The sequence below is a fragment of the Afipia sp. GW823-FHT06G09 genome, from assembly GCF_058794875.1.
In genome coordinates this window covers 675,036-730,433 of sequence record NZ_JBXAHF010000002.1, presented here as the reverse complement: position 1 = coordinate 730,433, position 55,398 = coordinate 675,036, and the positions used below count along the sequence as shown (strand labels likewise).

54 protein-coding genes and 3 tRNA genes (2 of these 57 running past the window's edge) are annotated in these 55,398 nt (G+C 62.6%); 27 read left to right on the top strand and 30 right to left on the bottom strand.

What is annotated here, in order from left to right:
- Both AC1Q67_RS11100 and trxA read right to left on the bottom strand, forming a co-directional pair.
- Nucleotides 1-265, bottom strand: the 5' portion of a protein-coding gene (locus tag AC1Q67_RS11100; RefSeq protein ID WP_024576818.1) for an LON peptidase substrate-binding domain-containing protein. The gene continues 410 nt to the left of window position 1, outside the view; only the first 265 of its 675 coding nucleotides appear in the window; the start codon lies at nt 263-265; its stop codon lies off the left edge, out of view.
- Nucleotides 266-305: 40 nt separating this feature from the next.
- Nucleotides 306-1,226: a thioredoxin gene (trxA, locus tag AC1Q67_RS11095; RefSeq protein WP_024576819.1), complete on the bottom strand. Its 921-nt coding sequence runs from the start codon at nt 1,224-1,226 to the stop codon at nt 306-308.
- Nucleotides 1,227-1,574: 348 nt separating this feature from the next.
- Between trxA and AC1Q67_RS11090 the strand changes: the two genes are divergently transcribed.
- Nucleotides 1,575-1,649, top strand: a tRNA-Gly gene (locus AC1Q67_RS11090).
- A 233-nt stretch (nt 1,650-1,882) separates the two neighbouring features.
- Nucleotides 1,883-2,938 (top strand): alpha/beta hydrolase, encoded by a 1,056-nt coding sequence (locus AC1Q67_RS11085; protein ID WP_492234088.1) that lies wholly within the window; start codon nt 1,883-1,885, stop codon nt 2,936-2,938.
- Between the two features lie 70 nt (nt 2,939-3,008).
- On the opposite strand, the gene panE is transcribed toward AC1Q67_RS11085, so the two are convergent.
- From panE to AC1Q67_RS11070, 3 genes are all read right to left on the bottom strand, one after another.
- A complete protein-coding gene (panE, locus tag AC1Q67_RS11080; protein ID WP_492234089.1) occupies nt 3,009-3,938 on the bottom strand; it encodes a 2-dehydropantoate 2-reductase in 930 nt (309 codons plus the stop codon).
- A 159-nt stretch (nt 3,939-4,097) separates the two neighbouring features.
- Nucleotides 4,098-4,835, bottom strand: a complete 738-nt coding sequence (locus AC1Q67_RS11075) for an SDR family oxidoreductase (protein WP_492234090.1) — start codon at nt 4,833-4,835, stop codon at nt 4,098-4,100.
- Nucleotides 4,836-4,906: 71 nt separating this feature from the next.
- Nucleotides 4,907-6,118, bottom strand: coding sequence for an ABC transporter substrate-binding protein (locus AC1Q67_RS11070; RefSeq protein WP_492234091.1), 1,212 nt, complete (start codon nt 6,116-6,118; stop codon nt 4,907-4,909).
- A 227-nt stretch (nt 6,119-6,345) separates the two neighbouring features.
- On the opposite strand from AC1Q67_RS11070, the gene AC1Q67_RS11065 reads away from it, so the two are divergent.
- Complete coding sequence (locus AC1Q67_RS11065) at nt 6,346-6,843, top strand: winged helix-turn-helix transcriptional regulator (RefSeq protein ID WP_492234092.1); 498 nt, start codon at nt 6,346-6,348, stop codon at nt 6,841-6,843.
- Between the two features lie 10 nt (nt 6,844-6,853).
- Here the strand turns inward: AC1Q67_RS11065 and AC1Q67_RS11060 are convergent, their stop codons facing one another.
- Nucleotides 6,854-7,453: a DUF2239 family protein gene (locus AC1Q67_RS11060; protein WP_492234093.1), complete on the bottom strand. Its 600-nt coding sequence runs from the start codon at nt 7,451-7,453 to the stop codon at nt 6,854-6,856.
- 142 nt (nt 7,454-7,595) lie between these two features.
- On the opposite strand from AC1Q67_RS11060, the gene AC1Q67_RS11055 reads away from it, so the two are divergent.
- Complete coding sequence (locus AC1Q67_RS11055) at nt 7,596-8,261, top strand: glutathione S-transferase family protein (RefSeq protein ID WP_492234094.1); 666 nt, start codon at nt 7,596-7,598, stop codon at nt 8,259-8,261.
- Here the strand turns inward: AC1Q67_RS11055 and AC1Q67_RS11050 are convergent.
- The gene (locus AC1Q67_RS11050; RefSeq protein WP_492234095.1) at nt 8,258-9,154 is read right to left on the bottom strand and encodes an amidohydrolase family protein; all 897 of its coding nucleotides are present in this window, start codon (nt 9,152-9,154) and stop codon (nt 8,258-8,260) included. The genes AC1Q67_RS11055 and AC1Q67_RS11050 overlap by 4 nt on opposite strands.
- 157 nt (nt 9,155-9,311) lie before the next feature.
- On the opposite strand from AC1Q67_RS11050, the gene AC1Q67_RS11045 reads away from it, so the two are divergent.
- Entirely contained in the window at nt 9,312-9,989 is a 678-nt protein-coding gene (locus AC1Q67_RS11045) for a nitroreductase (RefSeq protein WP_024576828.1), read from the top strand.
- 37 nt (nt 9,990-10,026) lie between these two features.
- Here the strand turns inward: AC1Q67_RS11045 and AC1Q67_RS11040 are convergent, their stop codons facing one another.
- From AC1Q67_RS11040 to ggt, 4 genes are all read right to left on the bottom strand, one after another.
- Nucleotides 10,027-10,893, bottom strand: a complete 867-nt coding sequence (locus AC1Q67_RS11040) for a L,D-transpeptidase (protein WP_492234096.1) — start codon at nt 10,891-10,893, stop codon at nt 10,027-10,029.
- 27 nt (nt 10,894-10,920) lie between these two features.
- Nucleotides 10,921-11,937 (bottom strand): amino acid ABC transporter substrate-binding protein, encoded by a 1,017-nt coding sequence (locus AC1Q67_RS11035; protein ID WP_492235665.1) that lies wholly within the window; start codon nt 11,935-11,937, stop codon nt 10,921-10,923.
- Between the two features lie 257 nt (nt 11,938-12,194).
- Complete coding sequence (locus AC1Q67_RS11030; RefSeq protein WP_492234097.1) at nt 12,195-13,493, bottom strand: MFS transporter; 1,299 nt, start codon at nt 13,491-13,493, stop codon at nt 12,195-12,197.
- Between the two features lie 144 nt (nt 13,494-13,637).
- Nucleotides 13,638-15,383 (bottom strand): gamma-glutamyltransferase, encoded by a 1,746-nt coding sequence (gene ggt, locus AC1Q67_RS11025; RefSeq protein ID WP_492234098.1) that lies wholly within the window; start codon nt 15,381-15,383, stop codon nt 13,638-13,640.
- A gap of 147 nt (nt 15,384-15,530) precedes the next feature.
- On the opposite strand from ggt, the gene AC1Q67_RS11020 reads away from it, so the two are divergent.
- Nucleotides 15,531-16,946, top strand: a complete 1,416-nt coding sequence (locus tag AC1Q67_RS11020) for an MFS transporter (RefSeq protein ID WP_492234099.1) — start codon at nt 15,531-15,533, stop codon at nt 16,944-16,946.
- Here AC1Q67_RS11020 and purH read toward each other — a convergent pair.
- The 3 genes from purH to AC1Q67_RS11005 form a co-directional block, all read right to left on the bottom strand.
- Nucleotides 16,943-18,535: a bifunctional phosphoribosylaminoimidazolecarboxamide formyltransferase/IMP cyclohydrolase gene (purH, locus tag AC1Q67_RS11015; RefSeq protein ID WP_492234100.1), complete on the bottom strand. Its 1,593-nt coding sequence runs from the start codon at nt 18,533-18,535 to the stop codon at nt 16,943-16,945. The two genes, AC1Q67_RS11020 and purH, sit on opposite strands and share 4 nt — an antisense overlap.
- A gap of 139 nt (nt 18,536-18,674) precedes the next feature.
- Nucleotides 18,675-20,429, bottom strand: a complete 1,755-nt coding sequence (locus tag AC1Q67_RS11010) for a heparinase II/III family protein (RefSeq protein ID WP_492234101.1) — start codon at nt 20,427-20,429, stop codon at nt 18,675-18,677.
- A 262-nt stretch (nt 20,430-20,691) separates the two neighbouring features.
- Nucleotides 20,692-22,041 carry an RsmB/NOP family class I SAM-dependent RNA methyltransferase gene (locus AC1Q67_RS11005; RefSeq protein WP_492234102.1) on the bottom strand — a complete coding sequence of 450 codons (1,350 nt, stop codon included), beginning with the start codon at nt 22,039-22,041 and terminating at the stop codon, nt 20,692-20,694.
- Nucleotides 22,042-22,293: 252 nt separating this feature from the next.
- Between AC1Q67_RS11005 and AC1Q67_RS11000 the strand changes: the two genes are divergently transcribed.
- Both AC1Q67_RS11000 and AC1Q67_RS10995 read left to right on the top strand, forming a co-directional pair.
- The gene (locus tag AC1Q67_RS11000; protein WP_024576836.1) at nt 22,294-22,518 is read left to right on the top strand and encodes a DUF1674 domain-containing protein; all 225 of its coding nucleotides are present in this window, start codon (nt 22,294-22,296) and stop codon (nt 22,516-22,518) included.
- 71 nt (nt 22,519-22,589) lie between these two features.
- Complete coding sequence (locus AC1Q67_RS10995; protein WP_492234103.1) at nt 22,590-23,186, top strand: thermonuclease family protein; 597 nt, start codon at nt 22,590-22,592, stop codon at nt 23,184-23,186.
- 178 nt (nt 23,187-23,364) lie between these two features.
- Here the strand turns inward: AC1Q67_RS10995 and AC1Q67_RS10990 are convergent, their stop codons facing one another.
- From AC1Q67_RS10990 to tsaD, 9 genes are all read right to left on the bottom strand, one after another.
- Nucleotides 23,365-23,877 (bottom strand): L,D-transpeptidase, encoded by a 513-nt coding sequence (locus AC1Q67_RS10990; protein WP_492234104.1) that lies wholly within the window; start codon nt 23,875-23,877, stop codon nt 23,365-23,367.
- A gap of 234 nt (nt 23,878-24,111) precedes the next feature.
- Entirely contained in the window at nt 24,112-25,239 is a 1,128-nt protein-coding gene (locus AC1Q67_RS10985; protein WP_492234105.1) for a Kelch repeat-containing protein, read from the bottom strand.
- 20 nt (nt 25,240-25,259) lie between these two features.
- Complete coding sequence (locus AC1Q67_RS10980; protein WP_492234106.1) at nt 25,260-25,640, bottom strand: Kazal-type serine protease inhibitor family protein; 381 nt, start codon at nt 25,638-25,640, stop codon at nt 25,260-25,262.
- A gap of 32 nt (nt 25,641-25,672) precedes the next feature.
- Nucleotides 25,673-27,625, bottom strand: coding sequence for an acetate--CoA ligase (acs, locus tag AC1Q67_RS10975; RefSeq protein WP_492234107.1), 1,953 nt, complete (start codon nt 27,623-27,625; stop codon nt 25,673-25,675).
- A 167-nt stretch (nt 27,626-27,792) separates the two neighbouring features.
- Complete coding sequence (locus tag AC1Q67_RS10970; protein ID WP_492234108.1) at nt 27,793-28,464, bottom strand: class I SAM-dependent methyltransferase; 672 nt, start codon at nt 28,462-28,464, stop codon at nt 27,793-27,795.
- Nucleotides 28,461-28,874: an EVE domain-containing protein gene (locus AC1Q67_RS10965; RefSeq protein ID WP_492234109.1), complete on the bottom strand. Its 414-nt coding sequence runs from the start codon at nt 28,872-28,874 to the stop codon at nt 28,461-28,463. The genes AC1Q67_RS10970 and AC1Q67_RS10965 overlap by 4 nt, the downstream gene beginning before the upstream one ends.
- 11 nt (nt 28,875-28,885) lie before the next feature.
- Nucleotides 28,886-29,425, bottom strand: coding sequence for a L,D-transpeptidase family protein (locus tag AC1Q67_RS10960; RefSeq protein ID WP_492234110.1), 540 nt, complete (start codon nt 29,423-29,425; stop codon nt 28,886-28,888).
- Nucleotides 29,426-29,429: 4 nt separating this feature from the next.
- On the bottom strand, nt 29,430-30,410 hold the full coding sequence (locus AC1Q67_RS10955; protein WP_492234111.1) for an NAD(P)H-dependent glycerol-3-phosphate dehydrogenase: 981 nt from the start codon (nt 30,408-30,410) through the stop codon (nt 29,430-29,432).
- A gap of 61 nt (nt 30,411-30,471) precedes the next feature.
- On the bottom strand, nt 30,472-31,554 hold the full coding sequence (tsaD, locus tag AC1Q67_RS10950; protein WP_492234112.1) for a tRNA (adenosine(37)-N6)-threonylcarbamoyltransferase complex transferase subunit TsaD: 1,083 nt from the start codon (nt 31,552-31,554) through the stop codon (nt 30,472-30,474).
- Nucleotides 31,555-31,684: 130 nt separating this feature from the next.
- Here tsaD and AC1Q67_RS10945 point away from each other — a divergent pair, with 130 nt between their 5' ends.
- The 6 genes from AC1Q67_RS10945 to AC1Q67_RS10920 all read left to right on the top strand — a co-directional run bounded on the left by AC1Q67_RS10945 (nt 31,685) and on the right by AC1Q67_RS10920 (nt 36,314).
- Nucleotides 31,685-32,416 (top strand): uroporphyrinogen-III synthase, encoded by a 732-nt coding sequence (locus AC1Q67_RS10945; protein WP_024576846.1) that lies wholly within the window; start codon nt 31,685-31,687, stop codon nt 32,414-32,416.
- Nucleotides 32,417-32,519: 103 nt separating this feature from the next.
- Nucleotides 32,520-33,734, top strand: coding sequence for a COG4223 family protein (locus AC1Q67_RS10940; RefSeq protein ID WP_492234113.1), 1,215 nt, complete (start codon nt 32,520-32,522; stop codon nt 33,732-33,734).
- Between the two features lie 8 nt (nt 33,735-33,742).
- Entirely contained in the window at nt 33,743-35,428 is a 1,686-nt protein-coding gene (locus AC1Q67_RS10935; RefSeq protein ID WP_492234114.1) for a heme biosynthesis protein HemY, read from the top strand.
- Nucleotides 35,429-35,557: 129 nt separating this feature from the next.
- Nucleotides 35,558-35,633 (top strand) — tRNA-Thr (locus tag AC1Q67_RS10930).
- 129 nt (nt 35,634-35,762) lie between these two features.
- Nucleotides 35,763-35,939, top strand: a complete 177-nt coding sequence (locus AC1Q67_RS10925; protein ID WP_192817739.1) for a hypothetical protein — start codon at nt 35,763-35,765, stop codon at nt 35,937-35,939.
- Between the two features lie 120 nt (nt 35,940-36,059).
- Complete coding sequence (locus AC1Q67_RS10920; RefSeq protein ID WP_492234115.1) at nt 36,060-36,314, top strand: hypothetical protein; 255 nt, start codon at nt 36,060-36,062, stop codon at nt 36,312-36,314.
- A gap of 12 nt (nt 36,315-36,326) precedes the next feature.
- On the opposite strand, the gene AC1Q67_RS10915 is transcribed toward AC1Q67_RS10920, so the two are convergent.
- The 4 genes from AC1Q67_RS10915 to AC1Q67_RS10900 all read right to left on the bottom strand — a co-directional run bounded on the left by AC1Q67_RS10915 (nt 36,327) and on the right by AC1Q67_RS10900 (nt 39,563).
- Entirely contained in the window at nt 36,327-37,613 is a 1,287-nt protein-coding gene (locus AC1Q67_RS10915; RefSeq protein ID WP_492235666.1) for a glycosyltransferase family 2 protein, read from the bottom strand.
- Nucleotides 37,610-38,146, bottom strand: coding sequence for a dTDP-4-dehydrorhamnose 3,5-epimerase family protein (locus AC1Q67_RS10910; protein ID WP_492234116.1), 537 nt, complete (start codon nt 38,144-38,146; stop codon nt 37,610-37,612). Before AC1Q67_RS10910 ends, AC1Q67_RS10915 begins: the two co-directional genes overlap by 4 nt.
- A 184-nt stretch (nt 38,147-38,330) precedes the next feature.
- Nucleotides 38,331-39,101: an enoyl-CoA hydratase gene (locus AC1Q67_RS10905; protein WP_492234117.1), complete on the bottom strand. Its 771-nt coding sequence runs from the start codon at nt 39,099-39,101 to the stop codon at nt 38,331-38,333.
- 27 nt (nt 39,102-39,128) lie between these two features.
- On the bottom strand, nt 39,129-39,563 hold the full coding sequence (locus AC1Q67_RS10900; RefSeq protein ID WP_492234118.1) for a MarR family winged helix-turn-helix transcriptional regulator: 435 nt from the start codon (nt 39,561-39,563) through the stop codon (nt 39,129-39,131).
- Nucleotides 39,564-39,796: 233 nt separating this feature from the next.
- Here AC1Q67_RS10900 and AC1Q67_RS10895 point away from each other — a divergent pair, with 233 nt between their 5' ends.
- The 10 genes from AC1Q67_RS10895 (at nt 39,797) to AC1Q67_RS10850 (ending at nt 50,818) form a co-directional block, all read left to right on the top strand.
- Nucleotides 39,797-40,768, top strand: a complete 972-nt coding sequence (locus AC1Q67_RS10895) for a Bug family tripartite tricarboxylate transporter substrate binding protein (RefSeq protein ID WP_492234119.1) — start codon at nt 39,797-39,799, stop codon at nt 40,766-40,768.
- A gap of 150 nt (nt 40,769-40,918) precedes the next feature.
- Nucleotides 40,919-42,313 carry a cytochrome P450 gene (locus AC1Q67_RS10890; protein WP_492234120.1) on the top strand — a complete coding sequence of 465 codons (1,395 nt, stop codon included), beginning with the start codon at nt 40,919-40,921 and terminating at the stop codon, nt 42,311-42,313.
- Between the two features lie 226 nt (nt 42,314-42,539).
- The gene (locus tag AC1Q67_RS10885; RefSeq protein WP_492234121.1) at nt 42,540-43,688 is read left to right on the top strand and encodes a TRAP transporter substrate-binding protein; all 1,149 of its coding nucleotides are present in this window, start codon (nt 42,540-42,542) and stop codon (nt 43,686-43,688) included.
- Between the two features lie 107 nt (nt 43,689-43,795).
- On the top strand, nt 43,796-44,464 hold the full coding sequence (locus AC1Q67_RS10880; RefSeq protein ID WP_024576857.1) for a TRAP transporter small permease subunit: 669 nt from the start codon (nt 43,796-43,798) through the stop codon (nt 44,462-44,464).
- Nucleotides 44,461-46,320 (top strand): TRAP transporter large permease, encoded by a 1,860-nt coding sequence (locus AC1Q67_RS10875; RefSeq protein WP_492234122.1) that lies wholly within the window; start codon nt 44,461-44,463, stop codon nt 46,318-46,320. Before AC1Q67_RS10880 ends, AC1Q67_RS10875 begins: the two co-directional genes overlap by 4 nt.
- A 90-nt stretch (nt 46,321-46,410) precedes the next feature.
- Nucleotides 46,411-47,820, top strand: coding sequence for an adenylate/guanylate cyclase domain-containing protein (locus AC1Q67_RS10870; protein ID WP_024576859.1), 1,410 nt, complete (start codon nt 46,411-46,413; stop codon nt 47,818-47,820).
- A 233-nt stretch (nt 47,821-48,053) separates the two neighbouring features.
- Complete coding sequence (locus AC1Q67_RS10865) at nt 48,054-48,533, top strand: tellurite resistance TerB family protein (protein WP_492234123.1); 480 nt, start codon at nt 48,054-48,056, stop codon at nt 48,531-48,533.
- A 69-nt stretch (nt 48,534-48,602) separates the two neighbouring features.
- Nucleotides 48,603-49,379, top strand: a complete 777-nt coding sequence (locus tag AC1Q67_RS10860) for an SDR family NAD(P)-dependent oxidoreductase (RefSeq protein ID WP_492234124.1) — start codon at nt 48,603-48,605, stop codon at nt 49,377-49,379.
- 141 nt (nt 49,380-49,520) lie between these two features.
- A complete protein-coding gene (locus AC1Q67_RS10855) occupies nt 49,521-50,309 on the top strand; it encodes a glutamine amidotransferase (protein ID WP_029659493.1) in 789 nt (262 codons plus the stop codon).
- Nucleotides 50,309-50,818, top strand: a complete 510-nt coding sequence (locus tag AC1Q67_RS10850) for a nuclear transport factor 2 family protein (protein WP_492234125.1) — start codon at nt 50,309-50,311, stop codon at nt 50,816-50,818. Before AC1Q67_RS10855 ends, AC1Q67_RS10850 begins: the two co-directional genes overlap by 1 nt.
- Nucleotides 50,819-51,005: 187 nt before the next feature.
- Here AC1Q67_RS10850 and AC1Q67_RS10845 read toward each other — a convergent pair whose 3' ends face one another.
- The gene (locus AC1Q67_RS10845) at nt 51,006-52,229 is read right to left on the bottom strand and encodes a bifunctional alpha/beta hydrolase/OsmC family protein (protein WP_492234126.1); all 1,224 of its coding nucleotides are present in this window, start codon (nt 52,227-52,229) and stop codon (nt 51,006-51,008) included.
- A gap of 195 nt (nt 52,230-52,424) precedes the next feature.
- A tRNA-Ala gene (locus AC1Q67_RS10840) sits at nt 52,425-52,500 on the bottom strand.
- Nucleotides 52,501-52,771: 271 nt separating this feature from the next.
- On the opposite strand from AC1Q67_RS10840, the gene AC1Q67_RS10835 reads away from it, so the two are divergent.
- The 3 genes from AC1Q67_RS10835 to folD are packed head-to-tail and all read left to right on the top strand — an operon-like array spanning nt 52,772 to nt 54,327.
- Nucleotides 52,772-53,062, top strand: coding sequence for a YggT family protein (locus AC1Q67_RS10835; RefSeq protein WP_024576864.1), 291 nt, complete (start codon nt 52,772-52,774; stop codon nt 53,060-53,062).
- 43 nt (nt 53,063-53,105) lie between these two features.
- Nucleotides 53,106-53,429: a DUF167 domain-containing protein gene (locus AC1Q67_RS10830; RefSeq protein ID WP_024576865.1), complete on the top strand. Its 324-nt coding sequence runs from the start codon at nt 53,106-53,108 to the stop codon at nt 53,427-53,429.
- A 13-nt stretch (nt 53,430-53,442) separates the two neighbouring features.
- A complete protein-coding gene (gene folD, locus AC1Q67_RS10825; RefSeq protein ID WP_492234127.1) occupies nt 53,443-54,327 on the top strand; it encodes a bifunctional methylenetetrahydrofolate dehydrogenase/methenyltetrahydrofolate cyclohydrolase FolD in 885 nt (294 codons plus the stop codon).
- Nucleotides 54,328-54,351: 24 nt separating this feature from the next.
- Here the strand turns inward: folD and AC1Q67_RS10820 are convergent, their stop codons facing one another.
- Nucleotides 54,352-55,398, bottom strand: partial view of a M20 family peptidase gene (locus AC1Q67_RS10820; RefSeq protein ID WP_492234128.1) — the 3' portion only. Its footprint extends 438 nt past the window's final position; 1,047 of the gene's 1,485 nt are visible here — the last part of the coding sequence; its start codon lies beyond the right edge, outside the window; its stop codon occupies nt 54,352-54,354.

Genomic DNA, 55,398 nt, shown 5'->3' with positions numbered 1-55,398 from the left:
CGGCGAGTTGCGTGATTCGCCCGACACAGCCGACCTTGAACAGCGAGGGCCGTTCGCTGCTCTGGGAATGGGTGACATCGGGCTGGATCATTCCGATCAGGCGGTGGCCGTCGCGGAAGGCGTCATCCACCATCTGAAGATAGCGCGGCTCGAAAATATTCAACGGCATCTGGCCGCGCGGCAGCAACAACGCTCCCGGCAGCGGAAACACCGGAATGATTTTCGGCAGATCGGCGGGCCCACGGTATTCGGCGTTAATCGGCATCCGCTTCCCTCACTCAGGCGCAAGAAACCCCATCGGAGTTTCAGGAGAAAAGGATCGTCGACAAGCGTTTGCGGCTGTCAACGGTCGCGTCGTCGTCCGCCCCCCATGCTTCGAAGAACTGTACGAGCTTTTTGCGTGCACCGTCATCGTCCCACTTGCGGTCGCGCTTGACGATGTCCAGCAGGTGGCTGGCCGCCTCGGCGCGCTTGCCGCCGGCGTTGAGTGCGACGGCGAGATCGAAACGCGCCTGATGATCCAGCGGGTTGGCGGCGACTTTCTGCTCGAGTTCTGCGACAGGGCCGACTGACTTTGCCTGCTCGGCGAGATCGAGCATGGTCTGCACCGCGGAGATCGCGGCATCGTTGCGCTTGGACTCCGGCACCAGGGCCAGCGTCTGCCTGGCCTGCTCCAGTGCACCGGTCGCGACATAGCACCGCGCGAGACCGGCAAGTGCGGTGAGATTGGTGGCGTCGACACTGAGCACTTCGGCGTAGATCGAGGCGGCAGTCGCCGCATCGCCTGCCGCCATCGCGGCCTCCGCCTCGTTGAGGACCTCGGCGATGTCGCCTTCCGGCGAAGGCATGCCCTGGGTCAGCTTGTCGATAAAGGCCGTGACCTGGCTTTCAGGCACCGCGCCCATGAAGCCGTCGGCCGGCTGGCCGTTGACGAAGGCGATGACGGCCGGGATCGACTGGATGCCCATTTGCCCCGGAATCGCGGGATGCTCGTCGATGTTCATCTTGACCAGCTTGACCTTGCCCTTGGCGGCTCGGACGGCCTTTTCAAGGCTCGGCGTCAGCTGCTTGCAGGGGCCGCACCATGGCGCCCAGAAGTCGATCAGCACCGGCTGGCGCTTCGATTCCTCGATGACGTCCTTGACGAAGGTCTGGGTCGTGGTGTCCTTGATGAGGTCGGGGGGCGTCATCGCCGCCGGTCCGTTGCCTTGCTCGACTATGGTCACGTGATCCTCGCCTGCCGCATGTCTTATGAAAGAAAGCCGCTTCTAGCATGATCGGGGCATTTTCCGGCAGTTTCGATCCGCCGCAGTGAAAATGGCCGATATGCAGAAGGCGCAAATTTCCGCACGGCCCGGGTGGGCGTCAGGGCGGAAACGGCGCAAAGCCACAGATGGAGGCCTTTTGGTGGATTTTCAATCGGGCGATAGGCCGCAAAGGCGCGTGAAACATCGATTTGGCCCGAAATCGCCGGAACCGGGCATGCGGAATAAAGAATTAGCCCTGTTGCATTGCATGGCGGCATTTGGCATAGGTTTGCCCGGCGGCGCGCTTTGCGCCCCGCCAATTCTGATGCGGGTGTAGCTCAGGGGTAGAGCACGACCTTGCCAAGGTCGGGGTCGAGGGTTCGAATCCCTTCGCCCGCTCCAGAAATTCTCGATTGAGAATCTTGGCCGACAGTTACGACAGGATCGTTGCCGTCGAATGACAAGCCGCCGCAAGGCGGCTTTGTCGTTTCTGGCTGTCATCGCCTGCCGGAGACCAGCCTCGGCAAACCCGCCGCTACTCACCGAGAAGAAATCTGCCTAGCATCGCTTCGCTCAGGCAGAGCGGACCATCGCCCGGGTGACAAGCTCAAACATAAAGTCCGCAGGAGGATTCGATGATCGGCAGATTTTCCCGAATTGCTTTGGCGTGTCTTTCCACCGTGGCAATCTTTGCCAGCGTGAGCGCGCAGGCAAAAGACGTCAGGCTCGAGACGTCGGACACCATGATTCCGACCGGCGATGCCGGCATCCAGTTGTTCGTGCGCAACAAGCATCCAGCGGGCCAGAAAAAATTCGCACCTGAGAAAATTCTGCTTTATGTCCACGGCGCGACCTATCCGTCCGAGACCGCGTTCGATCTGCCGATCGAAGGCAAGTCGATGATGGATCTGATCGCGGCGCGCGGCTACGACGTCTATCTGGTGGATATCCGCGGTTATGGCCGCTCGTCGCGGCCCCCGGAAATGAGCCAGCCGCCCGGCGACAACAAGCCCATCGTCCAGACGCGCGTGGCCGCGAAGGATTTCGGCACGGCGGTGGATTACATTCTCAAGAAGCGCGGCGTCTCCAAGATCAATGTGATGGGCTGGTCGTGGGGCACATCGACGGTCGGTCTCTACACCAGTGAGAACAACGCCAAGGTCAACCGCCTCGTGCTCTACGCGCCGCAGTGGATTCGCACCGAACCGCCGCCGGCGCAGTGGCCGAAGCTTGGCGCGTATCGTCTTGTCTCGAAGGATTCGGCCAAGGAACGCTGGCTGAAGGACGTGCCGGACAACAAGAAGGCCGATCTCGTTCCGCCCGGCGTGTTCGACGCGTGGGCCAAAGCGACCTGGGCCACGGATCCGGATTCGGTGACGAAAAATCCCGGCATGTTGCGGGCACCGAACGGTGTGGTGGAAGACACCCAGCTCTACTGGGGGGCCGGCAAGGCGCTGTTCGATCCCGGCAAGATCACGGTGCCAGTGATTGTGCTGCATGCCGAATGGGATGCCGATCTGCCGAGCTATCTCGCGCAGAACTACGTCAAGCAACTCAAGAACGCGCCGTACTGGCGGCTGATCGAGATCAGCGAAGGCACCCACACGGTGATGATGGAAAAGAACCGCATGCAGTTCTTCCGCGAGCTGATGAACTTCCTCGATGAGGAAAAGCCGCTTGCCTTGAAATGAGCAACGATAACAAGAAAAAAGGCCGGGTTTGACCCGGCCTTTTGCTTTGGTGATCCAAGGACGCTGACACTTACGCCAGCTGCGATTCGTAAGCTTTCAAATGGGTGTAGACGATGCGCAGCAGCGGCACGTTCAGCGCACCCTTCTTGTTAGTCTCAGCGCGGTGGATCAGATCGCCGATGATCTGGTCGGCTTCGATCCGCGCATTGCTGCGGATATCGCGCAGCATCGATGCCGTCATCTGCGATCCCGGTGCGAACAGCAGGCCGCCTGTGCGCTCCAGAAACTCGGCGCGCGGCGCATAACCTGCCGCTTCGGCCACCGAGGCGATCTCCGCGCGAAGGGCGCGGATGAACTGTTCGCCGCCCGGCGCAGCGGTGATATGTCCGGCCGGCGCCCGCATCAGGGATGTGGCGCCCGCCAGCGTGGCGAGGAACACCCACTTCTCGTACATTTCCTGCGTGATGACATCGCTGGCCTTGGCGTCGAACATTGCGCCCTGCAGCGTCGTCTCGATGCGCTTGGCGCGATCGCCTTTCGGCGTGCCGCGCTCGCCGAAGGACATCGCGTGCATCGGCGTAAGCTGATGGATGACGCCGTCGGCGTCGAGCATCGCCGCGACCTGGCATTGTCCGCCCATGACGCGGTCGATGCCGAACTTCGCATCGAGCACGTCGAGATGCTTCATGCCATTGAGGAAGGGAATGATCGCGGTGTCCGGCCCGACGCCGGCGGCGAAGGATGCAATCGCGCTGTCGAGGTCGTAAGCCTTGCAGCTCAGGATGATGACGTCGAATGGCGTCGTGATCTTTTCGGCCAGAATGGTCGGCGGGTTCTTCAGCGTGACGTCGCCGACCGGGCTTTTGATGACGAGGCCGTTCTTGGCCAATAGCTCGGCCCGCTTCGGACGCACCAGAAACGTCACATCGCGGCCTGCCTGCAAAAGTCTGCCGCCGAAGTATCCGCCTGTCGCGCCGGCGCCGATAACGAGTATGCGCATAATCAGATCCACTTCTTTTGAGTGTTGGGTAGGTCCCGAAAAGTGGAAAAAGGTTTTCGGGTTGGCTCAGGCCCAATCGATAAGCGCGCGAACCTTGCTCAAATGACAGCGCCGGCGCAAGCAGGGCTCACGCCGGCGTGATGCTCGGCAGCTATGCGCTTACCATTTCTCGCCGAACGGACGGATCTCGAGTTCGAATGTCCAGGCGCTGCGCGGCTGCTGGTAGAGCAGCCAGTAGGATTCCGCGACCGACGACGGCGGCATCAGCAGGTCGGGATTGTCCAGCGCGCCGGGGCCATTGGCCTCGATGCGCCGCTGACGGACCCATTCGGTATTCACGCCGGAATCGATGATGAGGTGAGCGACGTGGATGTTCTGCGGTCCGAGTTCGCGCGCGGTCGCTTGCGCCACGGCGCGCAGGCCGAATTTGGCGCTGGCAAAGGCAGCGTAGCCGGATCCGCCGCGAAGGCTGGCGGTGGCGCCGGTGAAGAAGATGTTGCCCTTGCCGCGCGGCAGCATGACCCGCGCAGCTTCGCGTCCGGCCAGGAAGCCGGAGTAGCAGGCCATTTCCCACACCTTGCGGAAGACGCGTTCGGTGGTGTCGAGAATTGGGAAATTGACGTTGGCGCCGATGTTGAAGATGCAGACTTCGAGCGGCGCATGCTTGTCAGCATCCGTGATGAAGGAGACGATCTCCTCTTCCTTGCGCGCATCGAGCGAGCGGGCGTGGATCTCTCCGCCTGCGGCCTCGATTTCCTTCACCAGCGGTGCAAGCTTGTCGCCGTTACGGCGGCCGGCGAATACCGTGAAGCCTTCAGAGGCAAACTTCTTCGCAATCTCGGCGCCGATATAGTCGCCGGCGCCGATGACCGCCACGGTCGCATTTCTCTTGGCCAAGGTCCGTCTCCTGTTAACAGAGGGTTTGCTGTTGTCGCGGTGCGGCAGGCTCTGCCGCGCCATTCAGATTATCACTTCGCGTCGTCGTTGATCAGGCCGCCGACCAGATCCCACGCCTTGCCGTTCCATCGCTGAAGATTGAGCTGGGTGTACATCTTGTTGTTGGTGGCGCTGGTGTTGACGACGATTCCGGGCAGCGACATCGGCAGTGCAAGCCCCTTGATGTTGCGGGTCTGCTTGAGGATGTTCTCGCGCGACAGATCATTGCCGCACTGCTTGAGCACTGTTTCCAGAATGACGCCCTGGTGCAGGCCGGTGAAGTAGTTGCTGTCGGCCAGATCCGCGCCCGGCATGTTCTTTTCCATGAACGCGCGGTACATCTGGACGCCCTTGTCGCCGGCCCATTTCGGATCGTCCGGATCTTTGCGATAGGTCGCGGTCATCACGCCGGTTGAGATATCGAGGCCTGCAGGCGCAAGGACCGCGGCGATCGAACTCGAGATCAGGTTGGTGATGAACAGCGGCTTCCAGCCGGATTCGTGAGTCTTGCGGATCGCCTGCGCCGCGAATTTCGGTGTGCCTGCGAACAGCATCACGGTCGCGCCGGTGCTCTTCAGCGACACGATCTGCGAATCGATGGTGGGTTGGCTGACTTCATAGCTCGAGGTCACGACCTTGCTGTCGAAAGCCTCTTTCAGTTCGGATTTGAAGCCCGCGATGAAGTCCTTACCCAGATCGTCGTTCTGGTAAAGGATGGCGATCTTGGCGTTAGGCATTTCCTTGGCGAGATAACGCGCATAGGCCCGCGACTCGGTGTCGTAGCTCGGCAGCCCTGTGGTGATCATCGGGTATTCATTGTAATCCGTGAAACGCGTCGCGCCGGTGACGATGAAGGCCTGCGGAATTTTCTTTGCGGCGAGATACTTCGCGATGGCCAGATTGCTCGGCGTTCCGAGAGTCGAGAACATGAAGGCGACTTCGTCGGATTCCACCAGCTTGCGGGTGTGCTCGACAGCTTTCGGAGGGCTGTAGGAATCGTCCATCGCGATCAGATTGATCTTGCGCCCGTTCACGCCGCCCTGTTCGTTGAGGACGTTGACATAGGCGATCAGCGCCTTTCCGACCGCGCCCAGCGCCGAGGCCGGGCCGCTGAAGGGAAAGACTGCTCCGACCTTGATCTCGGTTGCCGTCACCCCTGGCGCGTCGGCTGCTGCGACCGGAGCGGACAGCCCGGCAAGCAACAGGGCCGCCACGGTGGCCTTGAGTGCGGTTCTCCTCAGCATCGGTTCGTCTCCCTTTGGTCTGATTTTTCGCTGTTTGAAGCGCGTGCCGGTTCTGATCCGGATCTCTCTTGCTTCGACCAATAGAGTTCTAATATAGAACTGTCAATGAGAAGTGATCTGAGTGCAATGTGTTGCGATGCACAAACACCAGGCTTCAAATCCATCCACGATGGAGGTATAGTAAATATCAAATCGGAATGGACGACCGATCATCGCGGAGATGCGGTATGAAGTGGGAATCCCTTGAAGACGAGGCCTGTTCGGTAGCGCGCACGGTGTCCGTCATCGGCGATCGCTGGACGCTGTTGATTTTGCGCGATTGTTTCCGCCGCATCCGGCGGTTCGATGAATTTCAGTCGCGGCTCGGCATCACGCGGCACCTGCTGGCCGAGCGTCTCAGGAAGCTCGTACGTCAGGGCGTTCTTCGCCGCGTCGTCTATCAGGAGCGCCCGAAGCGTTACGAGTACATCCTGACGCAGAAGGGTCTTGAACTGCATCCGATCATGATGGCGATCGTCCATTGGGGCGATGTTCACATGGCGGACGAACGCGGACGGCCAGTGCTTCATCAGCACAAGAGCTGCGGTCATCACTTCGATCCGGTGATGACGTGCTCGGTCTGCAACGAGCCGCTCTCCGCAAAGGAAGTGCACGTGCATCCGGGACCAGGCGCTGACCAGTCAAAGCTCGCATTGCCTTCGATCGAACAGCAGATCCTCGATTGATACGAGGTTGCTAAGCGGTCTCGAATGCGATGGCCGCCAGCCGTCTGACATGATCGCGCACATCGGCGGGCCATCTGGAAATCGAAATATCGAAGCGTGGCTGGTCGCCCGCATAGAGCGCGCGTAGCGCGTCTTCATAATGCGGCTGGTCCCCGGCCATCGCCGTCATGAACCGGTGCAGCGATTCCTGCCCCTCGCGCGCGCGATCCCTGGCCGCATTTGCTCGCCGCGCTTCTTCGACGAGTTTGCGGATCGCGACCGACGCGCCCCCCGGCTGGAGCGACAGCCATTCCCAGTGCCGCGGCAACAAGGTGATTTCGCGCGCGACGACCCCAAGCCTCGGCCGGCCCGGTCCGCGCGGCGCAGCTTCTTCTGCCGCTTCATGGTCCTGAGCAGGTGTGCGGCGCGCGACACGCTTCTGCACTTCGGCAAGCGATCCGCGCAGATCGACCTCGGCGGGCCGGCTGGTCGCTGCGTCGAAAATCAAAAGGCGTGCATCGCCATTCTTCTCCAGAGCCTGTTTGGCTTTTGCTGCGACAAGCTGAGGGTCGCCCAGACCAAGGCATCGGTTGCCCTCAAAGGCGATCATGACGGCGGGAAGGGGATGCATGGCTTGTCCTCAAGACTCATTGGCTGAAGTATTTACCCGGGTAAAAATGGTCTGTCAATATATCCGGGTAAAATTCCATCTCGACTTTCCGGAAACAGGCTGTCACCACTGATGCCCCGCAACGAACCATGACCGGCGCCTCATGCTCACAGTTCATCACCTGAATAACTCCCGTTCGCAGCGCGTGCTCTGGCTGCTGGAAGAACTCGAGGTGCCGTATGAAATCGTGCGCTATCAGCGCCAGCCGTCGATGCTGGCGCCGAAGGAGCTGCGTGCGATCCATCCGCTGGGAAAGTCGCCGGTCATCACCGACGGCGGCAACACCATCGCGGAGTCCGGTGCGATCGTCGAATACATCATCGATACCTATGGCAATGGCCGCCTGATCCCGCCGCCGAAAACGCCGGAGCGGCTGCGCTATACCTACTGGCTGCATTACGCCGAAGGCTCGGCAATGCCGTTGCTTTTGCAGAAGCTGCTGTTCACGCTGGCACCGAGGCGCGCGCCGGCATTGATGCGGCCGCTGCTGATGCCGGTGTTCGGCAAGATGCTCAACACGCTGGTCAACCCGCAGCTCAAGCAGCACATCGCGTTCTGGGAAGGCGAACTCGGCAAGAGCGAATGGTTCGCGGGCAATGATTTCACCGCCGCCGACATCCAGATGAGCTTTCCGCTGGAAGCCGCTTCCGCACGCGCGGGTCTTGATGAGAGTTCGCCGAAGGCATGGGCATGGCTGCAACGCATCCACGCGCGTCCGGCCTACAAGCGTGCTCTGGAAAAAGGCGGGCCGTATCAGATCGGGCGCTAGGTCACCGCCGGAAATCCAAACAGCCGCTGCGGATTATCGACCAGAATGCGGTTGCGCAGATTGCTGTCCGGCACCCAATCCGCCAGGAGATCGAGCAGGTCCGACACGCCCATCATCACGCCCCAGTTGGCGACATGCGGCCAGTCCGATCCCCAGACACAGCGGTCGGGCGCGGCAGCCACAAGATTATGCGCGAACGGAGTCGTGTCGCGATAGGGCGGACCCTCGACGGTGTTGCGATAGGCGCCTGACAATCGCACCCATGCGCCGTCGCGCACCAGCGACACCAGCGTCCGGAATCCTTCGTTCTCGATTCCGCGGCTTGTCGGAAAGTGTCCCATGTGATCGATCAGGAATGGCACCGGCAGTTTCGACAGGCGCGGCGCAAGCTCCGGCAACTGCCGTGCATCGACGAGGAATTGCAGGTGCCAGCCCATCTCGCGGCACAAGGATGCATAGCTCTCGACCTGTTCGAAGCCGATGCCGCCGCCGTACAGCACATTGATGCGCAAGCCGACCACGCCGGCGTCCTTCAGCGCGGCACGGTCCTTCTCGGCACAGTCCAGCGGAATCACCGCGATGCCCCGCAGGCGCTGACGGTGCGCGCGCAGCGTATCCACCATCAGGCGATTGTCGGTGCCGTGCACGCTGACCTGCGTGAGTACGCCGTAGGTCATGCCGATGGCATCCAGCATGGTGATGTAATCGCGCGCGGTGGCTTCCGGCGGCGTGTAACTGCGCGCTGCGACGAACGGATAGTCTGGCGGGAGACCGATGACGTGCGCGTGAGTATCGACAGCACCGCGGGGGACTTGAAAACGAGAACCGGTGCGCTGCTCCGGCGGAGGGCCCGGACATGGCCGAGCTTCGGCATCACGGTCTTTCGCTTGCATATCGGCTTCTCCTCGGAGCTCTCGGCATCGGCAGATCTGCCTTGCGCAAAAAAGCGAACATACCGCCTGCCTGTTGACGCCTCCCGTCTTGCACGAAGGCCGACGAACCGCAAATATCCAGCCAACCTCAGGTATCATCCAAAGGAATTCCAGACCAATGAAGTTTGATGACGTTATTCTCGGCCGCCGCAGCATCCGCGGGTACAAACCGGATCCCGTGCCAAAAGCGCTGATCGAGGAAATCATCGGTTTGGCGATGCGCGCGCCGTCATCGATGAATACTCAGCCCTGGAATTTTTACGTCATCACCGGCGAACCGCTGAATCGAATCCGTGCCGGAAATACGGAACGGATGGTGGCAGGCGTGCCGCAGTCGCGCGAGTTCCGCACGGGTCAGGCTTTTACCGGCCCACACCGCGACAGGCAGGTTGGCGTTGCCAAGCAACTGTTCTCCGCAATGGGCATCGCGCGCGATGACAAGGACATGCGCCAGGACTGGGTTCTGCGCGGCTTCCGTCAATTCGATGCGCCTGTGTGCATCATCGTGACGTATGACCGCATTCTGGACGGCAGCGACGATACGCCCTTCGATTGCGGCGCTGTGGCGACCGCTCTGGTCAATGCCGCCTGGTCTCGCGGACTTGGCGCGGTGATCAACAGTCAGGGCATCATGCAGTCGCCCGTGGTGCGTGAACATGCCGGCATAGCCGACGATCAGGTCATCATGAAAAGCATCGCACTGGGATGGCCGGATGAAACTTTCCCGGCAAATGCGGTGGTGTCTGAGCGAAAGTCAGTGGAAGAAGCCACGGTGTTCGTGGGTTTCGACAACTAGTCTCCGATGAGTTGCACCTTGCCAGCCTCTGAGATTGTTAGCTGACGAAGATAACCCGGGCCTCCAGCGAGACGCGGCGATAGAGGTCCTCAACGTCATCGTTCACGAGCCGAATGCACCCGGACGAGACGAGATGTCCGATGGTTTTGGGCGAGTTCGTTCCGTGAATGAGAAGGCTCGGCCTGTCGGTGACAAGTGCGCGGGCGCCAAAAGGATTTCCGGGACCGCCGGCCATCGGGCGGAGCGCCGCGACATCCTTTGCGACGCTGGCGCTTGAGGGTGTCCATTCGGGCCATTCGAGCTTGTTCGTGACGCGATAGAGTGTTCCCGATTTCAGGCACTCCTGTGCGATTCCGATGCCGTAGCGACGAGCCGAATTGTTTGAGTCGATGAGATAGAGGAAGCGGTTTTCCCGGTCGACAACGATGGATCCGGGAATGATGGTGGTCCGGTAAAACACGACCTGACGCTGAAATGCGAAAGGCAGGTCCGCAGCCGAAGAGCCGCCATCGACGCCGGGGTTCAGATCCGCCATGACGGTATCGGTGCTGCCGCGTGCCGTCGCGGCGCGGGGCTTCTTGCTTGCCATGTAGTCGTAGGCGAAAACGGACAAGCCGATGACGGCAACGATTCCGCCCGCGATGAGAGCCATCCGGCCCCAGTTCACGCCCGGCGACAGCGTTCTGACTGCTGCCGAAGATTGCTCTTCACTGAATTCGTCAGCGATATCGCTTTCGATGCGCCGGACTGCATCCTCAAGCGCAGCGACGTGAGACGCCGCGGCCTGGGGTGCCAGGTTGGATCTCTCGATGAGGGCGCGTGCATCGTCGTAAATCCTGTCGCGCGCCGCTGCATTCTTCCCCGCGACGGCTTTTGACAACAACGCGAAGTAATCCACGTTCATGATCTCACTCCATGAACTATCTGAGAACTATCTGACCGGAGGCGCGTACTGGATTCCACCCTGCGTCCAAAGCGCGTTCAGACCGCGTGGAATGCTGAGTCTGGACTGCGTCCCCACGTTCCTTTCATAAATCTCGCCGTAGTTGCCGACAGCCCGGACAGCGCGAACGGTCCAGTCTTTGGTCAGTCCGAGCTGCTCGCCGAATTCGCCTTCGGTGCCGACCAGCCTGCGGATGTCGGGCTGCGGCGACTTCATCGCATCGTCAATCGACTTCGACTTAACACCGAGTTCCTCAGCGTTGATCAGGGAGTAAAGCGTCCACTTGATCAGATTGAACCACTGATCGTCGCCCTGGCGCACGGCCGGCCCAAGCGGCTCCTTCGAAATCACCTCGGGCAGGATGATGTGACTGTCAGGCGACGAGAGCTTGAGACGCTGGGCATAGAGCTGCGAGACATCGCTTGTCAGGACATCGCACTTGCGGTCGTCATAGGCTTTCAAGGCCTCGTCGGAGGTCGGAAATGTCAGCGCCTTCAGGTCCATGGTGTTGGCCCGGAAGTAGTCCGCCAGATTCATCTCCGTCGTCGTGCCGCCCAGGGCGCAAACGGTTTTCCCGCCAAGCTCCAGTGCGGTATCGATCTTGGCGTCCCTGCGCAGGAGAAAGCCCTGACCGTCATAATACGCGACGGCGGCAAACATCACGCCGAGCGAACCTTCCCGCGACAGCGTCCAGGTCGTGCCGCGCGACAGCACGTCGATTTCATTCTTCTGGAGGGCAGTAAAACGAGACGCCGTATCGAGGGGGACGAAGGTTACTTTCGCAGGATCATCGAAAATGGCGGCGGCCACGGCACGGCAAAAGTCGACGTCAAAGCCGGACCATGCATCCTTGTCATCCTTGCTTGAAAAGCCGAGCAGGCCTTGACTGACCCCGCAATTCAGCGTCCCGCGGTCCTTGACCGACTTCAATGTCTGAGAGTGAGCGCAATACACAGGCACCAAAGAACCGGCCAAAACAAGAAGGCTCAGAACTTTAGAGCGAATCTTGAAGCGAGAAAGCATTTGGGTCCTTTTGATCAGTTGGGACGGTGTGCCGTTTCTTGGTCTGGACGCCTCAGCAGGGTAGCATCGCCGGAATACCGGTGACGTCGCCGGGGCATCCGTCGCTACTGTTCCGGAGAACCATTCTCACTGCAACCATTACAGTTTGAAGAAAACCGGCCGGATCGGGATGGTGCGGCCCTGACAGCGCCTGAGGCCCCGGACATGCCGGGGCCTTCCTTGCTGCCGAGCCGATCGGATCAGGCGTCGGCGTGAAGAATTCGACCGCGGGTTTCCGGCAGGGCGAACGCCGCCAGAAAGAACAGCCCATAGGCTAGCACCGCGAAAATGCAGATCGCATTTCCGAGCGATGTCGATGTGGACAGCCAGCCGACAAGGAACGGAAACAGCGCGCCGATGCCTCGTCCGAAATTGTAGCAGAAGCCTTGCCCCGATCCGCGCAGCCGTGTCGGATAAAGCTCCGTCAGGAATGCGCCCATGCCGGAGAAGTATCCCGAAGCGAAGAAGCCGAGGGGGAAACCCAGCAGCCACAGCACCTCATTGGTCAGCGGCAATTGAGTATAGGCGAGAACGACGGCCATCGCGCCAAGCGAGAAGGTCAGAAACAGATTGCGCCGTCCGATGCGGTCGGCGAGCCAGGCGCCGACCAGATAGCCGACGAACGAGCCGATGATCAGCGCCGCGAGATACCCGGTGGAGCTGACAATCGAGAGCTTGCGTTCGGTGGTGAGAAAGCGCGGCACCCAGAAGGTGATGGCGTAGTAGCCGCCCTGACAGCCGGTCGCCGCCAGTGAGGCAAGGATCGTGGTCTTCGCGATGGAGCCTGAGAAAATTTCCCAGAGTGCCGGGCGGTCGCCGGAAACCTTCTGTTTCGCCAGTGTTTCAGCGGCGACCTTGGGTTCTTCCACGTAGCGGCGCAGAAAGAACACCAGCAGCGCGGGCAAGGCGCCGATCGCGAACATCCAGCGCCATGCGACTTCCGCCGGCAGATAGGAGAACAGCACAGCCTGCGACAGTACGGCGAGACCCCAGCCGACGGCCCAGCCGGACTGTACCGAGCCCACGGCGCGGCCGCGATACTGCGGACGGATCGCTTCGCCCATCAGCACCGCGCCTGCGGCCCACTCGCCGCCGAAGCCGAGGCCGAGCAGGGCGCGCGCGACCAGAAGCTGGTCGAAGTTCTGCACGAACGCGCAAACCAGCGAGAAGAACGAAAACCAGATGATGGTGATCTGCAGCGTCTTCACGCGGCCGATGCGGTCGCAGAGATATCCGGCGAGCCAGCCGCCGACGGCGGATGCCAGCAGCGTGACCGTCCCGGCGAGACCTGCTGTGCCCGGATCGACCTTCCACATCGTGATGATGGTGCCGATGACGAGCGGGTAGATCATGAAATCCATGCCGTCGAGTGCCCAGCCCGAGGCGCAGGCCCAGAATGTGCGCCGCTCCGGCGTGTTCATGTCGCGGTAGAAGGCAAGAAGGCTGGTGTCTTCGATGGGCGCGACTTCAATCGCGCCTGACGGCTGAACGTTCGTCATGGATACTCCCCAGATCCGCGGCCGTGTTTAGTGCCCTGCGCTTGCCGCAACGCACAGGACTTCAGGCTCTTTGTTGTGCGGCAAATTCTACGCGGATCATTTTACCTGTCATCAGGCAAATGAGGAAAAGCAGTCTGAATGTCTCTAATAGCCGGCAGCTTCCGCTCCGCGTGTGCGCGGATCGGGTGCGCCGAGCAGCCCATCGGGCGTGACGGCGATCGAGTTGGCCGAGGTCTGTCCGAGCGGTTCAATCACGCGATGCCCACGCTCACGCAACGCAGCAAGTGTCGCCTCAGGGAATCCGCGCTCGACGCGGACCTCGTCGGGCAGCCATTGATGATGCAGCCGTGGGGCCGATACGGCCGAGGCGACGTTCATCTCGAAGTCGATGGAATTGAGGATCACCTGAAGCACCGCCGAGATGATCCGGCTGCCGCCGGGCGAGCCCGTCACCAGCACCGGCTTGCTGTGCTTGAGAACGATGGTCGGTGACATCGAGGACAAAGGCCGCTTGCCCGGGCCGGGCAGGTTGGCCTCGAAACCGACGAGGCCGTACGCATTCGATGCGCCGGGAGCTGCGGTGAAATCGTCCAGCTCGTTGTTGAGCAGGACGCCGGTGCCGTCTGCAACGAGACCGACGCCGTAGCTGAAATTCAGCGTGTAGGTGTTGCTGACGGCGTTGCCGTCCTTGTCGACCACGGAATAGTGCGTGGTGTTGCTGCCTTCGCGAGGTGGCGCCGCGGTCGCTTCGCTCCAGGGCGTTGCCTTCGCAAGATCGATGGTGGCGCGCTGCTTGGCGGCGTAGTCCTTTCCGATCAACTGGAACGTCGGCGCATTGACGAAAGCCGGATCGCCGAGATAGCGCGCGCGATCGGCATAGGCGCGCTTCATGGCTTCAATGGAAATGTGCAGGGCATCGACAGAACCCGCGCCCATGTCGCGCAGCCTGTAACCCTCTAGGATGTTCAGCGTTTCGATCAGCACCGTGCCGCCGGACGACGGCAGCGGCATGGATACAATGTCGAAGCCGCGATAGGTGCCGCGCACCGGCGCGCGGACGATCGGTTCATAGGTTTTCAGGTCGTCGCGCGTGATGATGCCGCCTGCGGCCTGAATGCCTGCGGCCAGCTTTTCGGCAACCGGTCCGTCGTAGAAGCCGCTCGTGCCTTGAGCGGCAATCGCTTCCAGCGTCGCCGCAAGATCCCTTTGCACCAAACGATCGCCCGGTTGGAGCGACGTGCCATCGGCGCGCGAAAAGATTTTTGTGCTCGACGGCCATTTCGCGAGCCGCCGATGCCAGTCTGGCAGCGTGTCGGCGGTGTCGTCGGCGATCACGAACCCGTCGCGCGCCAGTGGGATGGCCGGTGCGATCAGATCCGCGAGCCTGAATTTTCCGGAGCCATATTTTTCCAGCGCCAGCGCAAGTCCCGCGACAGTGCCAGGCACGCCAATGCCGAGCGCCTGATCGCGCGACTTCTTGGTGTCGGGCTTGCCGTCGTCTCCCAGAAACATGTCGCGCGTGGCTGCGGCCGGCGCGCTCTCACGATAGTCGATGGCGATATCTTCGTTGCCGTTTGCCAAGTGAATCATCATGAAGCCGCCGCCGCCAATATTTCCCGCGCGCGGGTAGGTAACGGCCATGGCGAATCCGGTGGCGACAGCGGCATCGACCGCGTTGCCGCCGCGCGCCAGAACGTCACGGCCGATTCCGGCCGCGATGCGCTCCTGCGCAACCACCATGCCGTTTTTTGCGGTAACCGGGCGAACGGCTTCGATCGCAGGCGGTGTGTAATATCCGTGTCTGGAATCCTGTGCGACGGTGGGCGCAATCAGCAGGCAGATTGCGCCTATTGAGAAGACGAGCGCGCGGCACGTGGTAAACAGGCTCATAGGCTTCTCCGGCAAATCGCGTCTCCACGAAGCGAACTTCAGATTCAGGACACTGGGTAAAAACACGATGGCAATTGAACCGCTGCACTATATGGTTTTGCGGCGGCGGCGGACAATGTCCGCGCTGATTCGGCAGGAAATTCGATAATGGCTCAAGCTCTTCCGGCGCATGACAGTCACGCAAATGTGTCGCCGAAGATTTATCCGCCGCGCTCGGCGGTTCTGGGCTGGATTTTGTTCGACTGGGCCGCGCAGCCTTATTTCACCCTGATCACCACGTTCGTGTTCGCGCCGTACTTTGCCTCGCGTGTCGCATCCGATCCGGTCACGGGACAGGCGAGCTGGGGATATGCGACCGCCGCTGCGGGCCTCGTCATCGCGATGCTGTCGCCGGTGCTTGGCGCAATCGCCGATGCCGGCGGTCGCCGCAAGCCCTGGATCGCGGTGTTCGGTGCGCTGCTTGTGATCGGATCGTCGCTGATGTGGATCGGCAAACCCGGCGATCCATCGATCATCGTGCCGTTGCTGATCGCTTACGGGATCGCGACCATCGGCGTCGAATTCGCAACGGTGTTCAACAACGCGATGATGCCGACACTGGTGCCGCCGGAACGCATCGGGCGATTGTCAGGCACCGGATGGGCCACCGGCTATGTCGGCGGAATTCTCAGTCTGGTTCTCGTGCTCGGCTTCATGGCTGCAAATCCGGTCACGGGCAAAACGCTGTTCGGTCTCACGCCGATCTTCGGTCTCGATCCCGCAACGTTTCAGGGCGATCGGCTCACCGGGCCGCTGACCGCGGTCTGGTTCATGATCTTCGTACTGCCGATGTTTCTGTTCACGCCCGATCACGCGGCGAAGACACCGGCGCGCGGCGCGGTGCGCGAAGGCCTGCGCGAACTGCGTGAGACGCTGGCGCGATTGCCGAAAACACCATCCATGCTCGCGTTTCTGATCGCGAACATGATCTACATGGACGGCCTCGTGTCGCTGTTCGCGTTCGGCGGCATCTATGCCGCAGGGACCTTCGGCTGGAACACGATCCAGATCGGCACCTTCGGCATTCTGCTGGCGATCTCCGGCACCATCGGTGCGTGGCTCGGCGGCCGGCTTGATGACAAATTAGGGCCGAAAACAGTTGTCGCGGGCAGCCTGCTGATTCTTCTCGGCGCGATTGTCGGAATACTGCTGATCGATCGCGATGCGATCTTCTTCATTCCGGTGACGCCGCCGGTGCCGAACGGGCCGTTGTTCGCAGCACCCGCTGAAAAAGCCTATCTCGCGCTCGGATTCCTGATCGGCCTTGCGGCAGGCCCGATGCAGGCGGCGTCGCGCACCATGCTGATCAGGCTCGCACCGAAAGATCGCATCACGCAATGCTTCGGACTGTTTGCCCTGACAGGGAAAGTCACGTCGTTCTTCGGACCGCTGCTGATCGGTATCGTGACGGACGTGGCCGACAGCCAGAAGGCCGGAATGGCCGTTCTGGTGCTGTTTTTCGCCGGCGGCCTCGCCCTTCTGATGCGGGTGAAGGCCCAGTCGGTTCGCGCGCTTCCGGCTTAGTGCTTGAAGTGCCGCGTGCCAGTGAAGACCATGGCAATGCCATGGGCATCGGCGGCCTCGATTACTTCGTTGTCACGCATTGAGCCGCCGGGCTGAACCACAGCCGTTGCGCCGGCCTCGATTGCGACCAGCAAGCCGTCCGCGAACGGGAAGAAGGCGTCGGATGCCACCACCGACCCCTTGGTCATGGGTGCTGCGAGCCCAAGCTCCTTCGCGGCATCTTCCGCCTTGCGAGCGGCGATGCGGGCCGAATCCACCCGGCTCATCTGCCCGGCGCCGATGCCGACGGTGGCGAGATTCTTTGCGTAAATGATGGTGTTTGACTTGACGTGCTTGGCGACACGGAAGGCGAAGCGCAGATCGTTCAGTTCGGCATCGGTCGGTGCGCGCTTGGTGACGGTCTTGAAAGTCATATCATCGACCACCGCATTGTCGCGCGTCTGCACCAGAAGGCCGCCCGCGACCGTCTTCGTGGTCAGTCCCGCGGCGCGCGGATCGGGCAGGCCGCCGGCCAGCAGCAGGCGCAGGTTCTTGCGCTTGCCGATAATGGCGATGGCTTCATCCGTCGCATCCGGCGCGATGATCACCTCCGTGAAGATTCCTGCGACGGCATTGGCCGCGTCGGCGTCGAGCGTGCGATTGAACGCAATGATGCCGCCATAGGCCGATGTCGAGTCGCAGGCCAGCGCCTTGCGATAGGCTTCGGCAAGGTCCTTGCCCTCGGCGACGCCGCAGGGATTGGCGTGCTTGACGATGACGCAGGCTGCGGTGCGCTTCGTATCGAACTCCGCGATGGCCTCATAGGCCGCATCGGTGTCGTTGATGTTGTTATAGGACAGCTCCTTGCCCTGAAGCTGGCGCGCGGTGGCGACGCCGAAGCGGCGGTCGGGAGTCTTGTAGAACGATGCCTGCTGATGCGGGTTCTCGCCATAGCGCAGCGCCTGGATCAGCTTGCCGCCGAAAGCGCGGAAATCAGGCGCATCGATCTTGAGCTGATCGGCGAACCAGTTCGAGATCGCCGCGTCGTAAGCGGCCGTTCGTGCGTAGGCCTTCTGCGCAAGCTTTTTGCGCAGGGTGAGCGTGGTCGCGCCCTTGTTGGCGGCGAGTTCATCCAGCACCGTCTGATAGTCGGACGCCTCAACAACCACAGCCACGTCGTGATGATTCTTCGCCGCGGCGCGGATCATGGCCGGGCCGCCGATGTCGATGTTCTCGATGCAGTCGTCCTCGGAGGCGCCTTTGTCCACCGTCGCTTCGAACGGATAGAGGTTGACCACCAGAAGATCGATCGGCGCGATGCCGTGTTCCTTCATGCTGCGGGCGTGATCGGCGTTGTCGCGGATCGCCAGCAATCCGCCGTGCACGTTCGGGTGCAGTGTCTTCACCCGGCCATCCATCATCTCGGGGAAACCGGTCAGGTCCGACACGTCCCGCACCTTGAGGCCGGCATCCGCAATGGCCTTGGCGGTGCCGCCGGTGGAGACCAGTTCGATGCCGTGACCGGCGAGCGCGCGGGCGAATTCGATCAGCCCGGATTTGTCGGAAACGGAGAGGAGTGCGCGCGCAATGCGGCGCGGGTGGTCAGCCATAAGGTGCGTCCTGGTTCGGATAGGTGTTGCTCGCCGGTAGCATGGTTTTTCGCCCGGCAAAACCACCAATCCACGCACTTTTCGTAACGATTTTTGCCGCTTTTTCGATCCGTTCCGGGCTTGCGGCGGGGACCTGCGCCTACAGCGGCAGTTCCGGCTCGCGCCTGGCATCGCGGCGGGCACTGGTCACCGCTGCCGAGGCGGAGGAGCGGGTGAAGCTCCAGCGGATGGTCGGCGAGTCCTTCCGGTTCTGCCGGATCACGATCTGGGCGGTGCGGCGCGGCCCGTCGGAGCCTGCCAGGAAGACGCTGTCTTCAAGGTCGACCTTGTCGTTCACCGCCTCGAACGTCCACACGTCGCGGTTGGGCAGGACGAGCATCACGCCGCGGGCATCGGACAGGCGGCTGGCCTTCACCGCCGGATGCAGATGAAACCGCAGTACGTAATCGTCGGGCTTGTTGCGTGTCGAGGAACCGGACGCGTTCAGCAGCGTGTCCTCGCCCTCGAGCCGGCTGCCGTCGTTGGACAGCGTCAGACTGCGCTGATGCACCACGCCGAATTGGCGCGCGTAAGCGTCATGGGTTGCGGTCAACTGGATGCCGTCGTTCGCGGCCTCGCGAAACACGCCGACATTGGACGGCCCGCTGACGATCGGCGCGCCTTGCAGCATCCGTTTCATCGCCGGCAACTCGATGAACTGGCACGACGAGGTCTCGTGGCAGATCAGCGTCGAATGCGCAGCCGTCGAACGCGCAAAGGCGCGCCAGTTGTCGCGGCCGGTTGAAGGAATGCCGCAATTCACCACGATGCGGCCTGTGCCGGACGACAGTTCGAACGACAGGCAGCCCGCATGGGCGTCGCGGCTCACTGCCGGTGGCGGTGGTGCGCCGGTGTCCATGATGACGGCGGTGTTGCCGGCATCGAGGCGCTGGAAGCCCGAATGCGGCATATTCGACATCGGAATGCCGTGAGTGTCGTCATAGGCCAGCAATGTCGCGAGCAGGCCGGACGGCGCGCTGCTCATGCCGTTGAACAGCGCGAAGCTGCCGTCGCCGTGGCGGAAGAAGCGCAGCATCGGCATCATGCGGTCGATGGCGTTCAGCAATGCCGGAGGCGGCGCGATGTTGCGGGCGGCGAACGTCTGGCGCAGCGGCAGCAGATCGGGCAGCAGTTCGATCAATGCGCCGGGATTGCGCGAAATGTGCCCGCCGTCGGGGAGCAATTGCCGCTGCAGTTCGTCCGACAGTTTGCGCGAGGAGGTGCGGATATGCTTGGCCTGATTGGCGAGGCACAGCGATGCGTAACACAGCGCGATCAGCACCTGGAGACGCGGCACGCCGTCGGGAATATCCACCATCGTGTAGCGCAGATAGCGGATCTCGCGGGTCAGGCTGCGCAGGAAACGGCGATAGAATTTCCCGTCGGCGTCGTTCAGCACCAGCGGCGCCTGCGAGAGCAGCGAGATTACGCGCCGCGCCAGCACATCGGCGCGCCAGCCCACGCCGCGTTTGCGGATCGGCTTTGAAATCCAGTCGTCGATCAGGGCGCGCGCGTTGGCGCGGGTGATGGCGGAATCCGCGGCGCGCAGATGGCGCAGCCAGCCAAAGCCGAGCAGATTGGCTTCCCAGTCTTCCGACGGCGGATCGAGTTCGAAGATCGACCGGCCGTGCGAGGTGACGATCTTTCCGGCGAAGACGAAACGCCCTGCATAGATTTCCGACGCGCGGGTGGCATCGACGGTGCGAAGATCATTCGGCGCGATCAGCAGCCGATCGGTGCGGCCGGGCCAGAAGCGCGACAGCGCGACAGACTTGCCGCTGGCGCGTGCGAGTACGTTCCGCGCGGCGCGGCCAAGCAAAAGAGACGAGATGCGTCGTCGGTAAGCGACCGCCACGTGCGCCCTTGTCCTGAATCACGCCGGTGGCCGGATTAAAGGCCCGTTGCCGAACGCGATCGTTCCCCACAAAACGGAGCATTCCTCCCCCGAAACTCACGCCGGCGACGAGCACGCCATACCGTGAGGGAATCTCCGCGACTCTTTGTAGTCCGGAAATGCCTGTAAGGCACCCCCGACGCAACCCCGGGGAAGCCCATTGACCCGGGCATGTGGATCACGAGCGTTTGGCGGTTGCCGCGAATCACATGCGGGTCGGTATTCAGGATTTGATGAGACGGGCGGCGTAGAATCCGTCGAGACCGCCGAGCCGCGAATCGGCATGGGCGAGATGCGAGGGCAGGGTGCGGATGTCGCCGTCCGCTGTAAGAATTTCGTCCAGTCCCGCGACTTCATCCCGCCCGACCGGTGCACGGCGCAGGCCCGATTCGGCCGCAAGGACGCTTGCGACGGCCTGCTCGCCTTCCTCGGGCTCCAGCGAACAGGTGCAATAGACCAGAGTTCCACCGGGCTTGAGCAATGTAGCCGCTTTTTGCAGCATGCGTTTCTGCACGGCGGCCAGCGCGCCGATGTCGGTTTCCTGTTTCAGCCATGCGACATCGGGATGACGCCGGATCGTTCCGGTCGCAGCACACGGTGCATCGATCAGCACGCCGTCGAACAGTTCGCCTGCCGGCGGCTGCCATTCGATCGCGTCAGCCACTGCGGTGCCCGCCTCGAGAGAGAGCCGCGCCAGATTTTCGCGCAGGCGCGCGATGCGGTTCGGCGAGCGGTCGACCGCCGTGACCCGTGCGCCGGCATGGACCAGTTGCGCGGTCTTGCCGCCGGGCGCCGCGCACAGATCGGCGATGGCCTTGTCTTTAACGTCACCGAACAGCCGGGCCGGCATCGCGGCGGCGGCATCCTGCACCCACCACTGGCCTTCGTTGAACCCGGGAAGCATGGTGACGGAGCCATGCAGCAATGTGCGCACGGTGCCGGTCGCGAGCGGCTCGCCATGCAACCGCGTCGCCCAGCCATCGGGATCGGATTTGACTGTGAGATCCAGCGCAGGTTCGATGCTGATGGCGGCAGCCATCGCGCGCGTTGCTTCTTCGCCATAGGCCGCGATCCAGCGCGCGACCAGCCATGGCGGCAGATCGAGCATCTGCGATTTGACTTCGTCGATCAGCGGCTGGCCTTCACGCGCACAGCGCCGGAGCACGGCGTTGACGAGACCGGCATATTTCGCCGCCCGCCGGTCCGCCTGCACAAGGCGCACCGACAGATCGACGGCAGCGTGATCGGGAACATCCATCCACAGGATCTGTGCCGCGCCGATCAGCAATGCGCTCTGCGCACGCGGCGCATCGCTCGGAATGCCGCGATCGAGCAGCCGCGACAGGACGTGGCCGAGCGTGCCGAGCCGCCGCAGAATCGTCGCAACCAGCCGGCGCATCAGCGCGCGATCGCGATCCGCCAGCGTTTTCAGTCCGGGATGCGCACCCGGACCGTCGAGCTGATCGTCGAGCATGCGATGCTTGTGCAGCACACCGTCGAGAATATCGGCCGCAATCCTGCGCGCTGCGAGGCCGGGCACCTCGGTGGGCGGGACAAATCTCGAAGGCTTCATGCGTGAAAAAACATTCGCTGGGAGGAGAAACGCGACAAATGTCGAACCGGACATGACGTCGTGCCATCGGAATATGCCAAATGTAAGAATTGGTCCGTTTCTGAATCGCCTTGTCTGAAACATCTTTGGAAAATGTGAGCTGGTTCACGGACAGATGGCTCGCCTGCGTCAGACTGCATCGGCCACAGGGTCTTGATCGGACGCGTTGCCGGTCTAGATTGACTTTGGCTCTGACCACCGGGAGTGTCAGCCATGACCCAAGATTCAACCCATTCCGAACCGGCCGTCGCAGGCACGGTCGTGCCGCGTAAACCGTTGTCCCCGCAGGCGCAGCGGGCGCTTGCGGAAGCCGAAGAGCGGCGATCCAGAGCCGCGCAGGACAACACCGCTCTCGCAAAAGAGGTTCAGGGCCCCAAAGGGCTGGAGCCGACCCGATACGGGGATTGGGAGCACAAGGGGCTTTGTTCGGATTTCTGACCGTACGCACGACTACGGATGCGCCGGTTCCGCGCTTGCGGGCAGGGGTCTTTTGATCCTATTCTAGGCATATGTTCCTAGATCGGTCACTTCATCGGGTACCCCGGCATCCGTACCACGGTTCACCGCCCTGGCTGCTTGGCCTGATTTTTGTCGCCGGCATCGCAACTGGAACTGTGGTTCCGCTCAAGGATCATTTGCCCGGGGCGCGCTCGTCCACCGCGTCCGCGAATCCTTCAGCATCGAGCCCGGCCCAACAGCCCGTACCTCAGACATGGAGCCGTGACGGCAATCCGGGCGTGCGTCATTCCGTCGAGGTAGTGCGCGTGGTCGACGGCGACACATTCGAGGCGCGCGTTCATCTGTGGCCCGGACTGGAAATGACGACACGGGTCCGGCTTCGCGGCATCGATGCGCCGGAAATGAAAGGCGCCTGCGCGGAAGAATTCCGGATGGCGGAAGCGTCGAGCGAAGCGCTGCGTGCGCTGCTTGCCGACGGCGATGTTGCGATCTTCAATATCGGTCCCGACAAATACAACGGACGCGTCGTCGCCGATGCCGCGACGCGTCGAACGCCGAGCGTTTCCGGTGCATTGCTCGCATCGGGCCATGCGCGTCCATACCAGGGCGGCAAGCGCGGCGGCTGGTGTTGGCTATCCGCCAGATAAGAACTGGCTCTGGTAAGAGTTTCCAGTTGTCATTGCGAGGAGCGTAGCGACGAAGCAATCCAGCTTCTCTCTCAAGAGTGGATTGCTTCGCTTCGCTCGCAATGACGGTGGGAGACGTCGCCGGCCAATAAAAAAGCCGCGTCATCACGCGGCTTTTTGCATTCCCGGAAACGGGACCTCAGCGCGAGGTGACCACCACCGGCGTGCCGACCTCGACGCGCTCGAACAGATCGCTGATGTCCTGATTGTACATCCGCACACAGCCGTAAGAGACATAGCCGCCGACGGAGTTCGGACGGTTGGTGCCGTGGATGGCGTATTCGCCGCCGGCCAGCGTCATGGCGGCGACGCCCATCGGATTGGATGGTGAGCCGCCGGGAATGACGTCCGGGATGCTCGGATTGTCGCGCTTCACGTCCGCAGGCGGCGACCATGCCGGCTGACGATATTTTCCATCGATGCGGGTGGCGCCGGCCCACTGCTTGCCGGCCTTGCCGACACCGACCGGGTAGCGCAACGCGCGTCCCTCGCCGAGGACAAGGTAGAGTCTGCGTTCGTTGGTCTTCACCACAATGGTGCCCGGCGCATAGCCGTCGGGAGAGGCCACCAGCGATGGCGCAGCCTGCGCCGCGGTTCCTGACAGGCCGATGGCCATGGTGACGGTGAAAGCCACCGCGAGTTGACGCAACATTGCAACCTCCAAAACACTTTCAAGCATCGCAGGCCATGCCTGGTCGCGGAACCCTGATCGAATTCGCCAGTCTGGGGCAGAGGCTTCAACAGGCGGTTTCCGCGAACCCCATGGGCGGATCGAACGCGACCTTAAGAAGAAAATTCCCGCGGCAAAGTAAATGCCCGGAAAACAACACCCGCGCCCAAAGGCGGCGGGAACGGGTGACATTTTTGTGAGTGCGGCCGATGGCGCTCAGGCGAGCGTGAAGGCTTCGTGCACCGCGGACTGTACCGCGCCGCCGGTAACGGCGCCGCCGCCCGCGACATAGATCCAGTCGCCCATCGTCACCGCGCCGACCGCATGACGCGGCGTCGGCATCGGTGCGTGGCTCTGCCATGTGTCAGTCTTCGGATCGTAGCTCTCCATCTGGCCGAACACCTTGCCTTGCGTGATCTGACCTTTGGAGATGAGACCGGCTTCGCCGCCCATCGCGAACAGCCGGTCGCGGTATACCACAAGCCCGTGACCGGAGCGCGTGGTCGGCAATGGCGCGCGCGTCTCCCATGTGTCGCGGTCCGGCAGGTACACATGATGCAGCTTGGTGTTGTATTCGAAGGTGTTGAAACGCCCGCCGACGATGTGAATGAGTCCATTGTACGCGACGCAGCCGACATGATCGCGTGCACCGGGCAGCGCTTTCAGCGTCGTCCATTTGTCGGTCTTCGGATCGTAGACCTCGTGCCATCCGACGCTCGCGCGTTCCATGGTTGGCTCCGACGCGCCGCCGATCAGGTGAACGCGGCCGTTCAACACAACGGCAGCGCCTGCACCGCGCGGACGCGGCAGCGGCGCGATCCTGTCCCAGCGATTGGCCGCGACGTCATAGGCGTAGGCGTTGTGATCGGGATTGCGATTCTGTTCGATGAAGCCGCCGAGCGCGTAGACGCGTCCGGCATCGGCGGCGACGGCGACATGGTTGGCGCCGCGCGGCAACGGCGCGCCGTCGAACCAGGCGTCCTTGGCCGGATCGTAGATGTGATGATAGGTGCGATCGACCCGGCCTTCGCCGTAACCGCCGACGATATGCGCGCGCCCCGCCCATTCGGTGGCCCATGCCATTTCGCTGCGGGGAAGTGGCAGCGCCGCGCGGGTCACCCAGCGGCCGGGCGGCCCCTGTGGCGCAGGGCTTTGCGTGACGCGCTGTGCCTGTTCGTCCGGTGAAATGTGATGCGGCGCGTTGGTGCGAAGGCCGGTGAAAGGTTCGGACGACGGTGGGGCCTGCGGCAGCGGCGCATGCTGATGTTGTGTGTGCTGCGCGTGCACCGCTGTTGCGCCGAGCGCGAGCGATGCGGTCCCTGCAAGGAACGTTCTGCGATCCATGCCGGCGTCTCCTGGCGTGATTATTGTTGTTTCTTCGGCGCCTTTGACTTGGACGGCTTCACCGCCTTCTCGTCCTTTGTCTTCGGCTCTTTTGGGCACGCGCCGATATAGTCGAGCTGAACCCTGGCCTTCTGGCGCTCGCAATCATTTGCGTAGGTCTTGCCGTTGCAGCCGCAAACCGGCCGGTGGATCTGCATGCAGAAGGCCGGCGCCTTGTCGCATTGGCCAGCGGCATCAGCGGTCTTGCATTGACCGGCTGTCGTCTTCTGGCACCACAGGGCCGAATTGCAGGTGATGTTGGCGGCGCCGCCGCAGGCTTCGCCGAGATTGGCCGCGTTTGTTTGTCCCGGCCCGACCGCCATGGCGATCAGGAATACAACAGTCAGGCGAGTGAGGGGCATTCGCAAGGAAGACCTCCGGCGCTACCCCAGCGTCAGGCGCTGGCCTTCTTATTCTGCCGGTTATGTACCAGATCGTCCACCACCGCGGGATCGGCCAGCGTCGATGTGTCTCCGAGCGCGCCGGATTCGTCTTCCGCGATCTTGCGCAGGATGCGGCGCATGATCTTGCCCGAGCGCGTTTTCGGCAGGCCCGGGGCAAACTGGATCAGATCCGGCGAGGCGATCGGGCCGATGTCCTTGCGCACCCACGCGACCAGTTCCTTGCGCAGCGTCTCGGTCGGCTCGACGCCCTTCATCAGCGTCACATAGGCGTAGATGCCCTGACCCTTGATGTCGTGCGGGTAGCCGACCACGGCGGCTTCCGACACCGCATCATGCGCGACCAGCGAGCTTTCGACTTCCGCCGTGCCCATGCGGTGGCCCGATACGTTGATGACGTCATCGACGCGGCCAGTGATCCAGTAGTAGCCATCGGCATCGCGGCGGCAGCCGTCGCCGGTGAAGTACTTGTTCTTGTAGGTCGAGAAATAGGTCTGTTCGAAACGCGCATGATCGCCGTAGACCGTACGCATCTGGCCGGGCCACGATTTGGCAATGCAGAGATTGCCCTGCGCCTCGCCCTCGAGAACCTTGCCGTCGGCATCGACGATTTCAGGCACCACGCCGAAGAACGGCTTGGTCGCCGAACCCGGTTTCTGCGCAATCGCGCCGGGCAGCGGCGTAATGAGAATGCCGCCGGTCTCGGTCTGCCACCAGGTATCGACAATCGGGCAACGGCCATCGCCGACCACGCGGTGATACCACTCCCAAGCTTCAGGATTGATCGGCTCGCCGACCGAACCGAGCAGGCGCAAGCTGGCGCGCGAGGTCTTCTTCACCGGATCGTCGCCGGATTGCATCAGGGCGCGGATCGCGGTCGGCGCGGTGTAGAAGATATTGACCTTGTGCTTGTCGACCACGTTCCAGAACCTGGAATTGTCCGGATAGTTCGGCACGCCTTCGAACATCAGCGTGGTGGCGCCGTTGGCGAGCGGTCCGTACAGAATGTAGCTGTGGCCGGTGACCCAGCCCACGTCCGCGGTGCACCAGTAGATGTCGCCCTCGTGATAGTCGAAGACGTACTGATGCGTCATCGAGGCGAAGGTGAGATAGCCGCCGGTGGTGTGCAGCACGCCCTTGGGCTGACCGGTCGAACCAGATGTGTAGAGAATGAACAGCGGATCTTCCGCGTTCATCGGCTCAACCGGACAATCGGTGTCGACCATTGCCGCGGCTTCGTGATGCCAGACGTCGCGCACCGGGTCCATCTCGACTTTGCCGCCGGTGCGCTTCACCACGACAACCCAGTCGACGCCCCCGACCTTGGCGATGGCCGCGTCGAGGTTGGCCTTGAGCGGCACCTTCTTGCCGCCGCGCAGACCCTCGTCGGCCGTGATGACGACGTTGGATTTGCAGTCCTTGATGCGCTGCGCCAGCGAGTCGGGCGAAAAGCCGCCGAACACCACCGAATGGATCGCGCCGATCCGCGCGCAGGCCAGCATCGCGTAGGCCGCTTCCGGAATCATCGGCAGGTAGATGGTGACGCGATCGCCCTTCTTGACATTCCGCAGCCGCAGGATGTTGGCCATCTTGCAGACTTCGTCGTGCAGCTCGCGATAGGTGATCTTCTTCGATTCCGACGGATCGTCGCCTTCCCAGATGATCGCGGTCTGATCGCCGCGCGTCTCGAGATGACGGTCGATGCAGTTATAGGCCGCGTTCAGGACGCCGTCCTCGAACCACTTGATCGAGATGTTGCCCGGCGCGAACGAGACGTTCTCGACCTTGGTGAAAGGCTCGATCCAGTCGAGGCGGCGGGAGGCTTCGTCAGCCCAGAAGCCGTTGGGGTCCTTGACCGAACGCGCGTACATCTCGCGGTACTTGGCATCGTCGATAAAGGCGCGCTTCGCCCATTCCGCGGATACGTCGTAAATTTTATCGGACATGGCTTCCTCATTTCCTCCACGCAGGCCGTCCGCGTCGCAACATGCGCGCAGCTTCTTCTTCTTTTGTTATTATGCGCCTGTGCATACATCAGCGACAAGCTGGGGCAACTAGGACTTTTGTCGGACCTCGGATTTCCCAAAGCATATGAAGGGGATGACACCGGATTTCAGGCCGGCTGCAGCAGGCTCCAGACCGCAGTTTGCTTGATTTCGGCGTCCTCGAGATCGCGGGTCACCGGGACGCTGTAGTCCGCGATGCGGCGCAATTTGTCGCGGGGCAGGTAGCTGCGGCCGGGGTCGCCGATCAGCACGGTCGCGCCGCGCGCAACGTGGCCGAGCAGGAAATCGAACGCGCGCTGCGCGGTGTCGCGTTCGTAAAAAATATCGCCGGCCAGCACGACATCCCAACGGCGGCCGTGCGGCTCCGCCAGCAGATCATCCTGGCATGTTGACAGCGTGACGCCGTTTTCCGCGGCGTTCAGTGCCGCCGCCGCACAGGCGAACGCATCGATGTCGGCGACGGTCACCGACGACGCGCCGGCCTTCATGGCTGCGATGCCCACAAGGCCGGACCCGCTGGCGAGATCGAGCACGGCCTTGCCGCGCACCAGATCCGCGTTGTCGAGGACATGACGCGCGAGCGCCTGACCGCCGGCCCATGCAAAGGCCCAGAACGGCGGCGGCAATCCGGCCTCGCCGATTTCCTCTTCGGTCTTGTGCCAGAGCGGCACAGCCTCGTCGGCCAGCAGCAGCGAAATCTCCGGCGTCAGCGGCACCGCGCGCAGCCGTGTGTTGGCGCGGATGAACGCGTCCTTGTCGGCGATGACGGGCGCGTTCACACGCCGCCCAGCTTGCAGATCAGTTTCCACTCATCCGGCTTCACGCTTTGCACCGACAGCCGGGAATACTTCACGAGATCCATCTCCGCGAGCTTCTCGTTCGTTTTGATCGCTTCAAGAGGTACAGGCTTCTTGAGGGGTTTGTCGGCGGCGATGTCGACACAGACGAACTTGGCGGTCTTGTCGGTCGGATCGGGATAGTGCTCGCGAATGACTTCGACGATGCCGACGATCTCCTTGCCTTCGTTGGAATGATAGAAGAAGGCACGGTCGCCCTTCTTCATTTTCATCATGTTGAGCTTGGCGGTGTGGTTGCGCACGCCGGTCCAGGCTTCGCCCTTGGCGCCCTTTGCGACCTGCTGATCCCACGACCATGTGGAGGGTTCGGATTTTACGAGCCAGTAGTTCATGATCGCTTCCCTTATGGTCGAATCTCAATCGGCGTGCCGGGCGCAACCAATCGCCATATGTCCTCAATCTCACTGTTGGTGACAGCGATGCAGCCATCTGTCCAGTCGTGGTTCAGGTGGAGACGATTCAGCCAGCCAAGTCCGTTCGGGAGCCCGTGGATCATAATGTCGCTTCCGGGAGACACGCCGTATCCCTGAGCGGTCTTGCGATCCTCTGCATTGGGATAAGAAACGCGCAATGCAAGATGAAAGCGACTGCGTGCATTTTTGAACTCGGCCGCGTACAGACCTTCGGGCGTCCGACCGTCACCCTCTTTGGCTTTATGACCTGTGGGGGAAAAACCGAGAGAGACCTTGTAAGATCTGATGATCTCACTTCCACGAAATAAATTAAGTTGCCGCGCCGACTTGTTGACCTCAACACGCGTGGCCCGCTCATCCGTCGGAGCCAGGTCGGGTGCCTGACGTCCGATTTGAAAGAAATCAGACGCGACAAGAAAGACGAACCCGACGGCGAGAATCGAGCATATCAGGACGAAAGTTCGTCGCATCCCGTCATCCCTCGGCCCTGAACGGCCGTGTCAGCAACATTTCGATCGCTTCATCGATGGTCAGGGCGCCGCCGAGAACCGCAGCGACCGCATTGGCGACCGGCATTTCAATAGTCTTTTCATTGGCGAGCTCAATCAGCACCGGTGCGGTGAATGCACCTTCCGCCAGCTTGCCGTGTGCGGGCGTTTCGCCGCGCCCGAGCGCGATGCCGTAGGAAAAGTTGCGCGATTGGGAACTGGAACAGGACAGCAGCAGGTCGCCGAGCCCCGACAATCCCGCAATCGTCTCGGGCCTGGCGCCGCAGGCGAGGCCGAGCCGCATCAGTTCCGCGAAGCCGCGCGTCGTCAGTGCAGCCAGCGCTGACGCGCCGAGCTGCTTGCCGGCCACGATCCCGGCCGCGATCGCCAGCACGTTCTTGGCCGCGCCGCCGATCTCGACACCGCGCACATCCGTTGAATGATAGGGGCGGAATGTCGCCGATCCGAGTGCCTGGACCAGCGCTTTGGCAAGCTGCTCGTCGCCGGTTGCAAGCGTGACGGCCGTCGGCAGTCCGCGTGCGACATCGACGTCGAAACTCGGCCCCGACAGAATTGCGGGAACGGCGCGCGGCGCAACCTCCGCGACGATCTGCGTCATGAACCGATGTGTGCCGCGCTCGATGCCCTTCGCGCAGACGATGACGGGTGTATCCGGTGCAAGATGAGGCGCGAGCGCGGTCGCGGCCTGCCGCAGGCTTTGCGCAGGCGTGACCAGCAGCACCGCGCTGGCTTTTCCGGCTTCGGCAAGGTCGCTGGTGACAGAGACCGTCTTCGCAAGCTGGATCCCTGGCAATTTCGGATTCTCGCGGGTCTGCGAGATTGTTTCGGCCGCCGCGCTATCGCGGGCGTAGAGAGTGACGTCGCGTCCGGCGCGTGCCGCGGCGTTCGCAAGCGCTGTGCCCCATGCGCCGGCGCCGACAATCGAAATGCTTTGATGTGCGATCATGGTCGATAACTTTGGAGCACGATTTTTTCCGAAAGCCGGTTTCCACTTTTCGGCATCATGCCTAGTGCCTCGCGCGCGTGTTGGCGAATTTCGCCGGTGTCGATGCCGTTTCATCGAGCCGCCAGCGGGCGCGGGGTGCGGTTTCCATGGCGTCCACCATCCGAAGCGCAAGACGTTCCGCGCCGGCCCAGGCGATCATCGCGCCGTTGTCGGTGCAGAGCGCCGGCGGGGGAACAATCAGCATGGTCTGGGCGCGGGCCGCGATGTCGTGCAGTGCGCTGCGGATCGCGAGATTGGAGGCAACGCCTCCGGCCGCGACCAGCGCGCGGGGCGGGCCAAATTTTTCCTGAAACAGGCGCAGCCCGACGCTGATCCGGTCGGCGGTGAGGTCGAGCACGGCAGCCTGAAATCCGGCGCACAGATCGGCCACGTCCTGCGGCTCGAGCGGCATCAGGCGCGTTGCTTCATTACGCACGGCGGTCTTCAGCCCGGAGAGCGAGAAATTCGCGTCAGGCCGCCCCACCATGGGACGCGGAAACACGAAGCGCTCCGGATTGCCGTGCACGGCAGCGCGCTCGACCTGCGGCCCGCCGGGATAAGGCAGGTCCAGCATCTTCGCGACCTTGTCGAACGCTTCGCCCATGGCGTCATCGACCGTGGTGCCAAGCCGGACATACTTTCCGACGCCGAGCACCGCCACGATCTGGGTGTGGCCACCCGATGCGAGAAACAGGCAATAGGGAAACATCAGGGGCACGGTGAGGCGAGGGGTCAGCGCATGCGCCTCAAGATGGTTGACCGCGATCAGCGGCGTGTTGTGAACCAGCGAGATCGCCTTCGCCGTGGTCAGGCCGACGATCACGCCGCCGATCAGGCCGGGACCAGCCGCCGCGGCGACGGCGCTGAGATCGCCGAAGCCGACATTCGCCTCTTTCATCGCTGCGCGGATAATACCGTCGAGCATGTCGACATGGGCGCGGGCGGCAATCTCCGGCACAACGCCGCCGAATGGTGCATGTTCATCGATCTGCGAGCGCACGATGTTGGACAGAATCCGCCCCGATCCGTCGCGCTGCCGTTCGATCACGGCGGCCGCGGTCTCATCGCAGGTGGTCTCGATCCCCAACACCAGCTTGCCTGCCAATTTGGTACCTGCTTTCTTCCAGCTCTTGCTTCGATCGCCGATCCGGCGTCATTCAAGGGGTTCATAACGTGGAATCGTCAGGCGGGCTATCGTGATTCAGCACAGCATCGACCCGCGCGGAGCATCTTGAATGGCCATTCTTGTGACACGTCCCGTTCCGGACAATGAGAGAACGGCGGCCGCCCTGCGGGCGCGGGGCTATGACGCGCTGTTGTCGCCAATGCTGCGGTTCGAGGAAATTCCGTTTCATGATGAAGACGACGCGGTTTATGACGCCGTGATCGTGACCAGCGCCAATGCGATCCGCGCCATCCTGGATCACTCTTCCCGCACCCATCTGTTCGGACTGCCCGCCTTCGCGGTCGGGGAGCATACCGCGTCCGCCGCGCGAGCGGCAGGGTTCCGTGAGGTCGCCAGCGCGCAGGGCAACGCGCAATCGCTCGTCGATCTTGTCATCAAGACGCTGAAGAAAGGGGCGACGCTTTGCTATCTCGCCGGCGCCGACCTCGCGCACGATCTTGCCGCCGATCTTGGTGCGCGCGGATTTACGGTGATCACCCATACGACCTACCGGATGATTCCGGTGACCGGATTTGCCGCGCGCGTCGGTGATGCGTTCCGCGCGGGCGGGATTCAGGCGGTGTTGCATTATTCCCGGCGCAGCGCGCGCGCCTATCTTGATGCGGCGCGGGCAGACGGCGTTGAAATTTCTGCCCTCGCGGTGCCGCAATGTTGCATCTCCGAGACGGTGGCGGGTTTGCTTCGCGAGTCGGGGGCAACGCAGGTGGCGGTGGCGCGTACGCCGGATGAGAATGCGATCTTCGATGTGCTGGACAGGACGCTCAAAGCATCGTCCAACTAGCTTTCAGGTAACCGGCAGGTAACCTTCCGGATGGCTTCTGAACGCGAGCGGCGTTCGCAGAATCTGCTAGAGTCCGCCGCGAGCGTGACAGGAGTGAGTTCCGATGGACGACGACAAGCAGGACAAGGCCGGTATCTTGCCCGGTGGCGATGTCAACAAGCGGCCCCCGCCCACCATCGACCTGACAGCGTCCGACGTATCGGAAAGTCCGTCTGCGCCGGACGCAGATGCCGGCGCGCCGAAGCAGGATCAGTCTGAGCCGTCTTCCGATGCGTCTGCTGAACCTGTTGTTGCGTCGTCGCCCAATCCATCGCGCGTTTCGTCGGTATTTCTTTCCGCTGTTTCGGGCGCGGTGGCCGCATTGCTTGCGATCGGCGCGGCCACGCTCGCAGGCTGGCCTCCGAAGCCCGCGCCGGTCTCCACCGCGCCGCTCACGGACGGTATCGCAGCGAACACGGCCGACATCACCAATCTTGGCACGCGTCTGGCGAAGGTTGAATCGGATGCGGCAAAGCCCGCGCCGCGTCCAGGCATTGATCCCGCATTTGCCGCGCGTCTCGATGCAATCGAAAAATCCCTGGCATCGTTGCGCAGCGATCTCGCCGCCGTACGCGGGCAAAACGAGAAGGCCGCCGCCGCAATCAGCGAAATCAAGTCCGCATCACCGCAAGGCGTCATGACAGGAGAGCCAAAGACCGCTGCTGTCGATACGTCGGCTATTGAAGAGCGTCTTGCCAAGATCGAACGTGCCACCGCGGCGCAGAGCGCTGCCGCTGTGCCTCCGCCTGCACCGCAACCGCCTGTCGAAGATCCGAAGGTGCGCAAGCTCGATGCGCTGATCCATCTCGACAAAGCCGTGACCCGTGGCTTGCCCTATGCCACCGAACTTGCTGCTGCGCGTGCTGTTGCCGGTGATGCCGATGCGCTGAGGGCGCTCGACGGCTTTGCGACGGCGGGTCTCCCCACCGACGATGCCCTGAGCAAGGAACTGCTTGCGCTGCTGCCGCAACTCGCGCCGAAGCCCGCAGCACAGCCCGCGCCGTCCGGCATTGTCGAGCGCCTACAGCAAAGTTTCGCAAAGCTGATACGCATTCAGCGCACCGATGCGCTGGCCAGCGGCCCTGCAGGCGTCATCGCGCGTGCAACTGCTGCCGCACAGCGCGGTGATGTGAACGAAGCGAAGCGGGAGCTGCTACAGTTGTCGCCGTCGGATCGCGTCCCGGTGCGGCCTTGGATCGCAAAGGTCGAGGGCCGCGACAAGGCCCGGGCGGCATTTGAGCAGTTCACGATGGAAACATTGGCCTCGATCTCGAAATAGGCAGTTTCATGATCCGCATCATCCTCTTTCTGTTTCTGGTCGGTGTGGTCGCGCTCGGCGCCGCCGTGATCGCCGACCAGACCGGTGATGTCACGCTGTCCTGGAATGCCTGGCGCATCGATACGTCATTGCCCGTGCTTGTGCTGGCGCTGGTGCTGGTCGTGTTCGCTGCGATGCTGGTCTGGGCCATTATCCGCGGCTTCCTGAATGCACCCGAGCGCTTGCGGCGGCTCCGCCGCGAGCGGCGTCACGCGAAAGGACGCAACGCCATCACCCAGGGCCTGATCGCAATCGGCACCGGCGATCATTTTGCGGCGCGCCGCCATGCCGATGTCGCCAGGCGGCTGGCGCATCAGGATCCGCTGGCGATGCTGCTGCACGCGCAGTCCGCGCAACTCGATGGCGATCGCGAAGGCGCGCAGCGCGCGTTTCACGCCATGGCGGAACGCAAGGACACACGGCTGCTCGGCTTGCGCGGATTGTTCGTCGAGGCGCAGCGCCGTGACGATGCTTACGCCGCCGTGGCGCTGGCCGAAGAAGCCCTGAAGACCGCGCCGGCCTCGGCATGGGCGTCGCACGCCGTGCTCGGCTTCCGTTGCAGCAAAGGCGACTGGGACGGTGCGCTGAAGATTCTCGAAAACAATCTGGCGGCGGGGCTGATCGATCCGGCTCCTTACAAGCGCCAGCGCGGCGTGCTTCTGACCGCGCGCGCGCTCGATCTTGAGACCTCCGATCGCGACCGGGCCCGCGCCAGCGTGACCGAGGCGGTGAAGCTCGCGCCGACGCTGGTGCCTGCAGCGACACTCGCCGCGAAATTTCTCAGCGAGAACAACCAGACCCGCCGCGCCATGCAGGTGATCGAGACGGCATGGGCCGCGCAGCCGCATCCCGATCTTGCGGATGCTTACGCGCATGTGCGGCTAGGCGACTCTGCAGTGCAGCGGCTGGCGCGGGTGGAGAAGCTTGCGGCGCGATCGCCCGGTCATATCGAAGGTGCGCTTGCGGTCGCTCGCGCCGCCATCGATTCCAGCGATTTCGCCCGCGCGCGTGAGGCGCTGGCGCCCTTCATCGATGCGCCGACCCAGCGGGTCGCCATTCTCATGGCCGAGCTGGAGCGGGCCGAGCATGGCGACGGCGGCAGCGCGCGCGTCTGGATGCAGCGCGCGGTGCGGGCCGCGCTCGATCCGGCATGGACCGCCGATGGCTACGTGTCCGAGCACTGGCGTCCGGTGTCGCCCGTGACTGGACGGCTCGATGCGTTCCAGTGGCTAACCCCCGTCGCGGCTCTCCCCTCGGAGAAAGCGCCGGTGCTTGAGGCCGAGGTTGCCGCCGAGCCTGACTTGCCGCCGGTTCTGGAAGCCGGTCCGGCTGTGACGCTGCCGCCGCCAGCCGTCACATTGCAGGATAACGAGCCTGCGTCCGTGACTTCATCCCCCGCACCCGCTGCTGTACCGGCAGCATCGCCTCCTGCCGAGGCCGTGACCGCCAATGTGCCGCCACCGGTATTTCGCCCCCGGCGCGAGATTGAGAAGCCGGACGCGCCACGAATCCCCGCCGTTATCCCGATCGTTCGCGCTCCGGACGACCCCGGCGTTGCCGATGAGGCGCGGGATGATGAATTCGACGACCCAGTCCAGCCGGAACCGGCGCAGCCCGGCGGCTGGAAGGGCTTTTTATCCCGTCTTGTCAGTTGATTAGGAGTTGGCTGGCATGGTTGGCACGGGAGCCGATCTGATGTCAGAAAAGCGCCTCGCGGATGCCGCTGATGTTGCAAAGCGAGGCTCTGGCCAGTATCAGGTGCGGATACAAATTTCGCGTGTTTCGCCGCCTTAGCTCAGCTGGTAGAGCACCTCATTCGTAATGAGGGGGTCGTAGGTTCGAATCCTATAGGCGGCACCACCTCTCCCGGCACCGCAGCACATTCGACTCGCTCATGGGGCGCATTGCCTGCTCGGTGATCCATCTTCCATTGGAGGGTGAGGCCGACGCTATCTCGCAAACGAATTCGGCTACCGCAAAGGAACAGCAATGACCGATCGGGAAAAGATTCTGGCCGCCCTTCGCGAGAAGCCGCTAAAGATCTTCGACGTGATGAAGCGCGTCAACATCAAGAATCAGGAAGACTGTCAGGCGCTGCTATTGAAGATGCGCGACGAGGGCCTCGTGCGCTTCGACATTCACAAGGGCGTGTGGCTGATCGGCTGATGCCTGCCGGAACGGCGCTCCTGAATTTTGAGCTGGGTTCTCGTTCGCGGAACGATATTGTGCGAACTGACCGGCGATCAGGTGACGTGTCGCTGTCTGCAGATCGCGGCGGATATCCCGATGAAGTTTTCTCAAGCCATAATCATGACGATCGCCCTGATCGGAGTTTCTCCGGGCCACGCGAAGGTCGAACAGTGCCGCTTCATCGGTCCAAAACCGGAGAGGGAAGCCTGCTACGATCGTCAGGCCAAGGCGCTTGAAGCAAAGAAGGCGGAAGCGGCTGCGAAGGCAACGCCCGCGGTCCCGCTGGAGCGGAGGAGCCCGGAAGATGAAGCGCTTTCGCGCTCTCTCAGGAGCATCTGCCGAGGATGTTGATGGCTGAACGGATCACTTCAGCGGCTCAAGTTCGATGCGCGCCACAGCCACGCCGAGCCACCGGTTGTCGTCGCCCATTCCGGTGTCGCGGGGACGGCGCGTCGCATCGACCTCGAGCGTGATTCCGAAATCGCGATCTGACGGCGGAACATCGGCAACGCGCGCTTCGGCCTCGATGACGAACCCGCCGAGAAGTTTCTTCCGAATGCGATGTGGCAGCGGCTGGTCCCGCAGCAGAACCCGGATTGTCTCGGGCGGCGCCAGCGAATTGACGGCAATGATGCTGATCAGCAGGTCCGTCTCGAAATAAACCGGCAGGTCGATGGTGGAGCGGCGGCTTGGTCCGCTCCACCGGAAGGTTTTGTAACGCGGATGCTTTTCGACGTGGTACCATTCGAACGGCATGTCCTGCCGGGTCAGATCGAAACGGGTCTTGCCGGTGACGCGCTGCATCTCCGACGCGGAAAACCGGCTGTCGGCCCCCTTGTTCTTGCGGCTGAGGCGCACGGCCGAACCGGGTTCGACGCCTTGCGCCGGCATTTCAATTTTCAGGAACTTGCCTTTGACGACGGCATCCATGATGTCGATCAATTCCCGGGACCGGAAATCGGCATCCGACTGAATCCGTTCCAGCAATCGCTGTTGCTCGTCGGTGGACTTGATCTTGTAGGAATCCCGCCGCCATGCGGCGTTGAACTTGAACGAGGTCAGTTCGCGGGTGGAAGCAAAGCGCTTCGCCGCCATGGCGGCCCGGCTCATGAACAGAGCATCCATCGGCACGGTGACTGAGGCGGGATCCTGCCATTTGATGCCGTCGCCGTAAATCGATGTCTTGTGGGCGAATGCGGACGGCGGCACGAAGTCGCTGGCCGAATAGCTTCCGGACGAGAACAGGCCGGCTATTCCACGGATGCCGGAATCCGGCGGGCCGTAGAGCGCCATCACGCTGGTGACGACTTCGGCGTCATGTTCTTTGGCCGCGCGCAGGATCGCTTCCAGATGCGTCGGGTACCAGATGTCGTCGTGGCCGAGATAGGCGATCCAGTCCGAGGCCGCATGCTCGATCGCGTAATTGTTCGCGGCCCATTGCGAGCCGTAGTTGCGGTCGAGGTTGTGCCAGTGGATGCGGGCATCGCCGAACGACGCCACCACATCCGCCGAATCGTCGGTGCAGCCGTCGCCGACCACCAGGATTTCAAAGTTCTGTTCGGTTTGCAGCAGCACCGAGCGAATGGCGCAGCGAAGTGCGGCGCTCCAGTTATAGGTCGGGATGACGACAGTAATCGCGGGCCGGGTCACCAATGGTATGGCACCGTTGCGGCGGCGGCCTCGGAATCCCACGGCAGGTCGAGGGCATCGGGGCTTTCGTGGTTATACATTCTGTCCGGCATGTTGATGATGACGGCTTCGGTCTGGCCGATGTTCTTCCAGCCGTGAAACAGATTGGGTGCAATCGTCAGAAGCGCGGGATTGCGTTCGCTGATCATGAACTCGTTGAGCTTGCCGAATGTCGGAGAGTCCTTCCTGCCGTCGAACACGACAATCTTGACCAGGCCCGACACAACAAACAGCCGGTCGGTTGTTTGCTGATGCAGGCCCCAGGCGCGGACGCGGCCGGGAAGCGTTGTGGTGACATGAACCTGGACGATCGGTGACTTGACGATGTCCCAGTTTGCCCGGGCGACCTCGCACATATGGCCGTCGCTATGCGGGACCGGCCGGGACGGGCGAAATTCGACGCCGTCGATCCGGGCGTCCCGCAACCCGCCCTGTGCATCAACGGCCGACTGCTTGGCCAACATCAGGTCGATTCCGGCGATCGCGTGTGTCATTGCATCCATCATTCAGCGCGGTTGTTAGCCTGCCTGCTGACTGGACACTATTACGGACTTGCGAGGCGCGCCATCGGCCGTAGCGAACAATGGTCAGGCACGGGAACCCTTTGCGCGTTCCGTGCCCTGCGGTCCTGACAGTCCCGCGATCGGGGCTGATCACGATGTGACCAGCCCGTCGGGGTTAGCCTGCGATTTTGGTGAAGTCGGGCTTTCGGCGCTCGGCGAAAGCGGTGAGTGCTTCGCGCGCTTCCGGTCCCTTGAGCCGTTCCTTGAGCAGGGCGCCTTCGCGACTGATCTGCGCGGTGATCGCGGCGGTATCCCGCATCAGCGCCTTGGTGTGCGACAGCGATCCGGCGGGCTGCTTGGCCAGCTTGAGCGCGGTATCGCGCGTCTTCTTGCGCAGCTCTTCGACGGGAACGACTGCATTGACGAGGCCGAGCGAGACTGCGGTTTCGCCGCTCATGGGTTCGCCCAGCGCGAACATCTCGTAGGCGCGGGCATAACCGATTCGTCCCTGCAGGAGATGGGTCGAGGCCGCTTCCGGCACCAGCGCGATATTCACGAACGGCGTGATCAGCCGCGCCGTCGGCGTGACGTAAACGAGATCGCAATGCAGCAGCATGGTCGTGCCGATTCCGACTGCGTTGCCCTGCACCGCCGCGATCAGCGGTTTGGTGGCGATGCCGAGATTGGTGATGAACCGCGGCGAGTGTGCCACGATGCTGGGATCTTTCGATTGCGCGGCGAAATCGCCCATGTCGTTGCCGGCGGTGAAGTGGTCGCCGTCGCCCTGAAACACAACCACGCGGATCGCCGGGTCCTTTTCCGCTGTTTCCAGCGCGTCCGCGAGAGCGGCATACATCGCGTTGGTGATGGCATTCATTTTTTCCGGACGCGTCAGGGTCAGCGTCAGGACACCGGAATCCAGCTCACTCTTTACGAATTCAGTCATGGTCTGCTTTTCCTTTCATATCGAAATCTAGGAATTGTCCTTCGGGAATTTTGTTTGCAGGCTCACCAGCCAGCGCGAAACGACGTCGATTTCCTTGTCCGTAAAACCTTCCATCAGTGTGCTGTTGACGGCCTGCGCCCGGGTCACGGCGCGTTTGCGGATCTTCTCTCCGGTTTCGGTCAGATAGACGCGCTGCGCACGGCCATCCGCACCGTCGCGTTTTCGCTTGATCAGTCCCGCTCTCTCCATCCGGTCCGCTAGGCCCGTAATGGCGGACGGCACGATATCGAGAGCGGCGGAGATATCGCCGATCAGCGCGCCATCGTTCCGGCCAAGAAAGAACAGCACCCCGGATTGCGCCGAAGTCAGGCCGTCTTCCGTGAGCATGTGCTGTTCGATACCTCGCTGCAGTCTGCGATAACCCACGGTCATCAGAAAAATCAGCCGACGGTCGGTCGTCATGTCGCCTCCTATATATTTCGCATGTGAAATATCAAGTCTCGGCGGTGGCGGAAAGGCCTTTTCATGACAGCTCTGCGTAAGCGGTGCGCAATTGTCCGGCTCCGGAGCGGCGTCCAGCGGGTTCCGTTACCATTGCGCTTGCGCGCGGCCTGTGCCGAAATGAAGGAACCAAGAACAAGCGTGGTCAGGCAGTCGTGATCGGCGTCATGAGCGCGCACTCAGGGAGAGTGACCATGCGTTTTGCTGTCGCCGCGTTCGCGGCGCTTTGCCTTGTCTTCCAGACAGTCTCGCCCGGCCGCGCCCAGGATGCCTGGCCGTCGCGCAATGTTACGATTATCGTTCCATTCACGGCGGGCGGCACCGCCGACCTTTTCGCCCGGCTGCTCGCCAGCCACATGCAGGTGACGTTCGGTCAATCCTTTGTGGTTGAAAACCGCGGCGGTGCGGGCGGCAACATCGGCGCGGCTGCGGTCGCCAAGGCGCCGAACGACGGTTACACGCTGCTGCTCGGTACCGTCTCGACCCATGCCATCAACCCGACGCTCTACGCGAACCTGACGTTCGATGCGGCGAAGGATTTCCAGCCGGTCTCGCTGATTGCGCGGCTGCCGAACATGCTGGTCGTGAAGAATTCGCTGCCGGTGAAGAACGTTGCCGAATTCGTCGCCTATGTGAAAGCGAATCCCGACAAGCTGAATTACGGTTCGTCCGGCGTCGGCACCTCGATTCATCTTGCGGCGGAACTGTTCAAGATCGCGACCGGCACGAAGATGACCCACGTGCCGTATCGCTCGTCCAACGAGATCATGCAGAATCTGACCGGGGGTCATATCGACCTCGCGTTCGACAACATCACGCTGGCGTGGCCGCAGGCCAAGGCCGGCACGGTGCGCGCGCTGGGCGTGACCAGCCCGCAGCGCTCTCCAACTGCGCCGGACGTGCCGCCGATCGCCGACACGCTGAAAGGTTTCGACGCGACCTCATGGCACGGGCTGTTCGCGCCTGCCGGAACGCCGCGTCCGGTCGTCGACAAGATGGCGGCGGAAGTGAAGCGCATTCTTGAAATGCCGGACACCGTGACCAAGCTCACCGAGATCGGTGCGGTGCCCTCGCCGATGACCCCCGACCAGTTCACCGCGTTCATTGCGGCCGAGCGCGCGAAGTGGGCCGAGGTGGTCAAGGCCTCGGGCGCCACGGCGAACTGAAGCGGTGTCATTGCGAGGAGCGGTAGCGACGAAGCAACCAGCTTGTTTTAATTGCGTCGCTCTGGGAGTGCTTCGCTTCGCTCGCAATGACGTGTACGGTTGTTTCCCAGCCGGGTGATAAACTCCCGTCTGATGCTGGAGCTGCAGCGCATGAGCATTGCCGAAGTCCTTGACGCACCGATGCAGCGGCCGCCGCTGGTCCCGCCGCGGCCTCCGCTCGCGCCGGACGATCTGTCGCCGCTCGGCCGTCTCGCCCTGATCCGGCAAAACGCCATCGCCAGTTGGGGACCGCGTGCCTACGAAGAGGATATCGTTCAGGGGCGGTTTTTCGGGCGCAGCAGTTTCATTCTCAACACGCCGGACGCGATCCGGCATGTGCTCGTTGAGAACTATGAAAACTATACCCGCACGCCCGCCGCCTTCCGTGTGCTGCGGCCGATCCTCGGCGAGGGCCTTTTGCTGGCCGAGGGCAAGGCCTGGAAAAACCAGCGCCGCACGCTGGCGCCGGCCTTCGCACCGCGCGCGATTCCGCTGCTGGTGCCGCATATGCTGGCGGCGACCGACGATGCCATTGACGTGTTGCGGGCGCAGACCGGTGTGCCGGTCGATCTCCGCGAGGCCATGCAGCGGCTGGCGCTCGATATTGCCGGGCGCACGATGTTCTCGTTCGAGATCGACAGGCACGGCGCGGCCCTGCGCGGCTTTGTGAACGATTACGGCGAGCGCCTCGCGCAGCCGCGCTTCTTCGACCTGCTGCTGCCGCCGGGCTGGCCAAGCCCGAGCGATATCTCCCGCGCGCTGTTCCGGCGGCGATGGACGCGGTTCATGCGCGGATTGATCACTGAGCGCCGTGCGATGGGCGCGGGCGACGGTGGTGCGCCGCGCGATCTGTTCGATCTCATGGTGGCCGCGCGCGATCCGGAAACCGGCGAGGCCTTTTCCGACGAACAGCTCGGCGACCAGGTCTCGACCATGATCCTTGCCGGCCACGAGACCACGGCGACGGCGCTGTTCTGGTCGCTCTATCTGCTCGCGCTCGACCCGGCGACGCAGGAAGAGTTGGCGGCGGAGGCAAAGGCCGCTCTTGCGTCCGGCACGCTCGATGCCACGCGACTGACGTTCACCCGCGCGGTGCTCGACGAGACCATGCGGCTTTATCCGCCGGCATTCCTGATCGTGCGGGCGGCTGCCGGCCCCGACACCGTGCCCGGCGCCGACGTCGCCGCGAAGGACGTTGTGCTGATCTCGCCGTGGCTGCTGCACCGGCATGAAAAGCTCTGGGACCAGCCGAACGCATTCCGTCCGTCGCGCTTCCTGCCCGGCAGTCCGCCGCCGGACCGGTTTGCCTATCTGCCGTTCGGTGTCGGACCGCGTGTCTGCATCGGCGCGCAGTTCGCGCTGACCGAAGCGACCCTAGCGCTGGCGAAGCTGATCGGCATGTTCAGGGTCGAACTGCTCGACCGCGCGCCGGTGACGCCGGTCGGCGTGGTGACCACTCAGCCGGACCGGTCGCCGATGTTTCGGATCATGCGACGCACGCCATGATGCGTCAGACATCATGCAAGCTGTGCTGCGACGCGGCGAAGCCGGTAAGTCATTAACAAGCGAATGACCGCTCTTATTCCAAAGTCTTAGATGCCATGCGCGCAGGCCGCGTCGAAGAGTCGCATTCATCCGATCATTCTTGCCAAATCTCCCCGCAAGCCTTTGTCTTGCCATCAATCAAAAAAAGGCCGGTTCAAAAAGAGCTGGCCTAGCAGGGGAGAACGCCATGACGAAACGACACAAAGACAAGACTTCCAGCGAGAAGACCTCCAGCCGCCGCAACTTCCTCAAGGTTGCCGCCGCGGGCGCAGCCGCCACGGTAGCGACGCCCGCTCTGGCGCAGACCGGACCGACCAACATGCGCTTCCAGAGCACATGGCCGGCCAAGGACATCTTCCACGAATACGCGCTGGACTACGCCAAGAAGGTCAACGACATGACCGGCGGCGATCTCAAGATCGAAGTGCTGCCCGCGGGCGCGGTCGTTCCCGCCTTCCAGTTGCTCGAAGCGGTGTCCAAGGGCACGCTCGACGGCGGCCACGGCGTGCTCGCCTATCACTACGGCAAGCAGAACGCTTTGGCGCTGTGGGGCTCTGGTCCGGGCTATGCAATGGACGCCAACATGCTGCTCGCCTGGCACAAGTATGGCGGCGGCAAGCAGTTGCTCGAAAAGCTCTACAGTTCGATCGGCGCCAATGTCGTCTCGTTCCCGTACGGACCGATGCCGACCCAGCCGCTCGGCTGGTTCAAGAAGCCGGTGACCAAGGCCGACGACCTCAAGGGCGTCAAGTTCCGCACCGTCGGCATCTCGATTGACGTGTTCACGGGCATGGGTGCGGCGGTCAACGCGCTGCCCGGCGGCGAAATCGTTGCGGCGATGGACCGCGGCCTGCTCGACGCGGCTGAGTTCAACAACGCCTCGTCGGATCGCGTGCTCGGCTTCCCCGACGTGTCCAAGGTCTGCATGCTGCAGAGCTATCACCAGAACGCCGAGCAGTTCGAAATCATGTTCAACAAGGACAAGTACAACGCTCTGCCGGCGAAGATCAGGGCGATCCTTGATAACGCCGCCGAAGCGGCCGGACAGGACATGGCCTGGAAGGCGATCGACCGCTATTCCAAGGACTACGAAGAGATGCAGTCCAAGGACAAGGTGAAGTTCTACAAGACGCCTGACTCGGTGTTGCAGAAGCAGCTCGAGATTTTCGATCAGGTCGCGGAGAAGAAGTCGGCGGAAAATCCGCTGTTCAAGGAAATCGTTGAATCCCAGCTGGCGTTTGCCAAGCGGGCGACCCAGTGGGAGCAGGATACGGTGGTGAGCCGTCGCATGGCTTACAACCACTACTTCGGGCCGAACGCCAAGAAGAAGACCTGACGCAATAATCATTACGAACATGGCATCATCCGGGATGACAATCCCGGGTGGTGCTTTGTATCGTTTCCTAGATTGCTCTGCCCTTCTTCATGACGGATGACGTTCCCATGAGCGCGCAACGTGTGCTGCATACAATCGATGGCATCAGTACGTGGACCGGCAAGGCCGCCGCGTGGCTGATTGTCGGACTGATGCTTCTGGTCTGCGCTGAGGTTTTCAAGCGCTATATGCTGAACATGCCGACGGCATGGATCTTCGATGCCTCGAACATGATGTACGGCACGCTGTTCATGATCGCCGGCGCCTATACGCTGGCGCAGAACGGACATGTGCGCGGTGACTTTCTCTACAGTTCGATGAAGCCGCGCCGGCAGGCGATGCTCGACCTGGTTCTCTACATCCTGTTCTTCTTGCCCGGCATCGCGGCGCTGGTTTATGCGGGCTGGGACTACGCCGTCGTGTCGTGGCGCATCGACGAACACTCCAATGTCACCGCCGACGGCCCCCCAGTCTGGCAGTTCAAGTTCATGATTCCGCTGGCCGGCGCGCTGGTGCTGCTGCAGGGCGCCGCCGAAATCATGCGCTGCATCATTTGCCTCAGGACCGGCGAATGGCCGGAGCGTCTGAAGGACGTGTCGGAAATCGACGTCGTCGGCGAGCAACTCGCCAACAGCGAGTACGTCGACGAGGAATCGCGCAAGATCGCGATCGAGAAGGCGGCGAACATCGAGGAAAGCGCGCGTCAGCGCGGCATGGGCGGAGATCTGTTGAAATGAGCGATCCCGCACTTGGACTGCTGATGCTCGGCCTGATCGTGGTCGTCATCATCATGGGTTTCCCCACGGCGTTCACGCTGATGGGGCTCGGCATGTTCTTCGGCCTGTTCGCCTATCACCGGACAGGCGAGTCGTGGGCCGACAACCACATCTTCGACCTGATGGTCCAGCGCACCTACGGCGCGATGACCAATGACGTCCTGATCTCCATTCCGCTGTTCGTGCTCATGGGTTACGTCATGGAGCGCGGCGCGCTGGTGGACAAGATGTTCTATTCGATCCAGCTCGCGTTCCGGCGCGTGCCCGCCTCGCTCGCCGTGGCGACACTGATCGTCTGCACCTTCTGGGGCATCGCCTCAGGGCTGGTCGGCGCGGTCGTGGTGCTGATGGGCGTTATCGCTTTCAATCCGATGCTGAAGGCCGGTTATGACGTGAAGCTCGCATCCGGCGTCATCACCGCCGGCGGCACGCTCGGCATCCTGATTCCGCCGTCGGTCATGATCATCGTCTATGCGGCGGTCGCCGGCCAGTCGGTCGTGAAACTCTATGCCGCAACGATGTTCCCCGGCTTCTTTCTGGCGCTGCTGTATCTCGTCTACATCATCGGCTGGGCGATTCTGAATCCGAAGATCGCCCCCAAGCTGAAGGAGAGCGAGACGCGCGTGCCGGTGCGGCCGTGGGTCAGCGAACTACAGAAATCCTACTCCGACAAGATGCTTCCGGCGTTGCTGACCGCCGCGGTGTTGCCGTCGCGGGCTTTGGCGATCACGGCCGATGGCGTGCGCGTTGGCTACGGCATGCTGCTCAAGAATCTCGGCTATGCCCTAGTGCCGCTGATTCTCACGGTGGGAACGCTGTGGGGCGCGTGGTGGTATGTCGTGATCCACCAGCAGCCCGATGCGCCGCCGCCGCCCGCCGCTGTCAGCCAGCAGCTCGGTGCGGGAGCCTCCACCGCCGAGCCTGCGGAAGAGAAGCTGCAGGAGCTTGGCAGCGCGACCGCTGACGAGCAGAAGAGCGAGCCCGAAACGCTGCAGGAAATGGGCAATGCCGAGTTGCGCGGCCAGCGCACGGCTGCGCCTGCGGAGGCAGGTCCGCCGCCGCAGTTCTACACGTACTTCGCGTTCACCTGCGCGATCTTCGGGCTGCTGCTGCTTTACTATTACTGGACCATGGGCGCGGAGCAGTTCGAGGTGCTGCGGCTTCTGGTATCATCGGTGATGCCGCTCGGCATCCTGACGGTGGTGGTGCTGGCGGTGATCCTGCTCGGCATCACGACGGCGACGGAATCCGCCGCGGTCGGTGCGGCGGGCGCGTTCCTGCTCGCCTTCCAGGCGCGCACGCTCGACTGGAAGCGCACCAAGGAGGCGGTGTTCCTCACCGCCAAAACCACATCCATGGTGTGCTGGCTGTTCGTCGGCTCCGCGCTGTTCTCGGCGGTGTTCGCGATCCTCGGCGGGCAGGCGCTGCTGGAGAGCTGGGTGCTGTCGCTCAACCTGACGCCGGTTCAGTTCATGATCCTGTCGCAGGTGATCATCTTCATTCTCGGCTGGCCGCTGGAATGGACCGAGATCATCGTGATCTTCGTGCCGATCTTCCTGCCGATGCTGAAGCACTTCGGCATCGATCCGGTCCTGTGGGGCGTGCTGGTGTTCGTCAATCTGCAGGCGGCGTTCCTGTCGCCGCCGGTGGCGATGTCGGCGTTTTATCTGAAGGGCGTTGCGCCGAAGCATGTCACGCTCAATCAGATTTTCGCAGGCATGATGCCTTACATGCTGATCGTCATCGTCTGCATGGTGCTGATGTATCTGTGGCCCGCCCTGACCCTGTGGCTGCCGGACTACCTGTACGGAAACTGACGCGAAAACGTGATCGGCCGGGGCAAGTCCCCGGCCAGTCCATCGCAGGCATTACTTGGATACCCGGCCGATCTGCCGTAAACTGCGGCGATGACCGACTTCAATTCTCTGTACGCGACCCTGAAGCAGACCGCCGATCCGAAGGTGGCGGATGCGATCCAGACGTTGGTCGAGACCGGCGCCGATCATGAGCTGAACCGGATCAATCTGATCGAATTCGCCGCCAGAACAGGCCTTGCCGAAGAAAAGGTAATCTCGGGGTTCCTCCACGCCTCGCAGATCGGCATCTTCGATCTGACCTGGAACGTGCTGTGCCCCGGATGCAGCGGTGTGCTCGGCGCGCATGACACCCTCAAGCAGCTTCAGCCCGAGGACTATCATTGCGGTCTGTGCGCCGCTGGCTATCAGGCGTCGATCGACGATCAGGTCGAGGTCGCATTCACGGTCAGCCCGCGGGTGCGCCGGATCGCGGCGCACGATCCGCACACGCTGCCGAGCTGGGATTACTGGCGGCAGATTTTCTGGAGTTCGGGGATCGACATCAACGAGGATTCGTTCGGCCGTCTTGTGAACGAGGCAACGCTGGAAGCGGTGGAACTGGCTGCGGGCGAAAAGGCGGTTGTCTCACTGCAATTGCCGGCGGAGTTCGTCATCGTGTTCGAGCCGGTGACCCATTCGGCGTTGTTCCTCGACGTAAAGGGCGAGCCGACCAAAGAGAAGCAGAATGCATCGCTGACATTTGACGGCGTGCATGCGCCGACCGGCACCGTCGAGATGCGCCCCGGTCCGTTGCGGCTGACGCTGGAAAACCAGTCGAAAAACCGCGTGCTGCCCTCGGTGTGGATCGCCGGCGATGCGCTCCACGACCTGCTCGGCAAGCGCAAGCCGATCGTCACCGCGAAACGCATTCTTGCGAACCAGACGTTCCGCGATCTCTACAAGGCCGACAATCTCAGCATCGACCAGCGTCTCAAGATCACGTCGCTGACGTTCCTGTTCACCGATCTCAAGGGATCGACCGCGCTTTATGAGCGGGTCGGCGACCTGGCCGCTTTCGATCTGGTCCGCGCGCATTTCCGCGCGCTGCTCGAGATCATTGCGTCCGAGGGAGGTGCGGTGGTGAAAACCATCGGAGATGCGGTGATGGCGACCTTCGTCCGCCCCGAGCAGGCGGTCGCGGCCGGCATCCGCATGCGCAAGGCCATGGATGAGTTGAACGAACAGCGCGGGACCAAGGATCTGCTGGTCAAGATCGGCATCCACGAAGGCGCGTGTCTGGCGGTGATGCTGAACGATCGCCAGGATTATTTCGGCCAGACCGTCAATATCGCGGCACGGGTGCAGGGTCAGGCGACCGAGCGGGCGATCAACGCCACCGGCCCGGTGGTCAAATCGGCCGCAGTAATGGAGCTGCTCGACAAGGCGGGACTTACCCCGGCGGAAAAGAGCGTCGAACTGCGCGGAATCGCCGACAAAGTGGTGATTTACGAGATTCCATGACAGCTCTGTGTCATAACCCGCCCGTTCCCGCGCAAGTCCCCGCCTTCTGCGGGCAATTCGCGGTGAGCGCCGCCCGGGAACCGGGCCAAGATTGCCAGAGTTTCATTTTCAGGCCATAGAACCCGATGATTTTGTGCCTTAGAATTTTGTATGGGCATGATCTCATCCGAAAACCGCTCCCCGCGTTCCGGGGTCATGCTTCGATCTGGTCCCGTTTCCGATAGCAGAGATTGATGCTCGACAAATTACGCCACTTCATTTCGGACGTCGTTTCCCCCGCCGGGCATGAGAACCGCACCTTCGCCGACAATGATTACCGGCTGGCGGCTACCGCGCTCCTTATCCATGTCATTTCCCTTGATGGCGAACCCTCGGAGACCGAGAAGCGGAAGCTTCATGCGCTGCTCGAATACCGGTTCGATCTCGATCCCGGAACGGCCGACAAACTGATCGCCGATGCAACCTTGGTCGAAGGCGAGGCGGTTGACCTCTATCACTTCACCAGCGTCATCATGCGCGCGGTCAACGAAGAAGGCCGGCTTCGCATCATCGAAATGATGTGGGAGCTTGTCTTCGCCGATGGCCACGTTTCCGAATTCGAGGACAATATTGTCTGGCGCGCAGCCGATCTGCTCGGCATTTCCTCGCGCGACCGTCTTAATCTCAAGCACCGTGTCGCCGACAGCCGGCTTACGCCCGACGAAGCGACATAACGTTATATTCTCCGAACGATTTTTCCTTCTTTCTTCGCCCTCGCTAAACTCAAAACGCTGAATGTATTCATGACCAAACGCGTCACGTTGATTACGGGTGCCTCGTCGGGCATCGGCGCAGAGCTGGCGCGCATCTTTGCGTCGAACGGCTATAACACCGTGCTGGTCGCGCGTCGCGACGATCGCCTCAAGCTTCTCGCCGATGAGATCACCGCCGCCGGACACCCGCGGCCCGCTCTCATCACCAGCGATCTGTGTGCCGCCGGCGCATGCGAGCAGATCGCGGCGGAGCTGAAGGCCATGGATGTCGAGGTCGACACGGTGGTCAACAATGCGGGCTATGGCCTGTTCGGCGAAGCCCTCGAACTCGACCGCGAGCAGCAGCTCGCGATGGTCGACCTGAATGTCCGCGTGCTGACCGACCTGACCCTGCGCTTTGCCGACAGCCTGGTCCGCCATCGCGGCGGCATTCTCAACGTCGCCTCGATTGCCTCATTCCTGCCCGGCCCGCGGATGGCGGTCTATTACGCCACCAAGGCCTACGTCCTGTCGTTCACCGAGGCGATGCGCGGCGAACTCGGGCCAAAGGGCGTGCGGGTCACGGCCTTGTGTCCGGGCCCGGTGCCGACCGAATTCCAGGGCGTGGCCGGGTTCAATCCGGGGCTGGATTCGGCGGTCCTGAACGTGTCCGCCGCGGCGGTGGCGCGGGCGGGCTATCGCGGGCTGATGTCGAACAAGCGGCTGGTGCTTCCGGGCGTCGGGGTGCGCATGATCCCGTTTATGCTCCGTTTCGCCCCTCGCAGCCTGGTACTGGCCTCGGTCGCCAGGGTGCAGCAGAAGCGCTAGGCGACGGCCTCGAAAACGGGCAAGTGCGCAGACCACCTGCGCGAAATCCCGGCTCGACGGAGCCGCGGCAACACAATATTTTCAATTTCGGCGTTCAATAGAGGCGCTTGTCCTCCGCTGGGGATTGAAAAGACTGAATCCATGCTGCGGCCTGATGGTGATCGACCAAGCGACTTCGGCCTGACGACTTGCGGCCGGTTCACTGCGCTTCCGGTGCTCATCATTCTGCACGGGCCGATGTCCACGCCTGGCCGTGTCGGCAACGCCCTGCGCGCGATGGGTCATCCTCTCGACGTCCGCCGCCCGGTGTTTGGCGATGCCCTGCCCGAAACCCTCGACCACTATGCTGGCGCGATCATGTTCGGCGGCCCGATGAGCGCCAACGACAACGAGGATTTCATCCGTCGCGAGATCGACTGGCTTGCGGTGCCGCTGAAGGAAAAGCGTCCGTATCTCGGAATTTGTCTCGGGGCGCAGATCCTCGCCAAACATCTCGGCGCGAAGGTCGCGCCGCATCCCGAAGGCCGCGCCGAAGTCGGCTATTATCCGATCCGCCCGACCGAAGCGGGCCGGAAAATCTGCTCGCACTGGCCCGACCATGTCTATCAATGGCACCGCGAAGGCTTCGAGCTTCCCGCAGGCACGGAACTGCTGGCCGAGGGCGATGATTTTCCGGTGCAGGCTTATCGCACCGGGCGATGCTTCGGCATTCAGTTTCATCCCGACGTGACCCACGCGATGCTGCATCGCTGGACCACGCGCGGGCATGATCGCATGTCGCTTCCGGGCGCGCGCTCGCGCGCCGAGCATTTCACCGGGCGTATGGTGCACGATCTTGCAGAGCGGGCCTGGCTGACGGCCTTCCTCGATGGCTGGCTGCATCGCCCGCCGCCCGCGCAATCACCGATCGCATCGCTCGCGGCCGAGTGATGGATCAGGACGGCTTCGCGCGCCTGCTGAACGACTTCACGCTGTCAGCGGAATCCGGCGACGGCGCGCGGTTCGCCGCGCATTTCACCGAAGACGCGATCTACTACGATTACATTTACGGCGCGCATACAGGCCGGGCCGAAATCGCACACATGATGGAGCGTCTGTTCCATCGCGATGCCGGCGACGACTATCGCTGGGAAATGTTCGATCCCGTCTGCAACGGCGACATGGGTTACGCGTGGTCGCTGTGGAGTTTCACCTCGACGGTGCCGCAGTTCGCCGGCCAATTCGTGGTGATCGACGGCATGAGCCGGTTCATTATGCGCGACGGGCTGATCGCGGAATACCGCGAGTCGGTGAACGGCGGCGTCGCCATGGCGCAGCTCGGCGTCGAGCCTGCGCGGATGGTGAAAATTCTCAGGCGCTGGTCCGGCTGGCTCAGGGATCGTCCCGAAACCATCGACTATCTGTCGCGGCCACGGCGCGCCAAGGTGCCGTCGAAATAGCTCCTCACGCTTGGTTGATACAGCTCAGCAGTCACCCCGCCCGGCTGACCAAGGGTCAGCCACCTCGAGGGGAGGGATGGTGCACGCTGTCAGCGCAGAGTGTCTTTTCTCCCTCCCACTTGTGGGGAGGGTCGGCGCATAGCGCCGGGGTGGGGGTTGCTTCGATATAGATCGACTTGACGTGGCTTTACTCCACCGCGCTTGTCACGATCTTGATCTCGGACGTCAGTGTCCGGTGCACCGGGCACTTGTCCGCGATTTCCATCAGTTTCTTGCGCTGCTCGGCGTCGAGATTGCCTTCCATCGCAATGGTCCGGTCGATCTTGCTGATCATGCCTTCCCTGGTTTCGCACTCCTCGCAGTCCTGGGCGTGGATGCGGCTGTGCTTCAGTGTGACGGTGGTGCGCGTAAGCGGAATCGATTTGCGCTCGGCATAAAGCCGCATCGTCATCGATGTGCAGGCCCCAAGCGCTCCGAGCAGGAAATCGTAAGGGCCGGGACCGCTGTCCATGCCGCCGACATCGAGCGGCTCATCCGCGAGCACGCGGTGCTTGCCGGCAGCAATTATGTTCTGGAGCTTGCTTGCGCCGGTTTCGCTCACCACGACAATGCCCGGCGCGGGATTTGCGACGGCCGTCTTCGCGGCAGGCTCTGCGTCGAGATAGCGTATCGCCCAGGCCGAGATCATGTCGGCGACATAGATCGCATCCTGCTTCTGCGAGAGCAGATGGTCCGCGCCGGTGAGCGAGACGAAGCTCTTGGGATGCTTCGCGGCGACAAACAGATGCGTCGCATTGTTGATCCCAACGGTATCGTCGGTGGGCGAATGGAAGATCAGCAGCGGCTTGTGCAGTTTTGCCACCGTTTCCGTCAGCCTGTGTTCCGCGATGTCATCGAGAAATTCGCGCTTGATGCGGAACGGCCGGCCCGCCAGCGAGACTTCAAGTTCGCCCTTCTCGCGGATCTCCGGAATCTGATCCTTGAACCAGTGCGTGACATGCGAGGGGTCCGATGGCGCGGCGACGGTGGCGACGCATTTTGCCTCGGGGATCAACGATGTTGCGGCCAGAATGGCGGCACCGCCGAGGCTGTGGCCGATCAGGATCGACGGCGCGCGCCGGGTCTTGCGCAGATGGTCCGCCGCCAGCACGAGGTCTTCGATGTTCGAGGAAAAGGTGGTGTTGGCGAATTCGCCTTCGCTGGCGCCGATGCCGGTGAAATCAAACCGGAGCGTCGCGATGCCGTGCTTCGCCAGCCCTTCCGCGATCCGCTTGGCGGCCAGCACATTCTGGCCGCAGGTGAAGCAGTGCGCAAACAGCGCGTAGGCGATCGGTGCGCCGTCGGGCAGGTCCAGCGAGGCGGCCAGCAATTGCCCGTCCGAGCCCGGAAACTGGAATTTTTCGGTTGTCATGGCGGCCTCTCGTCGTGATCGATGCTGCGCGTTTGTTGCGATCGACAGTAGCATCGTCATGGCCGGGCGTCGTCCCGGCCATCCACGTCTCATCGAGATCAAGCCAAGACGTGGATGCCCGGCACAAGGCCGGGCATGACGGAAAATAGGGCGCATCGCAGCCCTGACTGAAAATGTCGTGGTGTCCGGAGGTGTTGGTGGAGCCAGGCGGGATCGAACCGCCGACCTCGTCATTGCGAACGACGCGCTCTCCCAGCTGAGCTATGGCCCCTTGATCGGCCGGACCGGTGACGGCGGCGGCGGACAAGAGCGGCCATTTACAATCCCGATCATGGCCAAGTCAAGAACGCGCAGAATCGGTGTTTTCGGCAGGTATTCCGGTTGCAAAGCCGGTATCGCCGCCGCGGAACATGCGCCGCCAAACGGCCGGGTCCGGGTCACGCCGGGCTGGATCCGGAAGCATTTCAGCCCGGAACCTCCCTTGTTTGCGCCGCCGCGAACCGGTATTGAGGCGGCAGTCCACGGAAGCGAGCCAGCACCCTATGCGCGCCATTCTCGACATCATCAACATCGTTCTGGATCTGTATGTCTGGCTGCTGATCGCCTCGGCGATCCTGTCCTGGCTGATCGCCTTCAACGTCGTGAACACCCGCAACGGGTTCGTCGCGTCGGTGGCGGAGTTCCTCTACAAGATCACCGAGCCGGTGCTGCGGCCGATCCGGAACATCATGCCGAATTTCGGCGGTCTCGATATTTCGCCGATCATCGTCATCCTCATCATCATGTTCATCCAGCGCGTGATTGCCTACTACATCTATCCGAACGTGATCTGACCGCGAGGCCGCTTCCGTTTCCTGACTCTCGCATGAGCTTTCCTTGAGTCTCCCTTGGCGCTTTTCCACTCAAGGCATCAGCGTCGCATTGCGCGTCACGCCGCGCGGCGGAATGGATGCGATCGACGGCATTGAAACACTGGCCAATGGCCGCAGCGTTGTGAAAGTCCGGGTACGCGCCATCGCCGAGGGCGGCGAAGCCAATCGCGCCGTGACTGAACTGCTCGCTCGGGCGCTTCATGTGCCGAAAAGCCATGTGCGGGTTCTCTCCGGCGTCACCTCGCGCCTCAAGCAGGTCGCGGTGGACGGCGATCCGAAAAAACTGGGCGATGCCCTGCAAGCCCTGACGAAGACAACAGACTCCTGACGAAAGACATCTGATGCCGGCTAAGATCATTGATGGAAAAGTCATTGCCGCCGATCTGCGCGCGCGCGTCGCGGATGAAGTGGCGCGCGTCAAGCGCGACCATGGCCTGACGCCGGGGCTCGCCGTTGTGCTGGTCGGCAACGATCCGGCCTCCGAGGTCTACGTCCGCAACAAGGCGAAGCAGACCGAAGCCGCGGGCATGGCGTCGTTCGAGCACAAGCTCGCGGCGGATACCCCGCAGAAGGATCTGCTGGCGCTGATCGCAAAGCTCAATGCCGATCCAGACGTGCACGGCATTCTGGTACAGCTTCCGCTGCCGAAGGGGCTGGATACGCAGACCGTCATCAACGCCATCGATCCGGCGAAGGACGTCGACGGCCTGCATCCGATCAATGCCGGGCGGCTGGCCAACGGCCTGCCGGCGCTGACGCCGTGCACGCCGCTCGGCTGCATCATTCTCGCCAAGACGGTTCATCCCTCTCTCGAAGGCATGAACGCGGTCATTATCGGGCGCTCGAATCTGGTGGGACGTCCGCTGGTGCAGCTCCTGCTCAATGAAAACGCTACGGTGACCATCACCCATTCGCGCACGCGCGATCTTGCCGGCATCTGCAAGCGCGCCGATCTGCTGCTCGCGGCGGTCGGACAGCCGGAGATGGTCAAGGCCGACTGGATCAAGCCCGGCGCCACGGTGATCGATGTCGGCATCAATCGCATTCCGGGCGCTGACGGCAAGAACAAGCTGGTCGGCGACGTGGCTTATCAGGAAGCGCTCGGCGTGGCCGGTGCGATCACGCCGGTGCCGGGCGGCGTCGGCCAGATGACGGTGGCGTGCCTTTTGGTGAACACGCTGCGCGCGGCCAGCGCGATCAAGGGGCTCAAGGCGCCGGGCGTGTAAGGCCAGCCAACTGCTTTCCCAGAATTACGGACTCGCCGTGTTCTGCACCAGCCGCCGGTAGAACCGGATCATGTCGGCGTAATTCTTTACGCTGAGCCGCTCATTGGTGCCGTGGAAGCGCATTAGGTCTTCGGCAGTGGCGCGCACTGGTGAAAAGCGGAAGATGTTGTCGGTGACGTCGAGATAGTTGCGCGAATCCGTCGCCGCGACCATCAGGCCAGGCACCACAAGGACATCCGGAAAGATTTCGCGGATCGTCCGGTTTACGGCCTGATAGCTCGGGCTGGCGGTGGATGTGACCGGCGGCGGGTTGGTGTTGCCGGGCTTCGGCGTCACCTTGACGCGATCGTCTGCGATGATCGATTTGACGTAGGCGATCACACTCTCCTCGGTCTCGCCCGGCAGCAGTCGGAAATTCACCGTGGCCTCGGCGCGGCCCGGCAGTACATTTTCCTTGTTGCCCGCATTGAAGATCGTGATCGCCGTGGTGGTGCGGATCGCGGCCGCGGTCTGCGCGGTCTTCTCCATCTGACGGCGCACGAGCGGTTCGAGCAGCCACAGATTCGACAGCGCGACGCGGCTGCCGAAATCCATGTCGGGTGCGGCGGTTTGCAGGGTCTCGCGCATCACGCCGCTGACGGAGGCAGGAAACGGTCTCTTCTCCAGCCGTGTCAGCGCCGCGCTCAGCTTGCCGATGGCGGTGTCGCGTGGCGGCAATGACGAATGGCCCGGCGTTGCGGTGGTGGACAGGTCGAGTGTGACGTAACCCTTTTCGGCGACGCCGATCAGCGCGACCGGCTTGTCGACGCCCTTGAGAATTCCCTCGGTAATCAGCAGGCCTTCGTCGAAAACGAAATCGAGGCGCACGCCGCGCGATTGCAGCAGCTTCGACATCGCCATTGCGCCGCGCTTGCCGGAGACTTCCTCGTCATGCCCGAACGCGAGATAGACCGTCCGCTTCGGACGGAAGCCGTCCTTCACAAGCTGCTCGGCCGCCTCGAGCATCGAAAACAGGTTGCCCTTGTCGTCCCACGAGCCGCGGCCCCAGATGAAGCCGTCCTTGACCGCTCC

Excerpts from the sequence above, each read along its gene's own strand:
- AC1Q67_RS10865 (WP_492234123.1), top strand. The coding sequence starts at position 48,054 with ATGCTCGACAAATTACGCCACTTCATTTCGGACGTCGTTTCCCCCGCC.
- AC1Q67_RS10945 (WP_024576846.1), top strand. The coding sequence starts at position 31,685 with ATGGCCATTCTTGTGACACGTCCCGTTCCGGACAATGAGAGAACGGCG.
- ggt (WP_492234098.1), bottom strand. The coding sequence starts at position 15,383 with ATGAGCCTGTTTACCACGTGCCGCGCGCTCGTCTTCTCAATAGGCGCA.
- folD (WP_492234127.1), top strand. The coding sequence starts at position 53,443 with ATGCCGGCTAAGATCATTGATGGAAAAGTCATTGCCGCCGATCTGCGC.
- AC1Q67_RS10875 (WP_492234122.1), top strand. The coding sequence starts at position 44,461 with ATGAGCGATCCCGCACTTGGACTGCTGATGCTCGGCCTGATCGTGGTC.
- AC1Q67_RS11050 (WP_492234095.1), bottom strand. The coding sequence starts at position 9,154 with ATGCAAGCGAAAGACCGTGATGCCGAAGCTCGGCCATGTCCGGGCCCT.
- AC1Q67_RS10845 (WP_492234126.1), bottom strand. The coding sequence starts at position 52,229 with ATGACAACCGAAAAATTCCAGTTTCCGGGCTCGGACGGGCAATTGCTG.
- AC1Q67_RS10985 (WP_492234105.1), bottom strand. The coding sequence starts at position 25,239 with ATGGATCGCAGAACGTTCCTTGCAGGGACCGCATCGCTCGCGCTCGGC.
- AC1Q67_RS10900 (WP_492234118.1), bottom strand. The coding sequence starts at position 39,563 with ATGACGACCGACCGTCGGCTGATTTTTCTGATGACCGTGGGTTATCGC.
- purH (WP_492234100.1), bottom strand. The coding sequence starts at position 18,535 with ATGGCTGACCACCCGCGCCGCATTGCGCGCGCACTCCTCTCCGTTTCC.
- AC1Q67_RS10920 (WP_492234115.1), top strand. The coding sequence starts at position 36,060 with ATGAAGTTTTCTCAAGCCATAATCATGACGATCGCCCTGATCGGAGTT.
- AC1Q67_RS10990 (WP_492234104.1), bottom strand. The coding sequence starts at position 23,877 with ATGTTGCGTCAACTCGCGGTGGCTTTCACCGTCACCATGGCCATCGGC.
- AC1Q67_RS10850 (WP_492234125.1), top strand. The coding sequence starts at position 50,309 with ATGGATCAGGACGGCTTCGCGCGCCTGCTGAACGACTTCACGCTGTCA.
- AC1Q67_RS10855 (WP_029659493.1), top strand. The coding sequence starts at position 49,521 with ATGCTGCGGCCTGATGGTGATCGACCAAGCGACTTCGGCCTGACGACT.
- AC1Q67_RS10835 (WP_024576864.1), top strand. The coding sequence starts at position 52,772 with ATGCGCGCCATTCTCGACATCATCAACATCGTTCTGGATCTGTATGTC.
- panE (WP_492234089.1), bottom strand. The coding sequence starts at position 3,938 with ATGCGCATACTCGTTATCGGCGCCGGCGCGACAGGCGGATACTTCGGC.
- AC1Q67_RS10980 (WP_492234106.1), bottom strand. The coding sequence starts at position 25,640 with ATGCCCCTCACTCGCCTGACTGTTGTATTCCTGATCGCCATGGCGGTC.
- AC1Q67_RS11040 (WP_492234096.1), bottom strand. The coding sequence starts at position 10,893 with ATGAACGTGGATTACTTCGCGTTGTTGTCAAAAGCCGTCGCGGGGAAG.
- AC1Q67_RS11005 (WP_492234102.1), bottom strand. The coding sequence starts at position 22,041 with ATGAAGCCTTCGAGATTTGTCCCGCCCACCGAGGTGCCCGGCCTCGCA.
- AC1Q67_RS11020 (WP_492234099.1), top strand. The coding sequence starts at position 15,531 with ATGGCTCAAGCTCTTCCGGCGCATGACAGTCACGCAAATGTGTCGCCG.
- AC1Q67_RS10905 (WP_492234117.1), bottom strand. The coding sequence starts at position 39,101 with ATGACTGAATTCGTAAAGAGTGAGCTGGATTCCGGTGTCCTGACGCTG.
- acs (WP_492234107.1), bottom strand. The coding sequence starts at position 27,625 with ATGTCCGATAAAATTTACGACGTATCCGCGGAATGGGCGAAGCGCGCC.
- AC1Q67_RS10995 (WP_492234103.1), top strand. The coding sequence starts at position 22,590 with ATGTTCCTAGATCGGTCACTTCATCGGGTACCCCGGCATCCGTACCAC.
- AC1Q67_RS10890 (WP_492234120.1), top strand. The coding sequence starts at position 40,919 with ATGAGCATTGCCGAAGTCCTTGACGCACCGATGCAGCGGCCGCCGCTG.
- AC1Q67_RS10860 (WP_492234124.1), top strand. The coding sequence starts at position 48,603 with ATGACCAAACGCGTCACGTTGATTACGGGTGCCTCGTCGGGCATCGGC.
- AC1Q67_RS11030 (WP_492234097.1), bottom strand. The coding sequence starts at position 13,493 with ATGACGAACGTTCAGCCGTCAGGCGCGATTGAAGTCGCGCCCATCGAA.
- AC1Q67_RS11060 (WP_492234093.1), bottom strand. The coding sequence starts at position 7,453 with ATGCATCCCCTTCCCGCCGTCATGATCGCCTTTGAGGGCAACCGATGC.
- AC1Q67_RS11055 (WP_492234094.1), top strand. The coding sequence starts at position 7,596 with ATGCTCACAGTTCATCACCTGAATAACTCCCGTTCGCAGCGCGTGCTC.
- AC1Q67_RS10965 (WP_492234109.1), bottom strand. The coding sequence starts at position 28,874 with ATGAACTACTGGCTCGTAAAATCCGAACCCTCCACATGGTCGTGGGAT.
- AC1Q67_RS10925 (WP_192817739.1), top strand. The coding sequence starts at position 35,763 with ATGACCGATCGGGAAAAGATTCTGGCCGCCCTTCGCGAGAAGCCGCTA.
- AC1Q67_RS11070 (WP_492234091.1), bottom strand. The coding sequence starts at position 6,118 with ATGCTGAGGAGAACCGCACTCAAGGCCACCGTGGCGGCCCTGTTGCTT.
- AC1Q67_RS10885 (WP_492234121.1), top strand. The coding sequence starts at position 42,540 with ATGACGAAACGACACAAAGACAAGACTTCCAGCGAGAAGACCTCCAGC.
- AC1Q67_RS10960 (WP_492234110.1), bottom strand. The coding sequence starts at position 29,425 with ATGCGACGAACTTTCGTCCTGATATGCTCGATTCTCGCCGTCGGGTTC.
- AC1Q67_RS10955 (WP_492234111.1), bottom strand. The coding sequence starts at position 30,410 with ATGATCGCACATCAAAGCATTTCGATTGTCGGCGCCGGCGCATGGGGC.
- AC1Q67_RS10870 (WP_024576859.1), top strand. The coding sequence starts at position 46,411 with ATGACCGACTTCAATTCTCTGTACGCGACCCTGAAGCAGACCGCCGAT.
- AC1Q67_RS11065 (WP_492234092.1), top strand. The coding sequence starts at position 6,346 with ATGAAGTGGGAATCCCTTGAAGACGAGGCCTGTTCGGTAGCGCGCACG.
- AC1Q67_RS11000 (WP_024576836.1), top strand. The coding sequence starts at position 22,294 with ATGACCCAAGATTCAACCCATTCCGAACCGGCCGTCGCAGGCACGGTC.
- AC1Q67_RS10940 (WP_492234113.1), top strand. The coding sequence starts at position 32,520 with ATGGACGACGACAAGCAGGACAAGGCCGGTATCTTGCCCGGTGGCGAT.
- AC1Q67_RS10935 (WP_492234114.1), top strand. The coding sequence starts at position 33,743 with ATGATCCGCATCATCCTCTTTCTGTTTCTGGTCGGTGTGGTCGCGCTC.
- AC1Q67_RS11085 (WP_492234088.1), top strand. The coding sequence starts at position 1,883 with ATGATCGGCAGATTTTCCCGAATTGCTTTGGCGTGTCTTTCCACCGTG.
- AC1Q67_RS11045 (WP_024576828.1), top strand. The coding sequence starts at position 9,312 with ATGAAGTTTGATGACGTTATTCTCGGCCGCCGCAGCATCCGCGGGTAC.
- AC1Q67_RS10895 (WP_492234119.1), top strand. The coding sequence starts at position 39,797 with ATGCGTTTTGCTGTCGCCGCGTTCGCGGCGCTTTGCCTTGTCTTCCAG.
- AC1Q67_RS10910 (WP_492234116.1), bottom strand. The coding sequence starts at position 38,146 with ATGACACACGCGATCGCCGGAATCGACCTGATGTTGGCCAAGCAGTCG.
- AC1Q67_RS10880 (WP_024576857.1), top strand. The coding sequence starts at position 43,796 with ATGAGCGCGCAACGTGTGCTGCATACAATCGATGGCATCAGTACGTGG.